The 57671-nt window shown below is 34.6% G+C and carries 56 protein-coding genes (2 of these 56 cut by a window edge); 32 read left to right on the forward strand and 24 right to left on the reverse strand.

Annotated features, from left to right (window positions below; translation table 11 throughout):
* The 3 genes from HS129_14400 to HS129_14410 all read left to right on the forward strand — a co-directional run.
* On the forward strand, positions 1-2042 hold the 3' portion of the coding sequence (locus HS129_14400) for an ABC transporter permease (GenBank protein MBE7413227.1). It extends 496 nt beyond the left edge of the window; the window shows 2042 of its 2538 coding nt (coding positions 497-2538); its start codon lies beyond the left edge, outside the window; it ends in the stop codon at positions 2040-2042.
* Positions 2043-2136: 94 nt separating this feature from the next.
* Positions 2137-2982 carry an inositol monophosphatase gene (locus HS129_14405; protein MBE7413228.1) on the forward strand — a complete coding sequence of 282 codons (846 nt, stop codon included), beginning with the start codon at positions 2137-2139 and terminating at the stop codon, positions 2980-2982.
* 63 nt (positions 2983-3045) lie between these two features.
* The gene (locus HS129_14410) at positions 3046-3666 is read left to right on the forward strand and encodes a superoxide dismutase (GenBank protein ID MBE7413229.1); all 621 of its coding nucleotides are present in this window, start codon (positions 3046-3048) and stop codon (positions 3664-3666) included.
* Between the two features lie 21 nt (positions 3667-3687).
* On the opposite strand, the gene HS129_14415 is transcribed toward HS129_14410, so the two are convergent.
* Genes HS129_14415 through HS129_14435 form a run of 5 tightly spaced genes read right to left on the reverse strand, consistent with a single transcriptional unit; the run spans position 3688 to position 7482 of the window.
* A complete protein-coding gene (locus HS129_14415; GenBank protein MBE7413230.1) occupies positions 3688-4467 on the reverse strand; it encodes a TlyA family RNA methyltransferase in 780 nt (259 codons plus the stop codon).
* Positions 4448-5359 (reverse strand): polyprenyl synthetase family protein, encoded by a 912-nt coding sequence (locus HS129_14420; protein ID MBE7413231.1) that lies wholly within the window; start codon positions 5357-5359, stop codon positions 4448-4450. The genes HS129_14415 and HS129_14420 overlap by 20 nt, the downstream gene beginning before the upstream one ends.
* Positions 5356-5772: a nucleoside-diphosphate kinase gene (locus HS129_14425; protein ID MBE7413232.1), complete on the reverse strand. Its 417-nt coding sequence runs from the start codon at positions 5770-5772 to the stop codon at positions 5356-5358. Before HS129_14425 ends, HS129_14420 begins: the two co-directional genes overlap by 4 nt.
* A complete protein-coding gene (gene coaD / locus HS129_14430; protein ID MBE7413233.1) occupies positions 5772-6272 on the reverse strand; it encodes a pantetheine-phosphate adenylyltransferase in 501 nt (166 codons plus the stop codon). Before coaD ends, HS129_14425 begins: the two co-directional genes overlap by 1 nt.
* 4 nt (positions 6273-6276) lie before the next feature.
* Positions 6277-7482 carry an argininosuccinate synthase gene (locus HS129_14435; GenBank protein ID MBE7413234.1) on the reverse strand — a complete coding sequence of 402 codons (1206 nt, stop codon included), beginning with the start codon at positions 7480-7482 and terminating at the stop codon, positions 6277-6279.
* 225 nt (positions 7483-7707) lie between these two features.
* Here HS129_14435 and HS129_14440 point away from each other — a divergent pair, with 225 nt between their 5' ends.
* Positions 7708-8103: a hemerythrin domain-containing protein gene (locus tag HS129_14440; GenBank protein ID MBE7413235.1), complete on the forward strand. Its 396-nt coding sequence runs from the start codon at positions 7708-7710 to the stop codon at positions 8101-8103.
* Positions 8104-8191: 88 nt separating this feature from the next.
* Positions 8192-9880: a DUF342 domain-containing protein gene (locus HS129_14445; protein MBE7413236.1), complete on the forward strand. Its 1689-nt coding sequence runs from the start codon at positions 8192-8194 to the stop codon at positions 9878-9880.
* Here the strand turns inward: HS129_14445 and HS129_14450 are convergent.
* The gene (locus HS129_14450) at positions 9877-10677 is read right to left on the reverse strand and encodes a hypothetical protein (GenBank protein ID MBE7413237.1); all 801 of its coding nucleotides are present in this window, start codon (positions 10675-10677) and stop codon (positions 9877-9879) included. The two genes, HS129_14445 and HS129_14450, sit on opposite strands and share 4 nt — an antisense overlap.
* A complete protein-coding gene (locus HS129_14455) occupies positions 10674-11642 on the reverse strand; it encodes an ABC transporter ATP-binding protein (GenBank protein ID MBE7413238.1) in 969 nt (322 codons plus the stop codon). The genes HS129_14450 and HS129_14455 overlap by 4 nt, the downstream gene beginning before the upstream one ends.
* A 5-nt stretch (positions 11643-11647) precedes the next feature.
* Between HS129_14455 and HS129_14460 the strand changes: the two genes are divergently transcribed.
* Together HS129_14460 and HS129_14465 are read left to right on the forward strand one after the other, a co-directional pair.
* On the forward strand, positions 11648-12508 hold the full coding sequence (locus tag HS129_14460; protein ID MBE7413239.1) for a hypothetical protein: 861 nt from the start codon (positions 11648-11650) through the stop codon (positions 12506-12508).
* 238 nt (positions 12509-12746) lie between these two features.
* A complete protein-coding gene (locus HS129_14465; GenBank protein MBE7413240.1) occupies positions 12747-13703 on the forward strand; it encodes a rhomboid family intramembrane serine protease in 957 nt (318 codons plus the stop codon).
* Between the two features lie 2 nt (positions 13704-13705).
* Here HS129_14465 and HS129_14470 read toward each other — a convergent pair whose 3' ends face one another.
* Entirely contained in the window at positions 13706-14479 is a 774-nt protein-coding gene (locus HS129_14470; protein ID MBE7413241.1) for an enoyl-CoA hydratase/isomerase family protein, read from the reverse strand.
* A gap of 384 nt (positions 14480-14863) precedes the next feature.
* Here HS129_14470 and HS129_14475 point away from each other — a divergent pair, with 384 nt between their 5' ends.
* Together HS129_14475 and HS129_14480 are read left to right on the forward strand one after the other, a co-directional pair.
* Positions 14864-15391, forward strand: a complete 528-nt coding sequence (locus HS129_14475; protein MBE7413242.1) for a DUF488 domain-containing protein — start codon at positions 14864-14866, stop codon at positions 15389-15391.
* 173 nt (positions 15392-15564) lie between these two features.
* Positions 15565-16053, forward strand: coding sequence for a YiiD C-terminal domain-containing protein (locus HS129_14480; GenBank protein ID MBE7413243.1), 489 nt, complete (start codon positions 15565-15567; stop codon positions 16051-16053).
* A gap of 6 nt (positions 16054-16059) precedes the next feature.
* On the opposite strand, the gene HS129_14485 is transcribed toward HS129_14480, so the two are convergent.
* Both HS129_14485 and acs read right to left on the reverse strand, forming a co-directional pair.
* Positions 16060-16755 carry a hypothetical protein gene (locus tag HS129_14485; GenBank protein MBE7413244.1) on the reverse strand — a complete coding sequence of 232 codons (696 nt, stop codon included), beginning with the start codon at positions 16753-16755 and terminating at the stop codon, positions 16060-16062.
* Positions 16756-16815: 60 nt separating this feature from the next.
* Positions 16816-18777: an acetate--CoA ligase gene (gene acs / locus HS129_14490; GenBank protein ID MBE7413245.1), complete on the reverse strand. Its 1962-nt coding sequence runs from the start codon at positions 18775-18777 to the stop codon at positions 16816-16818.
* A gap of 288 nt (positions 18778-19065) precedes the next feature.
* Here acs and HS129_14495 point away from each other — a divergent pair, with 288 nt between their 5' ends.
* The 11 genes from HS129_14495 (at position 19066) to HS129_14545 (ending at position 25980) form a co-directional block, all read left to right on the forward strand.
* On the forward strand, positions 19066-19284 hold the full coding sequence (locus tag HS129_14495; GenBank protein MBE7413246.1) for a hypothetical protein: 219 nt from the start codon (positions 19066-19068) through the stop codon (positions 19282-19284).
* Positions 19285-19362: 78 nt separating this feature from the next.
* Positions 19363-20310, forward strand: a complete 948-nt coding sequence (locus HS129_14500) for a hypothetical protein (protein MBE7413247.1) — start codon at positions 19363-19365, stop codon at positions 20308-20310.
* Between the two features lie 134 nt (positions 20311-20444).
* On the forward strand, positions 20445-20822 hold the full coding sequence (locus HS129_14505; protein ID MBE7413248.1) for a GxxExxY protein: 378 nt from the start codon (positions 20445-20447) through the stop codon (positions 20820-20822).
* 15 nt (positions 20823-20837) lie between these two features.
* Positions 20838-21650, forward strand: a complete 813-nt coding sequence (locus HS129_14510) for an ATP-binding protein (protein MBE7413249.1) — start codon at positions 20838-20840, stop codon at positions 21648-21650.
* 15 nt (positions 21651-21665) lie between these two features.
* Positions 21666-21998: a transposase gene (locus HS129_14515; GenBank protein ID MBE7413250.1), complete on the forward strand. Its 333-nt coding sequence runs from the start codon at positions 21666-21668 to the stop codon at positions 21996-21998.
* Complete coding sequence (locus tag HS129_14520) at positions 21929-22792, forward strand: IS3 family transposase (protein MBE7413251.1); 864 nt, start codon at positions 21929-21931, stop codon at positions 22790-22792. Before HS129_14515 ends, HS129_14520 begins: the two co-directional genes overlap by 70 nt.
* A gap of 45 nt (positions 22793-22837) precedes the next feature.
* Positions 22838-23053: a hypothetical protein gene (locus tag HS129_14525; protein MBE7413252.1), complete on the forward strand. Its 216-nt coding sequence runs from the start codon at positions 22838-22840 to the stop codon at positions 23051-23053.
* Positions 23054-24484, forward strand: a complete 1431-nt coding sequence (locus tag HS129_14530) for a S8 family peptidase (GenBank protein ID MBE7413253.1) — start codon at positions 23054-23056, stop codon at positions 24482-24484.
* Positions 24408-25358: a S8 family serine peptidase gene (locus tag HS129_14535; protein ID MBE7413254.1), complete on the forward strand. Its 951-nt coding sequence runs from the start codon at positions 24408-24410 to the stop codon at positions 25356-25358. The genes HS129_14530 and HS129_14535 overlap by 77 nt, the downstream gene beginning before the upstream one ends.
* Before the next feature lie 48 nt (positions 25359-25406).
* Positions 25407-25697, forward strand: coding sequence for a hypothetical protein (locus HS129_14540; protein ID MBE7413255.1), 291 nt, complete (start codon positions 25407-25409; stop codon positions 25695-25697).
* Positions 25663-25980, forward strand: a complete 318-nt coding sequence (locus HS129_14545; GenBank protein ID MBE7413256.1) for a type II toxin-antitoxin system RelE/ParE family toxin — start codon at positions 25663-25665, stop codon at positions 25978-25980. Before HS129_14540 ends, HS129_14545 begins: the two co-directional genes overlap by 35 nt.
* A gap of 71 nt (positions 25981-26051) precedes the next feature.
* On the opposite strand, the gene HS129_14550 is transcribed toward HS129_14545, so the two are convergent.
* The 4 genes from HS129_14550 to HS129_14565 all read right to left on the reverse strand — a co-directional run bounded on the left by HS129_14550 (position 26052) and on the right by HS129_14565 (position 30019).
* Positions 26052-26207 (reverse strand): hypothetical protein, encoded by a 156-nt coding sequence (locus tag HS129_14550; protein MBE7413257.1) that lies wholly within the window; start codon positions 26205-26207, stop codon positions 26052-26054.
* A gap of 708 nt (positions 26208-26915) precedes the next feature.
* Complete coding sequence (locus HS129_14555) at positions 26916-27974, reverse strand: hypothetical protein (GenBank protein MBE7413258.1); 1059 nt, start codon at positions 27972-27974, stop codon at positions 26916-26918.
* 176 nt (positions 27975-28150) lie between these two features.
* Complete coding sequence (locus HS129_14560; GenBank protein MBE7413259.1) at positions 28151-29347, reverse strand: hypothetical protein; 1197 nt, start codon at positions 29345-29347, stop codon at positions 28151-28153.
* A gap of 12 nt (positions 29348-29359) precedes the next feature.
* Positions 29360-30019, reverse strand: coding sequence for a response regulator transcription factor (locus HS129_14565; GenBank protein ID MBE7413260.1), 660 nt, complete (start codon positions 30017-30019; stop codon positions 29360-29362).
* A 315-nt stretch (positions 30020-30334) separates the two neighbouring features.
* On the opposite strand from HS129_14565, the gene HS129_14570 reads away from it, so the two are divergent.
* Complete coding sequence (locus tag HS129_14570; GenBank protein MBE7413261.1) at positions 30335-31006, forward strand: hypothetical protein; 672 nt, start codon at positions 30335-30337, stop codon at positions 31004-31006.
* 36 nt (positions 31007-31042) lie between these two features.
* Here HS129_14570 and HS129_14575 read toward each other — a convergent pair whose 3' ends face one another.
* The 3 genes from HS129_14575 to HS129_14585 all read right to left on the reverse strand — a co-directional run bounded on the left by HS129_14575 (position 31043) and on the right by HS129_14585 (position 33715).
* The gene (locus HS129_14575) at positions 31043-32713 is read right to left on the reverse strand and encodes an acyl-CoA/acyl-ACP dehydrogenase (protein ID MBE7413262.1); all 1671 of its coding nucleotides are present in this window, start codon (positions 32711-32713) and stop codon (positions 31043-31045) included.
* 73 nt (positions 32714-32786) lie between these two features.
* Entirely contained in the window at positions 32787-33458 is a 672-nt protein-coding gene (locus HS129_14580; GenBank protein MBE7413263.1) for a hypothetical protein, read from the reverse strand.
* A gap of 2 nt (positions 33459-33460) precedes the next feature.
* Complete coding sequence (locus HS129_14585) at positions 33461-33715, reverse strand: hypothetical protein (GenBank protein ID MBE7413264.1); 255 nt, start codon at positions 33713-33715, stop codon at positions 33461-33463.
* Positions 33716-33991: 276 nt separating this feature from the next.
* Here HS129_14585 and HS129_14590 point away from each other — a divergent pair, with 276 nt between their 5' ends.
* Genes HS129_14590 through polA form a run of 3 tightly spaced genes read left to right on the forward strand, consistent with a single transcriptional unit; the run spans position 33992 to position 38423 of the window.
* Positions 33992-34525, forward strand: coding sequence for an ATP-binding protein (locus HS129_14590; protein MBE7413265.1), 534 nt, complete (start codon positions 33992-33994; stop codon positions 34523-34525).
* A gap of 45 nt (positions 34526-34570) precedes the next feature.
* Entirely contained in the window at positions 34571-35671 is a 1101-nt protein-coding gene (locus tag HS129_14595; protein ID MBE7413266.1) for a glycosyltransferase family 4 protein, read from the forward strand.
* On the forward strand, positions 35661-38423 hold the full coding sequence (gene polA / locus HS129_14600) for a DNA polymerase I (GenBank protein ID MBE7413267.1): 2763 nt from the start codon (positions 35661-35663) through the stop codon (positions 38421-38423). Before HS129_14595 ends, polA begins: the two co-directional genes overlap by 11 nt.
* An 8-nt stretch (positions 38424-38431) precedes the next feature.
* Here the strand turns inward: polA and HS129_14605 are convergent, their stop codons facing one another.
* Together HS129_14605 and HS129_14610 are read right to left on the reverse strand one after the other, a co-directional pair.
* Positions 38432-38908 carry a nuclear transport factor 2 family protein gene (locus HS129_14605; GenBank protein ID MBE7413268.1) on the reverse strand — a complete coding sequence of 159 codons (477 nt, stop codon included), beginning with the start codon at positions 38906-38908 and terminating at the stop codon, positions 38432-38434.
* Between the two features lie 197 nt (positions 38909-39105).
* Positions 39106-39594: a DUF1564 family protein gene (locus tag HS129_14610; protein ID MBE7413269.1), complete on the reverse strand. Its 489-nt coding sequence runs from the start codon at positions 39592-39594 to the stop codon at positions 39106-39108.
* Positions 39595-40179: 585 nt separating this feature from the next.
* Here HS129_14610 and HS129_14615 point away from each other — a divergent pair.
* The 3 genes from HS129_14615 (at position 40180) to HS129_14625 (ending at position 47200) form a co-directional block, all read left to right on the forward strand.
* The gene (locus tag HS129_14615) at positions 40180-40839 is read left to right on the forward strand and encodes a hypothetical protein (GenBank protein MBE7413270.1); all 660 of its coding nucleotides are present in this window, start codon (positions 40180-40182) and stop codon (positions 40837-40839) included.
* Positions 40840-41223: 384 nt separating this feature from the next.
* Entirely contained in the window at positions 41224-45771 is a 4548-nt protein-coding gene (gltB, locus tag HS129_14620; protein ID MBE7413271.1) for a glutamate synthase large subunit, read from the forward strand.
* Entirely contained in the window at positions 45764-47200 is a 1437-nt protein-coding gene (locus tag HS129_14625) for a glutamate synthase subunit beta (protein MBE7413272.1), read from the forward strand. Before gltB ends, HS129_14625 begins: the two co-directional genes overlap by 8 nt.
* A gap of 144 nt (positions 47201-47344) precedes the next feature.
* On the opposite strand, the gene HS129_14630 is transcribed toward HS129_14625, so the two are convergent.
* Both HS129_14630 and HS129_14635 read right to left on the reverse strand, forming a co-directional pair.
* Positions 47345-48112: a hypothetical protein gene (locus HS129_14630; GenBank protein MBE7413273.1), complete on the reverse strand. Its 768-nt coding sequence runs from the start codon at positions 48110-48112 to the stop codon at positions 47345-47347.
* A 20-nt stretch (positions 48113-48132) separates the two neighbouring features.
* Positions 48133-49113, reverse strand: coding sequence for a hypothetical protein (locus HS129_14635; protein MBE7413274.1), 981 nt, complete (start codon positions 49111-49113; stop codon positions 48133-48135).
* A 244-nt stretch (positions 49114-49357) separates the two neighbouring features.
* Between HS129_14635 and HS129_14640 the strand changes: the two genes are divergently transcribed.
* Both HS129_14640 and HS129_14645 read left to right on the forward strand, forming a co-directional pair.
* The gene (locus HS129_14640; GenBank protein MBE7413275.1) at positions 49358-50608 is read left to right on the forward strand and encodes an SUMF1/EgtB/PvdO family nonheme iron enzyme; all 1251 of its coding nucleotides are present in this window, start codon (positions 49358-49360) and stop codon (positions 50606-50608) included.
* Positions 50609-50653: 45 nt separating this feature from the next.
* The gene (locus HS129_14645; GenBank protein ID MBE7413276.1) at positions 50654-52012 is read left to right on the forward strand and encodes a thioredoxin family protein; all 1359 of its coding nucleotides are present in this window, start codon (positions 50654-50656) and stop codon (positions 52010-52012) included.
* On the opposite strand, the gene HS129_14650 is transcribed toward HS129_14645, so the two are convergent.
* Both HS129_14650 and HS129_14655 read right to left on the reverse strand, forming a co-directional pair.
* Positions 52013-53044: a lipase gene (locus HS129_14650; protein ID MBE7413277.1), complete on the reverse strand. Its 1032-nt coding sequence runs from the start codon at positions 53042-53044 to the stop codon at positions 52013-52015.
* 82 nt (positions 53045-53126) lie between these two features.
* Entirely contained in the window at positions 53127-54032 is a 906-nt protein-coding gene (locus tag HS129_14655) for a lipase (protein MBE7413278.1), read from the reverse strand.
* A gap of 998 nt (positions 54033-55030) precedes the next feature.
* Here HS129_14655 and HS129_14660 point away from each other — a divergent pair.
* Positions 55031-55495: a DUF1564 family protein gene (locus tag HS129_14660; GenBank protein ID MBE7413279.1), complete on the forward strand. Its 465-nt coding sequence runs from the start codon at positions 55031-55033 to the stop codon at positions 55493-55495.
* A 68-nt stretch (positions 55496-55563) separates the two neighbouring features.
* Here the strand turns inward: HS129_14660 and HS129_14665 are convergent, their stop codons facing one another.
* Positions 55564-56298 carry an SDR family NAD(P)-dependent oxidoreductase gene (locus tag HS129_14665; protein MBE7413280.1) on the reverse strand — a complete coding sequence of 245 codons (735 nt, stop codon included), beginning with the start codon at positions 56296-56298 and terminating at the stop codon, positions 55564-55566.
* 160 nt (positions 56299-56458) lie between these two features.
* Between HS129_14665 and HS129_14670 the strand changes: the two genes are divergently transcribed.
* Both HS129_14670 and HS129_14675 read left to right on the forward strand, forming a co-directional pair.
* The gene (locus tag HS129_14670) at positions 56459-56968 is read left to right on the forward strand and encodes an NYN domain-containing protein (protein ID MBE7413281.1); all 510 of its coding nucleotides are present in this window, start codon (positions 56459-56461) and stop codon (positions 56966-56968) included.
* Positions 56965-57671: the 5' portion of a bifunctional oligoribonuclease/PAP phosphatase NrnA gene (locus HS129_14675; GenBank protein MBE7413282.1), read on the forward strand. The gene runs 292 nt beyond the window's last position; the window shows 707 of its 999 coding nt (coding positions 1-707); its start codon is at positions 56965-56967; the stop codon falls past the right edge of the window. Before HS129_14670 ends, HS129_14675 begins: the two co-directional genes overlap by 4 nt.

The following is a 57671-nucleotide window of genomic DNA, read 5'->3' on the forward strand; positions in this document are numbered from 1 at the left end:
TAATCGGCTTTATAGAAAAAGAACCCGGCTCTACAGGAAATTTTTTGACACTGGCTCCATCTGCAATTATTCGCTTGGATTCACTTTCAGACACAGGCCTTGAAATGAGAGGAAGTAGGATTCGTTACAATACTCTGTTAAAATTTTCTAAAAAAGAATTTGCAAAAGAGTATAAAGACAAAATGTTTTCAGAGTTCATCCAGAAAGATTTGACCTTATACCATAGCACAGAAATTGGATCTGGAGCAAGAAGGTTTATTACTTCTACATTGGATTATATGTCGCTACTTGGAATCTCTGCTCTCTTTCTGGGTGCGATAAGTGTGGTTGTATCTATACGAGCCAATATAAAAGAGAAGTTAGGCGAAATAGCAATTATAAAGTGTCTTGGGGGAAATTTTCGATTTTACGGAAAAATATTTACCTATGAGATATTGATTTTATCATTTTTTGGTACGCTGATTGGAATAGCAGCCGGCTACTGCATTCAATTTTTTATGCCCAATCTCACAGGTGTAGAATTTCTTGTGAATATAAAACCGGCTTTGCCTGTTCGGTCCGTGGCGTATGGATTTTTTGCCGGTTGTATGGTACCTGCTATTGTGATCTTAGAAACAATGATTAAAATAAAATCTGTTTCTCCGATGTATGCCTTAAAAGGAAACGAAGAGTTTTCGGAGATAAAAACAAATTTTTTTAAAAAACCTCATCTATTCGGGGTGGCTGCAATTTATGTTTCATTTTTTTTATTTGCGTCAGTTGAAACAGGGAGTTATTACTACGGAATTCTATTAAGCTCTGTGTTGATGGCTTTGCCCTTTTTGCAATTTATTGCTTTTGTTATATTAAAAAAAATCATTTTTGCAGTTATTGCTAAATTTAATATTGGAAATGTTTTTGAGTATTCGTTAAAAAAATTTATTAGACCTAAAAATGATTATATTCTATCTATCATAGGAATATCTTCTTCGCTTACAATTCTGATTCTATCGCTTATTTTTCAGTCGAGTCTTCAATCTATGGGAGATTCATCGAGCAATTCAAAAGCCAATATATTTGTATTGGATATTAAAGAAAAAGAAAGAATAGAGTTTGAAAAGATTTCTGAAAAGTGGGGCGTTCATGGTCAGATTATTGCTCCTGTAATTGGTGCAAGATTGAAAAGTATAAATTTTAAACCTATCGAAAAAAGAAAAACTGAAAAAGATTCTCTAAGAAGAGATTGGAGAAGCACCGCAAGAACAAGAGAGTATTTTCTTTCCTATAGGGAAAAAATTTATGATTCTGAAACTCTTGTGTTGGGAAAATTTTGGGATAAGAATTCTTTTGAAAACCAAATCTCTGTTGAAAAAGATTTTGCAAAAGTGCTCTCTGTCGGGATAAACGATACTCTTCAGTTTAATGTTCAAGGTGTGGAAGTAAGCGGTAAAATTACTAACTTGAGAACCGTAAGTTGGTCGGATATGAAGCCAAACTTTGTGGTAGTATTTTCACCTCAAAGTTTGGAGAACGCTCCAAAATATTATCTCAGCTCATTTAGAATCGAAGACCCTGTAAAGAGATATGAGTTTCAAAAGAAATTGGTTTCACTATTTCCTTCTGCAACAATTGTAGATATAGAAAAATCTTCCAAAGGAATTCTTGATCTCCTTTCAAAAATATCAGGAATCATTTATTTGATTTCTGTTTTTATTATTTTATCTTCTTTTCTTTTATTTTTGTCTTCATTGTATATTTCTAAATCTCATAGACTCGAAGAAGCGTCTCTTTTGAGAATTCTTGGAGGAAAGAATGTATTTCTCCGAACGGTTTATGCAATTGAAGGGTTTATTTTCGGATTATTTTCATTTTTAATTTCACTATGCTTTGCTTGTGGGATTGAGTATTTTGTTTCTTCAGAAATTTTAAACATCACATCAAAGTTTCCATTAATCCAAATAATTGCACTATTTGTAATTTCTACTTTTACAATCGTATCTGTCTTCCTTATTCATGCAAATGGGATATTGAAGAAGCCGCCTCGAAATTACTTTCAAAATTAATTGTAATGGAGTTTTTAAAAATTCGATAAAAGTATTATTTAATTCTTGACCTGTAAATTATACAGATAAGACTTTTGAAATCGGATAAAACACAATGGCAATCATTTCCCCTCAAATGGAATTTCCTATAGATGAAACTCATAATAGGTTAAGATATATTTCTAAGTTTACAAATTTTTTTATGAGCGAGGCCTTGAAAATTCAATCAGATGTAAAAATTCAAAGTCTAGTTTCTGATCATGAAGAAAAAGAGAGGATGAAACAAGCTGAATATAGAATGGAAAAAGTTATCATTGATACGATTCAAAAAGAATTTCCACAAGATTCCATATTGAGTGAGGAAGCCGGGTTTTCTGAAGGGAAGGGAAATTTTTTATGGGTGATCGACCCTATTGACGGCTCGATGAATTTTGTGAGAGGGATTCCTTTGTTTTCTATTTCTATTGGAATCGAGCACAGAGAAACTCCAGTTGCTGGATTTGTACTTCTTCCGGCTTTGCATACAGTCTATTCTGCAATATATGGAGAAGGAGCTTTTAAAAACAACAATCGTATTTTAGTTTCAAAAACAGAAGAGCTTCAGCATTCACTTATCGTATCCAGTTTTCCGACTAACAGAAAAGATATTCTTTCTGAACTAATGAGTGAAATAACGGCATTTATAGCTTCCGGCAGAAGTATTCGTAGAACAGGCTCACTCGTTTTGGATATTTGCTGGATTGCAGAAGGGGTCTTGGACGGGCTTTGGGAGAAGGGTATAAAAGTTTGGGATAGCTCTGCTGCTTCTGTTATTTTAAAAGAGGCAGGTGGGCAAATTACAGGATTTACAGGAGATAGATTTTTGCGAGGGCAATCCGATATAGTTTGTTCTAACGGGATTATTCATTCACAAATTATAGAAATTTTAAAAAAAGTGAAAAGTGGATACAGTTTAAATTAGATTGATTTTAATTCCTTGTAGATTTTAAACAGTCTAATTTATATAGAGAATCAGGAGAATTGTATGTTTAAATTACCCCAGTTGAGTTATGCAAAAAATGAGTTGTCGCCTTTTCTAAATGAAGAGCAAATTACTTTTCACTACGAAAAACACCACAAAGCCTACATTGATAATTTGAATAAATTTGTAGAAACCGACGTATCATTAAAAGGTAAGTCTATTGAAGAGATAGTGTTAAACTCCACAGGTGGAGTTTTTAATAACGCAGCCCAGATTTGGAATCACACTTTTTATTGGTTCAATATCGCAAAGAAAGGATATGGTGGAAGTATTTCTACTGCTTTAAACGAGGCTATAAAAAGAGATTTTACAAGTCTTGATGAATTGAAGGCAAAGTTCATTGACGGTGGAGTAAAAACTTTTGGTTCTGGTTGGATTTGGCTTTGTACAGATGCGAGTGGTAAACTTTCTTTAGTTTCTACTTCCAATGCAGCAGTTCCATTTACAAATAATGGGCCAGTCCCGATTCTGACTGCAGATGTTTGGGAGCACGCCTACTACATAGATTACAAAAATCTAAGAGCAAAATATTTGGAAACTTTTTGGGATTATATAAACTGGAGTTTTGTGTCCGAGAATTATGAATCTAAAAAAGTAAGAAACCTTACTCAAAGCATGACTTAAGATAGCCTACAACCACACTTTTTAGGGTGTGGTTGTAAATTTAGAGTCCATACTCCAGTATAGAAAAAATTCTTTATTGCCTTTTCTTCCAAGAATCGGAGATTCGCAAAGTCCGTGTATTTTCCCTAAATAATCTTTTTTTATCGAATTACAAATTTTTCGAATTACTTTGAAGTGAACTCCTTTTTTTTTTACTATTCCTTTTTCAAGTAGGTTGGGGGCACATTCAAATTGCGGTTTGATTAAACTGATAATTTCAAATCGTACTTTGGGTAAATTTTTTTTAATTTTAAAAATCGAAGGAAATATTGCTAAAAGAGAAATAAAACTCAAATCCATAACTATAACTAATTCATTCCCATCCAAAGAGAAATCTTTTTCGGTGATATTTTTTACATTGAATTTGTCCTTGATTGTAACTCTATTGTCGTTTCTGAGCTTCCCTGCGATCTGGCCGTAACCAACATCGAATGCAAAAATATTTTTTGCTCCTCTTTCTAAAAGAACTTGGGTGAATCCACCTGTAGATGCACCAAAGTCAAGACAGGTCTTTCCACTAACGTCCAATTGAAAAAATTTTAGTGCGTATTCTAATTTTTCTCCTGCCCTGCTTACTATTCTTGGAATTTTTTCTAATATTTCTATCTTACTATTTTTTGGGAACAGAAATCCTTTTTTGGTGACTTTTTGATTTTCTATGATTACGGAACCAGATAGAATCAGGGATTCTGCTTTTTTAATATCTTCGCAAAATCCTCTTTCAACGAGTAGTTGGTCTAGTCTAATTTTTTCTTTCTGCAAGATAGTTTGGTAGTTGTTTAAAAAAAATTTCTTCCTTGCTTTCTATTTTTTCTGCAAGAGAGACCAATTCTTCAATTAACGCACTTTTAATTTCTTTTGATTTTTCCATTCCATAGATTAGAGGGTAGGTTAGTTTTCCCATAGACTTATCCTTTCCGGGGGTTTTCCCTAATTCTTTGGCTGAGCCTTCCTCGTCTAAAATATCGTCTGTGATTTGAAAGAGTAGTCCCAACTTTTCTCCATAGTCTTTAAAATGCTTTTCGTACTTTTTCCAATCTGTTTTTAGTCTATTCCCCAAAAGTAAAGAAGAAGTAATGAGTGACCCAGTTTTTTTGGAGTGTATATTTTTTAGCACATTTTCTGAATACTCATCTCTTTTTTTTTCGTAGTATATGTCTTCTATTTGCCCAGAAACCATCCCGGGGCCACCCGATCCTTGGTGAAGTAAGTTTAGTATATCGGGAAAAAATTTTTCATCGTAAGAGTTTTGCAATTTTGATACAATATAAAACCCAAAAGAATTCAAAGCGTCTCCTGCAAGTATTGCAGTGGATTCAGAAAATTTTTTATGAAGCGTAGGAAGTCCTCTTCTGAAGTCATCATTGTCCATGGAAGGTAAGTCGTCATGGATTAGGGAATAGGTATGTATGCACTCTACAGAGGAGGCAAGATAGAGAATGTCTCGAAATGATTTCTTGAAATTGTTATATGAAAAAAATGCAGACAAAACAAGAACCGGACGAAATCTCTTTCCTCCGGCGCTCAAGCTATAGATCACAGCTTCGGAAAGAATGGGAGTAAAAGTATTTTGAAATTCAGTGAAGATATTTTCTTTTTGAAATTTTTCAAACTCTTCTCTTCTATCTCCAAAAATCTGTGAAAAATCTTTCACGAAAAAAGTTCGTATCCTTTAAAAAAGAATGCAATTTCTTCGCTTGCGTTGTCGTCAGAATCAGAACCGTGTACTGAATTCGCTTCTTTACTTTCTGCGTATAAGGCTCTGATTGTGTTTGGTTTAGCTTCTTTTGGATCGGTTGCACCTATTACGTCTCTCCAGTGTTGGACTGCATTTTCTCTTTCAAGAGCTGCGGCTACAATGTTTCCAGAGGACATGAATTTGCAAAGGTCATTGTAAAAAGGCCGTGCAGAATGAACCTTATAAAATTGTTTTGCATCGTTTTCGGAAAGTTTTAAAAATTTTAAACCAAGAATTTTAAATCCTTCTTTTTCTATCCTCGCTAAAATTTCTCCGGTGTGTTTGTTTTTTACCGCATCGGGTTTTATCATTATAAATGTACGTGACATTAATCTATCTCCTCATTTTTATACTTCATTTTTTCTAATAAAGCCTTGTTTACTACTTCCGGGACTTGGTTGTTTACATCTCTCCCGTGTCTTGCTACTTCTTTTACAATTGTAGAAGATATAAAAGAATTTTGAGGTGAGGACATTAAAAAAAGAGTCTCCACTTCTGGTGCAAGCTCTTTATTCATCAAAGAAATTGCGTACTCATAGTCAAAATCAGTCACTGCCCTAAGCCCTCGAATAATTACTTTTGCATCTCTTTTTCTGCAATAATCAATTAGCAATCCTTGAAAAGTGTCTATCTCCAACTTTTCCCAATCCCCCATTACACTTTGGATGAGAGATAGCCTTTCTTGGGTAGAGAAAAGACATTTCTTGGATGAGTTTGTTGCAACAGCTAAAATAACTTTATCAAAAAAAGGAAGACTTCTCTTTACAATATCGAGATGCCCATTGGTCAAAGGGTCAAAAGATCCGGGGTAAATAGCGATCGATCTCATAATCTTATCTTCGGAGCCTTGCATACTCTTTTGTAGGGAGTCCATAGATATTGATAAAACCTTCAGCGTCTTTTTGGTTGTACAGCTCGTCTTTTTCAAATGTAGCTATATTCGGGTTGTATAAAGAAACCTTAGATTTCCTTCCGACTAAGATACAATTTCCCTTGTACAATTTTACCCTTACAGTACCTGTAACATGTCTTTGTGTTTCAGAAATATATGCTCTCATAGCTTTCATCTTACTGCTAAACCAATGGCCATTATATATGAGTCTTGCAAATTCCCCGGACAAATCATCTTTTTGGTGTTGGGTATCTCTGTCTAAGGTAATAGATTCTAGATCTCTGTGAGCGATGTGAAGTATCGTTCCACCCGGAGTTTCGTACACTCCTCTAGATTTTATACCTACGAGTCTATTTTCTACAATGTCCACTCTACCGATACCGTGCTTACCAGCTATGTCGTTTAACGTCTCCATTATTTCGAGAGGATTCATTTTTTTTCCATTTACTGCTATACAGTTGCCTTCTTCAAAATCTAACTCTAAATACTCAGGTTTGTCGGGAGCTTTTTCGGGGGATGTGGTGAGTAAAAACATTTCTTCTTTTGGCTCGTGGAAAGGATCTTCCAAGACACCACCTTCAAAAGAAAGGTGTAAAAGATTTCTATCCATAGAGTAAGGTTTTTCTACAGTTACTGGAACCGGAATCCCTTTTGATTTTGCGTATTCTATTAAATCTTTTCTTCCTTGAAATTCCCAAATTCTCCAGGGAGCAATAATTTGTAATTCAGGGGCTAGAGCCTTAAATCCAAGTTCAAATCGAACTTGGTCGTTTCCTTTCCCTGTGGCACCGTGAGAGAATGAATCGGCTTTTTCAGAGAAAGCCACCTCTGCCATTGCTTTTGCGATTAAAGGTCTCGCAAGAGATGTACCCAATAGGTAACGCATCTCATATATTGCACTGCCTTGAATTGCAGGGAAGATAAAATCTTTTGCAAATTCTAATCTGAGGTCTTTTATGATAACTTTAGAAGCACCGGTTTTTTTACCTTTTTCTTCAAGACCTGTAAGCTCTTCTTTTTGTCCTATGTCTGCACAAAATGCAATTATTTCTGCACCGTATTTTTCTTTGAGCCAAGCCAAGATGACTGAAGTGTCCAATCCTCCAGAATAGGCTAAAAGGATTTTTTTGGGTTTTTCTTTGTCCATGAAATTTAGAAATTTCTATCCCCACTTTCTGACAATTAAAAATCGTATTCAGTAGAACCTTCGCCTAAAATCATTTTTTAGAAATTATAGTCTTGAGTCCTTATTTTAACGATTTCAATTTTAAAAATAGCCTAACTTAAACTATTGAACATACTAAAAAAATATTCCCTATGGTGTGAAAGTGAACTAATACATTGTAATCAGTCTAAAAGGTAGAGGTGAGTTGTGTTAATAGACGATTTAAAAAAAAAGCATGTTGAACTTGCAAATATCTTTTTAAAGATTAAAGAGCTTGGAATTTCTTCCAAAGAAGGTCAAGAAAAATTGCTTTCTGCAAAAGAAGAGCTTTTGGCTCACTTGAAATACGAAGATGAGCACTTATATCCGTTCTTAAGAAAAGAAGCCGAAAAAGATGGAGGATTAAGAAATTTATTAGAGACTTTTGCAAAAGACATGGACAGAATTTCAAAATCAGCCCTTGATTTTTTTGCAAAGTATTCCAATGGTGGCTCAACTTCTGAGTTTGCCAAAGAAATTGTAATTTTGATGTCGTCAATTTCAAAAAGAAATAAACTCGAAGAGCATTTTTTATATCCAGAGTATATCGCACGAAAAAAGTAAATTTCTGAAATTAGATATAAGAATGTATTCTTGTATTTAAGAAAATTTTGAAATCCATCGAAGTATATAGTGGGATAAAAACTATTTTATGAGCGATCATTCAAGAATTTTTGCAGAATCAATTTTAAAGGATTTGGAAGACTCCGAAAATGGTTTTTTTCAAATCGAAAGTAAAAATGGATTAGCCTATCTAAAAGTAACTAGGCCCGGAAGAAACGGCTCCCCGGTTGAATTGAATGATGTAATAAATAGGTTAAAACTATTTGGGATTTCAAACTTTGACAAAGGTGTAATTACAAAAATTATCGAAAATGCAGACGGGAATGAATACGAGATAGCAAAATGGTCTGATAAATCAGAAGACATGAACCTTGAAATTGAGATTTCAGAAGATAAAATGTCCGCCTATATTACTTTAAGCCCTCCTAAGCACGGTGGAAGACTACTAAGTACGGAAGAAATAGTACTTAGACTAAGGGGAAGAAATATTATGAAAGGCGTTTTAACGGAAGAGATTGAAAAGTCATTACAAGAAGAGTTTTATTTTCAAAAATTTTTAGCAGCAAAGGGTAAGCCTCCTAAGAAAGGCACTGACGGTTATATAAATATTTTATTTAATTCAGGGAAGAGTCCTGATCTCAAAGAAGACAAGTATGGAAAAGTAGATTTTAAAAATATAAACATCATAAGAAGCGTTGAAGAGAATACTGTAATTGCAGAAAAAGTTGATCCTGAGGCAGGGGAGTTTGGTGAAAATATTTTTGGTGAAGTCATTCCTTATGAAACTGCAAGAGAAGAAGAATGGAAAGTCGGACTTAACACAGAAGTTTCTCCTGACGGTAAAAGACTAATTGCTAAAATTACAGGCAGACCTGTGTTAGAAAGAGGTGGTGGAATCCGAGTAGATGAGATTTGTCACCTGTCGAATGTAGATTATTCTACGGGGAATGTAGATTTCCCAGGGACAATTATTGTAGATGGATCTATTGTAGATGATTTTCGATTAAAAACAAAAGGCTCTATTGTTCTAAAAAATAGCGTTGGAAGGGTTTTTTTATATGCGCAGGGCGACATCATTCTTTCGGGTGGGTTTATGGGAAAAAATGGAGGAGTCATAGAATCAGGCTCTGATATATACGCTAAGTTTGTAGAGCAAGGAAAACTATCTGCAACCGGATCAATATTTATACAAGAAGCGTCTATGCACTCGGAGCTATTAGCGGGAGAGTCTATCGTAATCAAAGGAGGAAAGGGAGAGTTAATCGGGGGGGAAGCGGTTGCAGGAAAAAATATATCGGTATTAAAATTAGGTGCGATAGTCGAAACCCCTACAAAAGTTTCTGTTGGAATTCCACCTACTATACTTGCTCAATTGGATAAGATCAAGCGAGAGATTTCCGAAAAAGAAGAAGTTATGAAAAAAGTAGATATTAGTAAAAAGAAGTTAGTCGATATTGCTGCAAAAAAAGAATTGTCCAATGAAGATCAGGCAATGCTTACAAAGTTAATTGAGGTAGAGAGCAAATTTCAGAATCAACTGAATAGTTTGAACTCTCAATACGAATCGGCTGTATCTTCTTACGAGCCATGCGAGGAAAGCTACGTTGAGGTAGAACAGTCTATTTTCCCAAAAGTCGAGATCAATATGGGGAAGGGAAAATTTTTTCGTTCAGAAATAAAAACATTTAGCGGAAAGAATTGCGTATGTATCGGCTTGGACGGAAATATCAACCTTAGCTCTACTCCACCCAAAAAGATAAAAAAAACAAAAACTTAATATTGACTTAAAAGTGCTTTTCTTCTGGCAACACTTTCCATATATCTGAAAAAATACATCCCTAGAAAGAAATAAATCAAGCTAACCAATACCAATTTGAGATATCCGTCGTCTTGAAAGTAGAGAATATCTCCTTTTTTTAGAAGAACTTCCGTAAGGTTACTCATAGTTAGTGTTAGAGGAAAAAAATTGAACAACATCTTTTGTAGATTAGACAACTTAGAAGGGTCTAACCAAAATAGAGCTAGAAATGCGAAATTTACGATCTGAAAAAACATTCCTACTCTTTTCAAAATCAATGTAAAACCTGCAAAGATATAGGCAACTCCAAAAATTCCAAACATCCCTGTAAATAGAATAGGAATAGTGTGCGTTAGGCGAAACTCAGTGCTTAGATTTGTAGAAGAGTTTAAAGCCCAGTAGATCATAATAAAAATAAAACTATGCCTTGGAAATTGAGAAATTCCTCTGGCTAAAAGCACCCCGCTTAAGTAATGACCGGAAATAGAGAGTTGCTCCAATGTACCTGTTTCCGATTCGGTCTGAATACTTCCCGACCAGCCCATTTGTGTTGCTGTTATAAAATTCATAAGAGCGTAACCTAATACAATTCTATTTAGAGCCATGCCCGATTTTTCGGGAACCATCACATCAATCCCGAATAGTACCGCCATTAGGATTGCATACATCATAATAAAAAAACTGATAATTTCAGCAGGGTAACGGAGCATAAAAATAAAATCTCTTTTCATCTCTGCTTTTACTAATAGCAGAAAATCTTGTATTTCTTGAATCATGGAGTTTCTTTCCTTTCTGTAGTAAGCCTTAAAAATATTTCTTCAATATTTTCGCTGTCTCTTTTAACATCTAAAATTTCAGATTTGAAGTGTTTTAATTCATTTAGTGCATCGTAAATGTCGGAATATTTTTTAGACGTTAGGCGAAATAGCACATACCCTTCGTCTTTTTTAATCTGAACTAAATCAGTTTTGAAAGTCTTTGGAAGTTTTTTTATATTGTCTCGGATTTTTATTTGATACACATCTATAGAAAATATTTTTTTTAATTCCGGTACTGTTCCTTCTGCAATTAGTTTTCCGTCTTTAATAATTCCAATTCGATCCGACACTTCCTCGACTAAGTCCATCTGATGAGTGGTCAAAAGCACTCCTTTTTTTGAATTGTATGCCTTCTCTTTTATTAGGTCTTTGATTTTTCTCGCACTGGCAACATCTAATCCAAGAGTTGGTTCATCTAAGAGCAGTAAATCGGGGTCTGTAATCAGTGCTACGGCTAAAGCTAATTTTTGGAGCATCCCTCTGGACAAGTGCTGGGATTGATTTTTTTTCTTTCCTTCTATGTCTAAGAATCGAAGCAAATCTTCTGCCTTGTCGTCGATCACGGAAGATGGAATTCCCCGCAAATTTCCAAAGTAGTGCAAATTTTCTAAAGGCGACAGCCTCCAGTAAATATTTCTTGGACCCTCGAGGATTGCGCTTAAATGTCTGTAAGCCCCTTTTGCACCTCTGCCTTTTTTTTCACCAAATAGAATTTCTCCCGAACTTGGACTGATAAGCCCTGCAATCATCTTGATTATGGTAGATTTTCCGGCTCCGTTGGGTCCTAAAAGCGAGTAAATCTCCCCTTTTTTTATGAAAAAATTTACATTATCCACTGCTTTTAAACTTTTTTTCTTTGACCAAAGAGCCCATGGCTTATATACTTTAGTTAATGAAACACATTCAACTATAGTTTTTGTCATAAAATATGTCACCTACAGTAAAAGTAATATTAGAACTCGCAGAACAAGTAAAAATAGAGAACAGCAAGAATAAGGATAAAATTCCTTCTTCGGATACATTTATCCGAAAAATGTCAACCTATTTTTCTCGTACTGACGATGAAATACTTAAATATTTTAATGACCTGAAAGAATGTCACTATATTTTTATTATCAATGTAGTGCAGGGAGATGGTAAAATTAAAAGTGTAGATGCCTATGTTTTTGCCGATATTGGGATTCTTACAAGTTTGAAAGAATTTGCTGACAAAAATCTTGAATCTTTATACGAGGGTATGTTTTATAAGAGGAAGTCGGCTTCTATGATTATTCGGGAGCTATTTACAAAAGTAAAAGAATACAATAACACTCCACTCGGAAGAGCTATCAACGAAGCGGTTATGACAGAGGAATACCACAGACTCATCACCTCCAATCCTTATGAATTTACAGATGCTTGGAGAAAAGAAAAGCTATTTAAAATATACGACGATGAAGAAGAAGAAGGGGTCAATGAAAAACCTACACCGAGGGCAGTCGATCAAATAAAAAAAGATGTCGCCTCTGTAAATCCAAACTCCAAGTGGGGAAAGGCAATCAACCAGTTCTCTGTAGAATTTTTGGTTAGAATCCATTTCAGGAAATATGAATTTGAAGTAATCAAGAAATTAGTTTTGAACGGAAAAATAAACAGTGAAGTTGATTTGAAATATATCAGAGACACTTTGAAACTCATGGAAACAAGAACTGAAGTAGATACTGTACTCAAAAGATATGTAAATGAAATGGTCGAGTTAAGAAGATTGGTTCAAGGAAAACTAAATATTTTAAAAGGTTCCAATCATTAAAACTTTAGCGAAATCGAAAAAAAAATAATCAAAAAACTTTGAGGGTGATGCATATTTTCTATTTTTTGCTAAGGCAATTTTATTTTTTTTCGATAGGTACAATGTGATTGATAACAAAATAGTATTCCTTGCATAAATACTATTTTTTTACACCCTTTCGCTCCTCACTAGGAAAATCCCGGTGAGGGGTGAAGTTTTTGCCTCTTGACGAAAATTCCAGACATAAGACATTAGCACTATGTCAAAGCGAAGATCGATTTCTCCTACACTTTTCGGGTTTTCAATATTTCACCCACTAAACTTAATTTTATTTTTTAATTGTTTTATATTCATACTTCAACAATTTGCAAACCAGCAACTGATTTATAAATTTGCACTGATTCCTGAATTGATTTTACGAGGGAATTATTGGCAAATTTTTACTTACGGTTTTTTGCACGCAACAGAAAGTATGTTTCCTTTTCATCTCTTGATGAATATGTACGGATTTTACATGCTCGGAAGTACTTTAGAGCCTGTAATAGGAAAATTAAAACTCACACTTTTGTATTTTGCATCTCAAATAGGTGGAGGACTTGTAGTTCTTTTGTTTGCTGTATTGGACATGAATTTTATGCCTCACAATGAAGGTGGAATTCCTGTGAGCGTGATTCCTACAATCGGTGCGAGTGGTGCAGTATTTGGGTTACTTGCAGTTTTTGGAATTCTATTTCCTGAGATGGAGTTATATTTATTATTTTTTAGAATCCAAGCAAAGAATGCGGTTTGGATTTCTTTGCTCATAGGACTTGCGATAGAGTTTTTCTTTTCCTCTCCGGTGAGCAATAGCTGCCATCTCGGTGGAGCTATTACCGGTTTTTTATTTTATAGATTTTTCTTAAAAGATGATACGGTTAAGGCAAATAAGGCTGAACAACAGCTAAAAAAAGTGATTCACCGAATTCAAAAAATCCAAGATCATAAGCCTGACCCTTTTGAAAAACAAATCCAAACGAATCGTTCTACTTTAAAAAATGTAGATTCATTGACTTCTTATCAAGAAAAAGAAGAATTATTAAATCCATTGCAAATTCAGAATGCCAATATTTGTCCGCCACCAACTTACAACAGAGAAGATAATTACTGCCAGAGGTGTGAATGGTTGCCAAATTGTGAACTAAGAAAAATCAAAGATGACAGAAAAGAGGATTCTTAGTTTTATTCAAACTTTGGTCTTCTTTTTTCAAGAATAGAACGAAATCCTTCTTGTGAGTTTTTGCTCAAGATTGTTTTCACAGTGACATCAATGTCCTTATGTTTTAGCTCATCAATTCTGGATCTATAGCTTTCCCTGAGAGCTGACTTTATACTGCTTGAAGACTCCGGTGGAAGGTCTGCAATTTTTTGTGCTTGCGACATTACTTTTTCTCGAATTTCTTCTACAGGATACACCTCGTCCACAAGACCGATTTCCTTTGCTTCGTGACCTTTTAAAGCTTTGCCGGAAAATAAAAGCTCTCTTGTGTTTTTCTTGCCTACTAAATCTTGTAGGAACATTGCAGCACAGGAAGGAAAACTCATACCAATAAGAGCCTCAGGAAATGCGATTCGAGCTTTCTTGTCTGCCATAAATCTATAGTCTCCATAGATTGCAAAAACAGAGCCTGCTCCCATACAGTGACCATTCAACAATACAATCAAAGGAATCGGTAGAAAAAAGAATTTCTCCGCAGCCTCCATGACTATAGTAAAATTTTCACGGATTTCCTTTTCGGTTTTGTCTAAAAACATCAGTGGGTCTAAGCCATTTGAAAAAAATCCTTCGACTCCACTTGTTAATATTACGACTCTGGCAGGCTTTTTTAGGCTAAGCTCATCAATTTTTTCTATGAATGAAAGAAACGCTTCTTTGTTGAGTGCATTCACTTCGTTGAATGTAAATTTTAATTCCAGAATATTTCCGGTTTTTGTTTCTTCAAAATATTTATTCATAGTTAATGGATTTTTCATAGAGGGAGGGCTGTAAAGCCAGTTTCAAAAGAAAAGACGTAAAATCCTATTCAGTATAGAATTTTACGTCTCAATAATATGCGTTGTTAAGGTAAAAATATTACCCTTTTTTCATTCTAATTCAGATATAAACTATTGTCAATTATAAATTTAAAATATTTTTTATATTTTCATTCCAAAAATGGGGTCGTCCAAGGATAGTTTTGCTCAATTTTTGATTGAAAGAGGGGTAGGTCACAAAATGAAAACCTTCAGAAATAATTTTGACTTTATAGAAGTGCTAAGCATAGATGAAGTAAAGAGTATTTTTATGACTTTTAGAAAAAATTTCCTATAAGATATACTATTTTTTAAAGAATTTACAAGATGGAAAACTTACTGCTTTATACAATAGGGTACGGCAACCGGAAAACCGATGAATTTCTCACTTTGCTAAAAAGTTTTTGTATTGAATGCCTCATCGATGTTCGTTCAGAGCCTTATTCAAAGTATAACCCTTTGTACAACCAAAATAGACTAAAAATTTTTTTAGAAGAAAACAAAATCAGTTATATTTTTATGGGAGACAGTATAGGTGGAAGACCCGTAGATAAATCTTGCTATAATTATTATGGAAAAATTGACTATGAATTAGTCAAAACAAAAGACTTTTTCAAGAAAGGTATTAAAGAATTAAAAGCTCTGTATAAAAATGCTAATTCTGTATTGATGTGCAGTGAATGGAAACCCCACGAATGCCACAGAAGTAAATTAATTGGAAAAGTTTTAGCCCAAGAAAATATTTTCCTAAAGCACATTGACGAAAAAGGAAAACTAATAGACCAAATATCAGTAATGAACCAGCTAAATAAAGGATTTGGAGAATACGACTTGTTTGGTAACCCAATAAATTGAAAACGGAAAAATTCTATTCTCATAAATAAATTTTTTAAATATTTAATAAATTACTTTTGAAAAATTATAATCAATAAAAATAATTTGAATTTTTTCTATTCCCATTTTTTTAACTCTGAGAAAAGATCATAAATTCTATTTGAATTAAAAGAATAAAAATTTTTGATGTAGATATGGAAAGACCTGAATACGGAGTAAATCCTCTTTGGAAATTTTTATCTGCAAATTATTCTTTAACTGAAGTATTTGATTTATTTGCCCCATACAAAGGCGCAAATGTAAAAATCACTGAAGGTCCCTACCCGGGGAAGTCGATTCAGTCTTCGATGAAATTGATTCCCGGAAATACTAACTATGTTGGCACTCATTTCGGAGGCTCACTTTACTCTATGTGTGACCCGTTTTTTATGTTTCTACTAATGCAAGAGCTTGGTGAAAACTATATTGTCTGGGATAAGGCAGCTTCCATTGATTTTGTAAAACCCGGAAAAGGTACTGTATCTGCAATTTTTTATATCCCGGATGAAGAAATCGAAAAAATAAAAAATGAAGTGGCTATAAAAAGAAAGATGGATAAAGAATTTTTTGTAGAAGTAAAAGATGAGAGCGAGCAAATCGTTGCCCGAGTGAGAAAGGTATTGTATATCAGGAAAAAGAAGTGAATGGTGTTATTTTAGCTTATTCGCTTCTTCCATTGTCCAAATAAGAATAGCAAGTAGTGAAGATGCTTTCTTAAATCTTATAAAATAGTGATCGTTTCCCCAAAGCGGGAGTATATCTCCTTCTGGTATAATAGCGTCAGGGAGTAGAGTCAGTCCGTCGTTTGGTCCATAAGGCTTCAATTGCAAATAATTTGGAAATGCACGAAGTGAAATATGGGTGGACAAAGGAACTCCGATTATATTTAGAACATAAAAATTATTTGGAATTTTTAATTCAAAAGATAGGGTAGAATCTTCGCTTTTACGAATATCATAAAGACCTTGGTAGCTATACCCATATAAAAAAGTTAAAAATCTTAAAAATAACCTTTTCCTTAAAGTATCTGTATTGTTTGTCACTAGCTCTGTGCCTTTTAAAAGACCTGCGACATTAAGCCAAGCTTTCACGTTGGAAAAATATTTCTCATTTCCACAAAGCTCGATTGATTTTTTAATATCGCTACCGCCTTTACTTGTCCCGTAAAGTATTATTTTTTCACTTCCTTTGAAGTCTTGTATAAATTTGCAAATTGTTTTGGCGTTAGTTTCCACTGAGCTATCTTGACCTATTGGAATATTTCCATGAGGCATGTTTACATATCTCAAGACTTTTCTAACTGGCTCACCATCTGCGCCTGTAATTGGGTTATCTTTATAAAACATCCCCGGTATAATTGCTAGATAAAAACCGGACTTGGATAAATCGAGTTTAGAGGCTCTTTTTTAGCTATGAAACTTCTTTTTGTCCTCTACGATATTTGCAACTACACTAGGATCGGCTAAGGCAGATATATCTCCAAGGGAGTCGTATTCACCGTTTGCAATTTTTCGTAAGATTCTTCTCATGATTTTACCGGATCTGGTTTTCGGTAAGCCTGAAGCCCAGTGGATAACGTCAGGTTTTGCGATTTTACCGATAATTTTTTCAACCATTCCGTTCAACTCTTGCTTTAATTCATCGTTTGTAGTTACTCCATTTTTTACTGTTACATAAGCGTAAATACCTTGTCCCTTCACATCGTGCATAAATCCAACGACTGCAGCCTCAGCAACAGATGGGTGCTCTACTAAAGCACTTTCAATTTCAGCAGTTCCGATTCTATGCCCCGAAACATTTAACACATCATCTACCCTGCCCGTGATCCAGTAATAACCATCTTTGTCTCTTCTTGCCCCGTCTCCCGTAAAATAGTAACCCTTGTACTGTGAAAAATAAGTCTCTTTGAATCTTTTTGGGTCACCGTAAACTCCTCTCATCATGGCAGGCCAAGGAGCTTCTATACAAAGATTTCCGGAAATTTCTCCCTTTTCTAAAATTGGATTTCCTTCGTTGTCAACAATTACGGGTCTTACTCCAAAAAATGGCAGGGTTGCAGAGCCGGGCTTTGTAGGAATTGCTCCCGGAATTGGTGAAATCATTATCATTCCGGTTTCGGTCTGCCACCAAGTATCCACTATAGGGCATTTTCCTTTTCCGATATTTTTATTGTACCACTCCCAAGCCTCCGGATTAATAGGCTCTCCAACTGATCCGAGTATTCGTAGAGACTTTAGGGAATATTTTTTTGGGATTTCGGTTCCCTCTTTTGCAAGTGCTCGAATCGCTGTAGGCGCTGTATAGAATACGTTGACTTGGTATTTGTCGATCACTTGCCAAAACCTACCCGCATCCGGATAAGTGGGAACTCCCTCAAACATTATTGAAGTCGCTCCATTGGATAAAGGCCCGTATAAAATATAACTATGACCTGTGACCCAACCTATATCGGCAGTGCACCAATAGGTATCCTCTAACTTATGGTCAAACACATAGTGAAAACTCAAATTTACCCCAAGTAAAAAACCAGCCGTAGTGTGTAAAACCCCCTTTGGCTTACCTGTAGAACCGGATGTATAGAGTATGAAAAGTGGATCTTCTGAATTTGCCTTATATGGCTCACACTCCGGTTTGATGTCTGGAGATTTCATTAAAAAATGCCACCAGTGGTCTCTACCCTCTACCCAGTTTAAGTTAGTTTCAATTCCGGTTCTACGAACTACAATTACGTCTTGAATCTTAATCGAAGACTTTGCAATAGCAGTGTCCACATTTTTTTTCAAGTCAATAATTCTTCCACCTCTAAATCCACCGTCTGCTGTAATGATGCAAGTCGGCTTGCAATCTTCTATTCTACCATGAATCGCCTCAGGAGAAAATCCTCCAAAAACAATGGAATGAATTGCGCCAATTCTTGTACAAGCCAAGGCAGAAATTGCAATCTCAGGAATCATGGGTAAATAAATTAATACTCTATCTCCAGGCTTTACACCTTTCTTTTTTAGTACATTTGCAAACTTACAAACCTCGTGGTACAATTCTTGGTATGTATAGGTTTTGGATTCGTCCGGGTTGTCTCCTTCCCAGATTATTGCAGCCTTATTCTTTAAGTGAGAGTTTAAATGCCTGTCAAGACAGTTGTAAGATACATTTAGTTTTCCTCCTTCAAACCATTTTACTTTTCCCTCTGTGAAGTCGTGTGTGAGTACCTTGTTCCATTTTTTAAACCAAGTTAGCCTTTCTGCCTGTTTTGCCCAAAACTTTTCTGGAGACTTTATAGACTCTTGGTATAGTTTTTTGTAATTTGCAAAATTCAAATTTGACTGAGATATAAATTCCGGTTTAGGTTTGTAAACTTTTGCTGCCATGGTGACCTCGTAGGTGTATTCGATGTATTAGCCTTAGTTAATAAAATTAGGTTTCCCGTGCAAGAAAAAAATGTTGTTATTGCATATATTCTTGGCCAGGGGACATTTTATGCTTAGATTTTTTCCTATTACTGCCACATTGCTTTACTGATTTAGGTACCTTCGACAGTTCCACTTAGCTTAGTCGAATGTGTCCGTGTCTCAGGTAAAATGAAACTTGGGGAACTAAGGAAAATAGACTTGAAAATTATGATTCGTTAAGTGAAGTATACTATTCAGAGTTAAACGATGTATCCAAAAGAAGAAGCAAGAAAGAATATAAAAAATTTAGCTGAAAGTTTTGGCGAAAAATTAGATTTTATTAAAACATCCGGTCAGTACAAAGAAGCTCAAATTGAAGATGAATTCATCAAACCGCTTTTCAAATACCTTAATTGGAATATCTCGAATGAAGGAATTAAAAATCATGCTGAAAGAGAATTTATTGTTCAAGCTCAAGGTCGATAAGGAAAAGAGCCAGACTACTTATTAAAATTAAATGAGAAACCTTGCTTCTATATCGAAGCAAAACATTCAAAATATTATTTGGGTGGAAGGACTGAGGATAAAGGCAAAGTAAAAGAAAGAACAGATTATATTTGGCAAGCCTATTCTTATTCGTATTCCACACAAACCAGACCAAGTTACGAAAAAGTCGATTTTGCGCTACTTACTGACTTTGAAGAGTTTCGTTTTTTTGATTGTACTTTTGCTGTTAAAAATTCTGATTTAATTAATAATTATTGTGTCCTCGATTGGACTTACAAAGACTACATAGAAAAATTTGATACGCTATGGGAATACTTTGAAAAAGAAAACGTTAGGCAAGGTAGCTTAAATAAATTATATATAAACGAAAAAAAAGTAAAAGAGAATCGCATTCCTCCTGACAAAGCTTTCTTAAAAGATTTAGATGACGAGAAAGATGGATGGCGAATTAAACTTGCAAAAGATATATATAAATATAACCCCCAGCTTAAGCTGGGGGCGACTGGAAGTTCTGCAGAATTTATCACCCAGGCGGTTCAATTAATTCTAGATCGTTTTATTTTTATTAAAGTATTATCAGATCGAGAAATCGAAGAAGACATTATTCACAATATAGTAAATAAAATCCAAAACATAAAAGAAAAATCCGCAGAGGCAGAAGATTCTTCTGCCTATTCTGTGTATGATGAATGCAAAGAAATTTTTGATGTGTTAGATAAGACATACAATGGAAGTATTTTCACAAAACGTTCTGAACTCGATTCTGTTAAGGTAAGCAATAAAGTCTTACTAGAAATTTTAAAAGACTTGCAACCGGAAAATTCTCGATATAACTTTAAAGTCATTCCTATCGAAATTCTCGGAACTATCTACGAACAGTTTTTGGGCAAAGTAGTAGTAACCAATGACAAACGTGCTAGCATTGATTATAAACCAGAAGTTAGGAAAGCAGGTGGTGTTTATTATACCCCTGATTATATTGTAAATTACATCAGAAGAAATTAAAATTGTGGAGGGGGAGAATGTCTGAACTGTGATTTATATGATTAAATGATTGCCATGATTTTTTTATAAGGAAAACTTTTCATAATATGAAATCATAATAATCACACGAATCATAGTTCAGACAGGAGATTCTCATGATAAACGAAGCCTATAAATATTCCGATCTAACTTCAAAGATCATTGGCTGTGCGATTACAGTGCATAAGACGCTTGGCAATGGGTTTCAGGAAGTTATTTATCAGCGAGCTTTAGCCATTGAGTTGAACCTATCTAGTATAAGTTTTCAGCGTGAATTTGAAATGCCAATCCATTACCGTCATCAAAAGATAGGAACAAGACGAGTTGATTTTTTAGTTAAAGAAGTTGTTTCTGTAGAATTAAAAGGGATTAATAAGTTGGAAGATGTTCATTATGCACAGGCAATTAATTATCTGGAAGCCAACCAATACTTTTCGACTTGGAAAATAGGTTGCGGAAATTTATTTTTTGACATCCATTTTGTCCGACAATAGAGGTATAATATAAATATGGCTAGTTCAAAACATTTAAGACAGATTTTCCAATTTGCCAAAATTGGTAACGAAGACGCTTTTAAAAAAGTTGCCGAAGAAATTATCCAAGAAGAGCGTGAAAAGCAACATCATTTATTGGCAAATGATTTAGAAGAAATTTTATACGGAAAAGTATCCAAGGTATTACCTTTTCAGATTTTAAAAGAAGAGATCCCTCTAGACAAAGAAAAAAACTTACCTTTATTAACAGTATCCACAGCTAGCAAGTCTCTAAATGATATTGTTCTTTTTGAACAAAATTTAAATGTAATAGAAAGAATTCTTCTAGAAAGTCGAAAAGTCGAAGTTTTGAAATCTTACGGTTTGAAACCAATTGATAAAATACTTTTTTATGGACCTCCAGGTTGTGGAAAAACAGTTACTGCCGAGGCGATAGCTTTTGAATTAGAATTACCCTTTGTAGTTATTCGTTTAGATTCCATAGTATCTTCTTTTTTAGGTGAGACTTCTTCGAATCTTAGAAGGGTTTTTGATTTTATAAATAAAAATAGAATGGTAGTATTGTTCGATGAATTTGATGCGTTAGGCAGAGAGAGGTCTGATTCGTCTGAACACGGAGAAATCAAACGAGTAGTAAATGCATTATTGCAAATGTTTGATAGTTACAAAGGAAATAGTATATTGATTGCGGCGACGAATCATGAATCAGATTTAGATTCTGCTGTTTGGAGAAGATTTGAGGAAGTGCTAATTTTTAATTTACCTGATAATAATCAAATTAAGAGATGGTCTTGCCCCCTAAAACTGGAATACAAAAAAAGGGGATAAAGGAGACTTGATAATATGATAAGAAGAAATAACTATGGCAAAGAATTTAAGGAAAAAATAGTAATGGAAATTTTGTCCGGGCAGAGTTCCGTTTCGCAAATAGCTCAAAGGGAAAAGGTAAATCCTCAAACAATCCGAAATTGGAGAAATGAGATAGATACAGGAAAGTTTGAACAAAATAATCAAACCGAATTTGCTTTAAGGAAACGAGTCGCAGAATTGGAAGGTGCACTTGCCAACCTTGCGTTAGATAATCACATTTTAAAAAAAGCCCAAAAATATCTGCAAGACTGGAAGCAAAAAGAGAAATTATCAGGAAGTATCTCGCACCAGAATTTGGAATTGTAAAAAGCTGTAAAGCTTTGGAGATCAGTATCTCTTCCTTTTATTACCAATCGGATGCAAAGATTAAAAGAAAACAGGAGGATAAGCAACTAATAGAAAAGATTGAAGCATATCTGGATTTAATGCCTCAATCAGGTTACAGGTCTGTCACTTATTTTCTGAGAAATGATATGAAAATCAATCATAAGCGAGTTTACAGGATCATGCATGAAAACCTTTTAAAATGCAGTCCGAAGAGGGCTTATCATCATGCGACCACGGATTCAAAACATAACCTGAAAAAATATCCAAATCTTCTTAAGGACAAGTCAATTAATCATGCACGAGTAATAGTTGGTGATGTTACTTTTTTTGATGTTCAGGGGAAAAATCATTATCTGGCATCACTAATGGATATGGAAAACAGAGAGGTCATCGGACGAGCTGTTTCTGATAAACTTAATAGTGAACTTGTCAGGTCTGCATTTGAGTCGGCTCTCATGAACAGAGGAAGTCTCGAAGGTTACATTCATCATACTGATTCTGATAGAAGATATTGTTCGCATGAATATATAGAACTTCTGAACAATTCCAAAATACAAATTTCAATGTGTCTTGGTAATGCATATGAAAATGCACACGCAGAATCTTTTAATAAAACTATCAAGTATCAAGAGATAAATATCTCCTGTTATGCTGATAAAATTGAAGCAGCCAAAAGTATTTTTCAATTTATTGATCGGTACAATTCAATCAGACCTCATTCAGCTTTAGGAGGACTATCTCCTCTGCAATTTAAAAATAAACAAAAAATATGATTTTTTTCTTTACAGTTTTAGGGGGGCACTTCAAGACTTCTAGAAATGAAACTCAGAGGCGTTAGGCGTAACTTCAAAGAAGGAATCCAAATTGTTAGCAATAAGTTTAAAGGAATGAGTCATGCCGATATAGAGAGAATTCTTAGACGGGCTATTAAAGACATGATTCTTCAAGGAAGAGATTTTTTGGAAGATAAAGATATTGATTCTTCTATTTCAAATGAAAAATCCAGAAAGCGTTCTGCCAGAAAAAGAAAGTAAATGCCCGGAATTTACGAACATATAAAGTTCCAAAGAGAAACCAGCTTTACCGAGCGAAGACCTAAGAAAGGATTTGGTGGTATTTCATTTCAAGGAAATCCTAAAGATCATGCTCAGAAACTACAAAATAATATTAATGAATTAAAAGAGAATGTGCAGGATGAAATTTCAGGTTACGATGAAAGATTTTTGCTGAAACTAAATGTGGCTGATAATTTTTCGCCAGACGCTTTTGAGTCAATTGAAGGAGTTCAGGTTGTAAGTCAGGAAAATAAAGAAGTAGTAATTTTATTTTCCACCGAAAACGCATTATCTGAATTTGAAAGAAGATTATCAACGTATGCCTCCAATGGAAACGTTACTCGAAAAGAAATTATTGAAGCTACTAGATCGTTTGAACTTTGGTCTGCGGAAGATAGAATTGGTGATGTATTAAAAAGAGAAGGACTACCATTAATTGAAACTTTTATTTTAGATATAGAACTTTGGAATCTTGAAAGCAATCAGGAAAGAAATAAAATGTTAGATGCATTTGAGTCTTTCTTGAAGCAAGATGAGATAATAATTTTGGATAAGGTGAATAATTCATATATCACAATTTTGAGAGTCAAGTGTACGAAACTTAATTATCAAAGACTCCTAAAGCACAGAGACATTCGAACAATTGATTTACCGCCGAAGTTCACTTTAGATTCCTCCTTGCTTCAAACAGATGTTTCGTATTTGCCAAATCCTATTCCACCCAATAAAGAGGCTCTACGGGTTGCAATCTTAGACAGTGGATTAAATGCAAACCATCCTTTACTCAAAGGTGGAATGATTGGAGAAGCCCGCTCCTATATTGACACAAATGATGTTTCTGATCACACAAAACATGGAACAGCCGTTTCAGGAATTGCTCTGTATGGTGAAATTGAAGAATCAATTCGCAGTAAAAGTTTTATAGCAAATTTTTATTTACTCTCTGGAAAAATTTTAGACGAAAACAATGAGTATGATGAGAAATTTATAGAAAATCAAATCGATAAAGCAGTCAGAGAATTTCATACTGAATACGGATGTAAAATTTTTAATTTATCAATTGGGGACCAAAGGCGACCCTATGCAGGAGGAAAAGTAAGTTCTCTAACACTAACTCTTGACAATCTTTCGCATGAACTTGGAATATTGTTTGTCATTTCGGCAGGAAATTTATCCAATCAAGAAATTAAAGATAAAATAGAAAAAGGACAATCCTATCCTAAATATTTATTAGAAGATTCTAATATACTTGAACCTGCAAATTCTATAAATTCTCTAACGGTTGGTAGTATTGCAAAATATGATAAAAGTCGAACAGCAGCGAATAATCAGAATGATCCTGCTTATCAACTTATGGCTCCAAGAGATTCTATTTCTCCATTTAGGATTTGGGATAGGAGGAAGTATTAAACCTGATCTAGTAGCTTATGGTGGTAATTTAAGCATAGATCATAGAAGTAGAAGCCTAAATAAAAATGGTCTTGGGGTTATTAGTTTGCATTCAAAATTTCTCGAAGGAAACTTATTTACAGAAGATATTGGAACTAGCTACTCCGCACCTTATATTACGCATCTTGCAGGTAGAGTCTCTTCTTATTCAAAAGATTTTTCTTCGACATTAATTAAAGCTCTTTTGGTTGCAAGTGCTGAAACCAATTCAGTAAAGATAGATGAATCAATTCAAAAAGAGGATTCATTTAAGCTAAGAGGCTACGGGAAGGTGGACGAAGAATTTTTATTTAGATCGAGTGAAGAGGTAGTAATACTATATGCGACAGATTTTATACAAAATGATAAAAACCATTTCTATGAAATTCCTATTCCAGAAGATTTCTTTTTGGGAAATAAACGCAAAAGAGAAGTTACAGTAACGCTTTCTTATCATTCTTCTGCACGAAACACAAGAGTAAATTATAGGGCAAGTAGAATTTCATTTAGACTTCTAAGAAAAAACTCTATGGAAGAAGTAGTAAAAATGTTTAATAAAGCTACCAGTAAAGAAGATTATGAAAATATTCCAGAATACAATCAAAATAGAACAATCTCCTCAAAACTTAGAGACAAAGGAACAGTGCAATCTTCAACGTGGGAACTCAAACAACCAAGAAATTCCAATTACTATTTAGTCGTAACTCGTAATGATTTTTCGTGGGGTGAAAAAATTTCTAAAACAGAAGAAGAATACTCTTTGGCTATTGTTATCAAAGATAAAGAAGCAAAGGAAGCCAAATTATACTCTCAAATTAAAGAGAAAATTGTAATTAGAGAAAAAATCAAATTATAGGAATTTATTTTTTAGATTCGGATGGAAATCCTCAAGGAGAGTTAAAAAATGAGAGCAATTGAAACAATCATGGATGTAAAGGAAAACGGTGAATTTGTTTTACATTTTCCGAGAGAAGTAAAACCAGGAAGATATAAAGTTGTAGTGGTGGTTGAAGATGACCTCATTGGAGAGGAATATGAATTATCCCCTGAAATAGAGAAAGCATATAAAGCAGAGATTGACAGGCGACTTGATGAAATGAAAAGAAATCCTCACCCTGGGTTTACGATGAAAGAAGTTGCCCAAGAGCTTACGGTAGAGCTTGGCAGAAAAATACAAACTCGAACCATCAGCTAAAAAAGATATTAAAGAATCAGTAATTTACTACGAGGAAAGAAAAGAAGGATTAGGTGGAGAATTTATTGATGAAGTAAATTTAAAAATACAAGAGATTGCAGAAAAACCGGAGAAGTATCCTCTTTTTCATAAAGAAGCAAGAAAAGCATCTTTGAAAAGATTTCCTTTTAATAGTATTTATGCAATCAAAGACGCTTTTATTTCTATAATAGGTGTATGGCATAAGAGTAGAGACCCAAATCAATTAGAAAAAGAATCGATGATGAATAAGTATTGCAAATAGAACTGGAAAGTAATAGGAAACCAGCCTTCGACATCCGTGTCTCGGCAGGTTTGAAATTGGGGGCGGACTTCTTAAGTTACTACCGCACTTTCGATTTTTGAAGTCACGTCGGCTACTTTTAACGTTATAGTTAATTCAGGGAGGCTTTTCAAATGGTAGGGTTGAAATGAAGGGCCATTTCTTTTTTCGGATTTCGTTTTGCAATAACCTAAGTAAATGTATCGCATATCAATTTCCTTTACTTTTCCGGATAAACGAATCAAGCCAAAGGTATTCTTGCTTTTATTTATAAAAAAGGCACCGATTTTTACGTAAATAGACTAATTGACGGTTACAAATAGAGCCTTGTTTTAGGAAAATTTTTCTGTGATTTTGCACACTGTGTGCAAAATTAAACAGATTCGGGACGTTAGGCGGTATAGGTATAAGGGGGATTACATGTTTAGCACTGATTTTGTTGTTTTCGTGTAAAAATGTGGGAACTCCAATTCGGAGGACTGATGACAGATGCCTGAGGTCGGAAATAGTGGAGGTAGAATCTTTGCAAATAGGTTTATCTTGTAGATAGAGGTTTTGAGCCTTAGTAGAGTTTTTGAAATTTCGCTTTTAGTGCAGATTTTACACTTTTCGTGCTAAAATGTGGGAACTCCACTCTTTTTTGGGGGATTACAGGTTTAGTGCAGATTTAGGACTTTTTCTGAAAGGCTCAAAAAAATCCTAAAACTTGTAAAAATTGTATTTTCACTGCGATATTTTTTTTCTTATATCAAAAAACGAGATACTGAAAACCGTTCGAATGGTAATTTGCAAGTCATTCCCGTCGTATCTTAGATCAAGCTGTAAAGGATCGATATTTTTTATTTACATCAGCCGGATAAGAGAATAATCAATTAAAATAAAATATAACCCAATGATAAACTTTTCAAATGAAAATTCTATTTCTGTTTTTGAGGTTGAAGTATTCTCATTTGCTCATGAACTAAATTTACGATTTCTGTCCTGAGTGGAGTTTTCCATTCTCCCGCAAATGCTATCGAATCGGATAGATATTTGTATGCCAAAGCGAGATCCATTTTTCTCCATGCCAAAACTCCTAAATTCCATAGAGCCGCTGCGGATTTTTGATTGGAGATTTGGTTTGCTTCTAAAAATTTTTTTTCTCCTTCATCAAATTTCATATTTCTGATATCTTTCAACCCTTCTGCTAAAATGTCTCCAACCTGATTTCGTAATTCCTTGTTTTCTTTGGTATCTGGAATTCCATCAAGGTCTTTGTAGAGCTTAACGGTATATAATTCTGAAATAGGTGAAATGGCTTTTGCAAGTTCCAGAGATTGAGAATATGCTGCATTACTAAAAAAATGCTTTAAACCTGAATTATCTGCAGTGCACAGAGATCCCTCTCTTGAAATCGTATAATCTGGTTTAGAAGACAATTGAATAGAGTTGCCATTTTTTAAGTTGATTAGTTTTCCCTCTATCTGAAATTGAAAAGTAATTTTGGAAATATTTACCTGATAGGGAATTTGTTCATACTGCTGACAGGTAGAAGAACCATCTTTATGACGAGCCCAGTTTGTACATTGACCCTGTCTGTATCTTGTTACAGAACTTAGATTACATAAAATATTTTTAATCGGAGTCGTATTCATTAAATAAAGAACGCCTATCGAAAATGTATTTTGAACAGAACTGTATTGTTTGTTATCGAGTAATTTGAATAATCCCGAACGATCCATCATTTCCTGAGTTGCAAAGTATTTATTTTGCAAAAATCCATCCTTTGCACCAGCTTCCATTGAAGATACATACTCTCCGTATTCACTCTTCGAATGTTTTTTATTTTCATTAGCTACAATTCCTATTTTTTTTGAAGCCCCAATTTTCGTAATAAAATCCTCTTGCATATTTTTTACTTTTTCGACCTGAACAAAAGTCACACAATTTGAAAATCCAAGAACAACAACACAAGCCATTTTTTTTAATACTTTCACAGATTTTTACTCCTAACGATTTTTTAAAGTCAGATATGATACGAAATATTTCAGGTATAGAATGATTTATCATACGACTGATTACTCTTTCATATAAACTATTTTGAATAAAATGTCAATATCCCAAATGGGATAAAAGTAAATCCGAACGGACGAATTCAGAAAATCAAATACAATCACAAATTGAATGGAATTTTCATGAAGAGTTTGTATTTACCCAAATCTGTAGTTTCCTGCAACTCTCCTCCACAATCCACAATTCTTCTGGTAATACTGATTTTTCCTATTCCAAATGAACTTCCTTTTTGAAATATAGTTGAAGTGGATAAGGTAATCCAAATACTTTCTGAATCCACATCCAACTCCCAATCAGAGTCATCCGCACCGTATTTCAAATCATTTGTGACAACCTCTGAAATAACAGGTAATAAAAACTTTCTTGCTCCAAAAGATACCTTTGAAAAATCTCCTTTTTTTTTCTCCGGTATCAAAAACCTGATTTTTCTTCGAGAAATTTCATATCTTCTGTTCAGAATCATTTTGAATCCCATTAGAAAATCCTCATTCAGCAATTTTTCTTCTTCATGATTTTGTAACCGTGACCTCAATTTAGAAATTGTGACAATCACTGTTCTGCGGAAATTATCGATTAAGGCAAAATCTAAGACTTGACCCGGCTTCAATTTATTTGTCAGTTGCACTAAATCAGTTAAACCACTCCCTAGAAAATCATGCATATCCTGAATGACTTCTTTTCTTTCTTTTGCGATTAGTTTTTTTTGTAATATACGGATGGTGTGAGTTTGTTTAAAAGATTGTTGTCTAACCCGAAACCAATGATTATTAAAAAAGGAAGAGAATATGTATGTCGGAATGTAATAAGTTGCCAGCGTCCAAAATCTATCGTGACTAAAACTATCTAACTCAAAAATAGAAAAACGGATATAAAAGATAATGTAGCAAAAAAACCAAATATATCTATATATTTTAGGCTTTTCAGGAAAAATAATACTCGTAAGAATTACTACTAATGTATTCGCAAAACCCACTTTCGGATTGTCAAAACTACCGACAGGATCATGAGCCATAGTTTCAAATTCAAGAAGGATACTAATGCATAAAAATAAAATATAGAAATATCTATCTCTGAAATTTGAATTTTTTCTACTGTAATAAACCATAGCAAGTGTGGAGAAGACCATGGCGAGGTCTAAATATAGAAGAATGAAGCATGATCTACGCCATTCAAGATAGACACCAAGAACATTTGCGAGTAAAAAAATATAAGCAAACAAATGACTGGAAAATTTTCGATCGTGGATTGTTAGAATTTCATAGCGATCTTTTTGTATTTTTGAATGAAAGGAAATCATGCGTAAAAAAATCTAAACATCAACATTTGATTTTTGTAATTTTTTGTGTTGTAAAATCAATTCAACTTTAGAGTTTACGTGCAGTTTTTTGTATATGCTTTTTAGCTGATTTCGCACCGTACCTTCGGAGGTTTGAAAAAATGCGGATATTTCTCGTGTACTCATCCCGTCTATTACATGATTTAAAATATCATTTTCTCGATTTGTGAGCGTTTTGATCTTGGCATCCACAGGACGATTCTGGAAAAATTGCATAACTTTATAGGCAATTGTAGGTGTCATCACTCCCCCGCTCTTATAAACTAGCTCTATCGTTTCTCCTAGGTGATAAATATCGGTTTTTAAAATATATCCGCACGCTCCAGCCTTTAAAGCCGTAAAAATTTTTTCCTCATCCTGCATGATTGTAATTACAAGAATCTTGCATCTTGGATTCATTTTTAATATCTTGGGTATTATGGAAATTCCATCACTATCAGGAAGTCCAATGTCTAAAAAAATCAGAGTAAATTTTTGAATTTCCGGGTATGTGAAAAATTCATCTGAAGAAGAAAATTGTAATACTTTTGGATCAAATGGAAGTTTTATCAATTCGGTAAAAATATGCTTTCGGAAATTCCAATCATCTTCAATAATACCTATAGAAATATTTTTTGGAATTTCTGAATTCATCTGTTGTATTGTTTAATGTAAATGATGTCCTGTCGAATCTTTTTTTATTCAAAAATTTCAACTTTCATTTTTACGATAAGCCTTTTTCAGAGTTTTTTATAATTTACGATAGCCTATAGTTGGACGGCATTTTCATTCTCCCCCCAAAAAAAAATTAGCATTGAATTTAATTACGTTTTTCGCTGAACGTCCGTGTCCAACGAGGGATAGAAAAAATAAATACGACATAATGAGTTGATTTAAAATTAAAGAAAATTATTATGTAATTATACTGGGGAAAATGTACTCTAAAACAAAAAAGCTTAACACAAACTTATGAATAAAGAACACGATAGAGTATTTCTTCAGTTTTTGGATGAGACAGAAGAAGTAAAAATAGTTAAATCAATCCTAAAAAGTCCTATTGGGTTATCACAAGATATTATTAAACGCCTATTTGAAAATCGGTTTAACGAACTGAACGATGACTTAGATGAAATAAAACAATTCGCGGCTGGTGTTAATAGAGCAAGAAGTCTCGCCTCTTCATATTCTTTAGCTTCCTATTATTCTTATTTATTTTCTTTTCATCAACATTTCAATAGTTCTGATCGAGCAAGACAAGGTAAAGTACTTGAAGCAATGCTTCAAGGGATTCTTAGCAATTATTGTGGTTGCGATAAAGTAGCTAAATCACCAACAGAAACAAAAGAACTGTTTGAAGAGTTATTTCAAAAAAATTCACCTCGATTAGATGCAGATGTAGTTGGTATAGATTCAAAAAATTCAAAAGCAATCGTAATGCAGCTAAGATCAAGAGATGATACAGGAGGAACAACTGCTAAAAGTTCGTTAGTAGAGCTATTAAAAGAATTTTTAAGGGAATCAGTCGGTTTTAGAATTCATGTGCCGACGTTTTTCCCGCCCATGAAAACGACCGTCCAACAGAAGCGTGTTGAGCTGCGACCCCGAATAAAAAACTTCTCATACGCTCGAACGATAAAATAAACTCCGTATGAAAAGTGGTATTGTATTTCGAAAGTTTTAGACTTTCTCTTCGAGAAGACCTTTTGCTATCACTCTAAGCGCCATTACTTCTTCAGCGCCTTCGAAAATTGAAAATACTCTTGAGTCAACATAGTATCTGGAGACTGCATACTCTTCTGCATAGCCCATACCACCGTGTATTTGCATAGCTTCCCTGCACACCCACTCAGAGATTTTTGAAGCGTAAAATTTAATCAGTGTAGCTTCCATTTGTCCTTTGTGCTCATCTAACATTTTTCCTACAGTGTAAGTAAATTGGCGAGATGCCTGAATAATCATTGCCATCCTTGCAAGTTTGTACTGGGTTAAATTGTATTCGTAGATTGGTTTTTTGAAAACTTGGCGCTCTTGTGCGTAGCGTAGAGCTGCTTCAAAAGAGGCTTGCATAACTCCATTGGCTCTTGCGGCTGTTTGAATTCTTCCGCCTGCAAACCCTTCCATTTGCAAATAGAACCCTTTTCCTCTTCCGGACTCACCACCTACTAAGTTTTCCTCTGGTACAAAATAATCTTGGAATGAAACTTCAAAAGAGTGCATTCCTCTATAACCAATCGTGCCAATCGCTTTCCCTTCAATTCGCCCGCCTTTTTCTTGAGTATGGTCAAAACTATGACCTGTAAATCTAGGTTTTTCGGCAAGAAGGATAGATAAACCTTTATGTTTTAGAGAAGGATCGGTTTCTGTTCTGCAAAGAACAAGCAGTAAATTTGCGTAGCCTGCAAAAGTACACCAAGTTTTTACTCCATTTATTTTCCATCCACCTTCGCATTTAGCTGCAGTCACACTCATCCCTGCAACATCAGATCCATAATTTGGCTCGGTTACTGCTACCCCGCACATTACTTCTCCTGAAGCAAGTTTTGGAAGCCATTTTTGTTTTTGCTCTTCTGTTCCACCTTTTAATAAAGCTTTGGAGACTATTTCAGGTCTTGTAATCAAGCTACCTGCAATTCCAAGACTTCCACGAGAAAGCTCTTCAGTAACTACAAGCATACTTAAATTGTCAGGTTTTGAGTCCGGTTGAATTCCACCGAATTTTTCAGGAATACAAAGTCCGAAGCAACCCATTTCGTTCAAGCCGTCAATAATTTCTTGAGGGATGATATCGTCAGTTCTATGAACGTGCTCTGCGTGAGGCTTTACAATATCCTCTGCAAATTTACGGAAAGTATCTCTAAAAACATCGTGATCCTCGCTTAGCCCGTAAACACCCGCATGCCCTTTCTCGATTACTTGAGAAATAATATGTGAATAATTTGAAATTTTAGAAGATTCTTCAATGAAGCTTGTAATTTCTTTTGAAAATAAATCATGTAAAATTTTTTCGGAGGAGATTGCAAATTCGGTAGGTCTGGAAATAAGCTCGTTTCTGATATGACTAATTGTTTCTGCAGCAAAAGTTACGGCCATACACTTTTCGAGATCACTTGTGCCAATAGAATCATCCCAAGCGTATTTTATAAAATTTTCTGCAATTTTTTGTTCTGCGGTTAGCCAGGAGATTCCGTAACCTACAAGCTGGTTTTCATCCATTTTTGAAACAGAAATTGAATCTTTTTCTTTGCACAGTGCAGCTAAACTTTTTGTAACTTCAGAAATAGTATTGCCTGAAACTTCTAATGCTTTCACTGCTGAATTTTTATCGAATTTTGGTGTATTCGTGCTCATATCGACCTTCTTCTTTCAAATTTTAACTTAATATTCTAGCTTTAAAACAAGTTTTTTTAAAAGGGAGAGAATGTCATTTTTTATTCTTAGGTTTATCTTTTTTGGGAGTAACTTCTTTTTTTAAAGGAATGCTCTCCACTACTTTTTTTTGAAATTCCAACGCAGTTGGAGTTACTTTTTCAACTTTTTTAATGGAATATTCAATTCCAATAGTTACAAAATGGATTAGGATAGAAAATAGAATACCGGAAACGATGGAGCCAATGATTGCAGTTCTTAATTCCGAGCGTAGCTTTTTTGAAGCAATTTTTGATAAGATCCAATTTATTATAACTAAGGTAGAGATTGAAACGACGACAATAACCAAAGCAAACTTTACATATTGACTTTGATCTAACTTTTGCAATATCAAGCTCATCAGATAAAATACCCCTGCTGAAATTATTCCGTTTCGTAACTCTTTGTGGTAGTCTTTTGTATTTATATCTTTCAAAAATAGTGGGACTATGTAAGCTCCGATTGCAAGAAAAATCATCCCAATAGAAAGACCTGCAAGAATTTTTGATCGCAAAAGGATTTCTACTGACTGAGCACTCGAGTCAATAGTTTTTGTGAATGGTTTGAAAATATCAATATAAGCAAAACTGCCTAAAATGAGAGAAACGAAAAGAAGTAAGGCAATAAAGATTATAGATTTTTTCGTGTAATAGGTTTTCAGATTGTTGTTGTGAGTCGTTTTTGACATAGTTACCCTTTGACTGAGCGTAGAATTTTTATTAAATTATTTTTAATTTTACGAATCTGATCTTCTGTAAGTTTGATTTCTTTATTTTCTGCACGCAGAATGACCTTTTCAGCTTTTTCTACAAAGATCATAGCCTCTGTATTTGCATCCAGACTTACCTTTTTTTTGTCTTTGTAGGCGTTAAGTGCATTCTGGACATCGAGTAGTTCTTTGGCTACGCTATCCAATTCTTTATTCATATTTTTAATTGAGTTCATAGTATCCCTGCAAAAAAGCTCACTTTTTGGTTTTAGGCTCAAATTCAAACTTCGTACAACCTAAAATAGGCTCATTTTTGGCATTGGCAAGCATTTAATTGAATGAAAAGTAAAATAGACTTTCAATTTTTTTACTCTTTTGCAAAAATTTTGATTTTTTGATTTGACAATTTTGAAAAATAGCAATAAATTACAAAAAGGTTTCTTAAATTAATCTAAAATATGTCCAAATGGGCTAAAATGCTTTTCGTAAAAGAGAACGATAATTCATTCATTATGTTTTTACCTCCTGATATGGTTTCTGTGCGAGAATTTCGACAGGAATTTAGATCGTCTTTAGAGAATAATGGATTTTGCAAGGACGATATACTCCAAGTTGAGCTTGCGGCAGACGAGGCGCTTACAAATGCAGTGACTGCAAATGTAGCGTGCAATTGCGAAGAGACAATTATTTGCAGATGGATGATTGACAATTTCAAATTGACTTTGTATATTGTGGATTACGGAAAAGGATTTCGATTTAATCCTGAAATGAAAAGCAATACCTGTGTAGATATGCCATCCTCTCTTAAAAGTTATATAGATGCAATTTTTCATCATCAATCAGAGAAGGCGGGGCACTTGCCTTTTGCAGGAGTCAAGCAATTGCACAAAAATATGGGGAAGGGATTGCATATAGTTCATACATTCATGGATACTGTTAAAATAATGTATCATTCGGAGGGCGTTGTTTCAGATACATTGGAAGGCTCAGAAATTATGGGATCAATTGTACAGCTCAATTTTGCTGCGAAAAAAAATTGCAGCTAATTCAAATATATCATTTTTTTCATCTTCAAGAAAAGTTAGTTTAGTTTGATACTGCATATTAATACAGCAAAGACTTGGAGAGGTGGAGAGCAGCAACTTTTCTACCTTGCCTCAGGACTTCACAAAAAAAAAATTCCACAAATAATTGTAGGACAACCCGAAAGTGAGCTTGAAAAAAAATGTATAGAGAAGGGACTGCTATTCCTTCCTGTAAAAATTCGTTTTGAATTAGATATTTTTGCTGCTAAAAAAATCGGAGAAATTGTAAAACAAAAAAAAGTCCATCTAATCCACACTCATACCGCAAAGGCACATACAATCGGACTATTGGTAAAAAGAAATTTTCCTGAACTGAAACTTGTTGTTTCACGAAGAGTTGACTTTCATATAGGACACAATTGGTTTAGCAAAAAAAAATATTTGTCCGATTTGAATGATCTATTCGTGTGTGTTTCCAAAAAAATTAAAGAAGTTTTATTGCAAGACGGTCTTTCCAATGAAAAGGTAGTTACGATTCATAGTGGGGTTGATTTAAGTCGATTTAAGAAAAGGAACAATCCTAAAGAATTAAAAAAAGAATTTCACTTGAATAAGGATACTGTTACAATCGGAAATATTGCGGCTCTCGTTGACCACAAAGACCAAGCTACTCTATTAAAAGCAATTTCTAAAATCCAAACCGATGTACCTTTTCAATTTTTTATTGTAGGTGAAGGCGAATTAATGCAAGGTCTTATAAAACTCACTAAAAATTTACAAATTGAAAAAAAGGTAATTTTTACAGGATTTAGAACAGAAGTATTGGAATTTCTTAGCTTATTCGATATATTTACTCTAACCTCTAAAGAAGAGGGACTAGGGACTTCTATCTTAGATGCCATGGCTTCCAGTCTTCCCGTAGTTGCTACACTGGGGGGTGGAATCGGAGAAATGTTAATTCCAGAAAGAGGTGCGTTAGTTGCAACTGTAGGAGATTTTCAAACTCTTGCTAAACATTATAAAGCCTTGATCGAAGATAAAGAAAAAAGAAAAAAATTTGGGCAGTTTAATAAAAAGTATGTGAAAAAATTTTCTATTGAAGAAACTATTAAAAAAACGATACAAGTATATTATTCTCTGATTTCAAAAAATTTATATGAAAAATAAACTACTCATCATAGACGGGCACTCTTTTGTATTTCGAGCCTACTACGCTTTCCAAGCTACAGGGCTAAAAAATCCTATTACAGGAGAACCGAGTGGAGCAGTGTTTGGATTTTTTAGAATGCTTTTTAAACTGATTCAAGACTATGCACCTACCCATATTGCTATTCCATTCGATCCGGGAACTCCTTTAGAAAGAAATAAAATATACGAAAACTATAAAGCTACTCGCAAACCAATGCCGGAAGATCTAAAACCTCAAGTAAAAAAAGTTCAAGAAATCTGTACTAAAATTGGATTTCCTGTTTTGAGGATAGACGGACAAGAAGCAGACGATATAATAGCTACGCTTTGCAAACACTTTGGTAAACCTGAAAATGAAGTTTTACTTTTTTCGGGTGACAAAGATATGTACCAATTGCTAAACCAACACGTAAAAATGTTAAGAGGAAAAAAGGGAGTTAGCGAGTTTCTAGAAATAGATTCGGATTGGGTAAAAAATGAAATTGGAGTAACACCTTCACAAATCACAGATTATATTGCTATTGTAGGAGACTCTTCGGATAATATTCCTGGAGTGAAGGGAATTGGAGAAAAAGGAGCCTCAAAGTTAATAGCCGAATTTCATACGTTAGACGGAATATATAAAAATATCGACGAAATTCAAAACCCTTCTTTGAAGTCAAAATTAATAACAGATAAAGAAAATGCCTATCTATCAAAGCAACTAGCTACTGTGAATTCTTCCTTAGACTTAAATTTAATAATTCAAGATTTAAAAATACCTGAAATTTATAAAAAAGAAAAAATACTTATTTTTAAACATGAGGGCTTGAATGCGATTTATAAAGATTTGCAAAAGTACTCAAATGATGATTTCACAGAAGAAACTGCAACTAACGAGACCCTTGAAAAAACAGAAAATCAAACGAATTCAGAAAAAGGAAATTATGTAAGAGTTCGCTCAATTGATGAATTAAAAGAGATTGTTCAAACCCTATCTAAATCTAAGGCAAAGCTGATTTGTATAGACACCGAAACTACATCAAAAGAGCCCATGCGAGGAGACTTGATAGGAATCTCTTTTACGGATAAGTCAAAACAAGCATGGTATGTCCCCATTTCGTATAACGCATCTCTTTTTGCATCTGTTAGTTTGCCTAAAGACGAAGTAATTGAAATTCTAAAACCTATTTTAGAAGACGAAAAGATTTTAAAAATTGGCCAAAATATTAAATACGATGCAATTATTTTAAAAAACTCTGGAATCGAATTAAAAAATATTTATTTTGATACCATGATCGCTTCTTATATAATAAACCCCGGAATCAGAAGGCACAATATGGACGATATGGCTTCTGATTATTTAGATTATGCTACTATTAGTTTTGAAGAATTAGTAGGCGCAGGTAAAAAGTGTCAAGAAATTTATAATATAGATGTAGACAAGGTAAGTGAATATTCATGCGAAGATTCAGATATTACTTTTAGATTATATGAAGTATTGGAAAAAAAAGTAAAAGAAATAGATGCAACTAAAGTTTTCCACGAAATAGAAATGCCTCTTATACAAGTATTACTCGATATGGAAATGACCGGGGTTTCTATTGACTTGGATTATTTTCACAAGCTCTCAAAGTCTTTTGAAAAAAAAATAGAAAAGTTGGAAAAATCTATCCACGTTCATGCCGGGAAAAATTTTAATATTGCTTCTACAAAAGAGTTGCAAGAAGTTCTATTTTTAGAACTAAAACTCCCTACTCAAAAAAAAACGCAAACTGGGTTTTCAACAGACCATAGCGTACTTGAACTACTATTGGGCACCCACCCGATTATAGACGATTTGCTCGAACATAGAAAATATACAAAATTAAAATCTACATATATTGATACTTTGCCTAAATTAATTCATTCCACTACCGGTAGAATTCATACGAGCTATAATCAAACTGTTGCGGTAACCGGTCGGCTATCTTCTACAGACCCAAATCTGCAAAATATTCCTATTCGAGACGAGGAAGGCAGAATGATCCGAAAAGGTTTTATTCCTCGAAATTCTGATTACTCTCTTCATAGTTTGGATTATTCTCAAATAGAACTTAGGATTATGGCGCATTTTTCTGAAGATAAAAAAATGATCGAAGCCTATAAAAAAGGTTTAGATATTCACAAAAGAACGGCTAGCGCTCTTTTTGGAATAAATGAAAAAGAGGTCACACCTGAAATGAGGGATCACGGAAAGATAGTAAATTTTTCTGTGATTTATGGAGTTACTTCTTTTGGGCTTAGCAGAAATCTAAAAGTTTCTAGAAAAGAAGCAAGTTTATTTATCGAAAAATATTTTGAAGAGTTTCCCGGAGTAAAAAAATACATGCAAGAAATTTGTGCGTTATGCGAAAAGCAAGGCTATGTTGAAACTATTACCGGTAGGAGAAGATACTTGCCTGATATTCATTCCTCTAAAAAACAAGAAGTGGAAGCCGCAAAAAGAATCGCAATCAATAGCCCTATCCAAGGCACTTCTGCCGACATGATTAAAATTGCAATGATTAGAATTTATGATAGAATACAAAAGAAGAAAATGAAATCAAAACTAATCATGCAAGTTCACGATGAGCTTGTGTTTGAAGTATGGAACGACGAAAAAGACAGACTTTTAACGCTCGCAAAACACGAGATGGAAAATGCAATTCAATTAAAAGTACCGGTTATAGCAGAAGGAAAGTTTGGAGCTAACTGGGACGAAGCACACTAAAAATCCTTTTACAATAATCTCTTTCTTTTCATATACATTGTAAGACCGGTCATTGCTTCACTGCGAATTTTATTTTGAATTTTTGAAGTAAACCCAAGAAGAACCCCGGAAATTCCAAGCGCCATGCCTGCCCACTTCCACAAACTAAAATTGTCTTTATGGTTAATAATTTTTCCATCTTTTAGTTGAAACTCTGCGTGGATTTTATTGTGTATTTGTCTTTTTGTTTTCCCAAAAGGGTAATCGGCTTCCCAGTCTGCGCTCGCAAAATCTCCATCAGACTGAATATTACTAAATAGTATTTTTAATTCAGGAGATTTTTCTATTAACATCATCCACATAGCTTTTGCTTGGATTCCTTTCAAATTTTGAAAAACCGGATCGCTGAACTCAATGTCTTCATGGTAGCATTCAAGCATCGTTTTCGAATCCTTGTTTTGAAATGAAGTATAAAATTTTTCAATAATTTCTTTATTTTGTGGCATGTTCATTCCCTTTGGCTCTTTATTTGTTATCGGGAAAAATTTTTAAATTTATTGATTTTCCTGTCAATTGTTTTAGTATTAAGAATTGTACCCCTTTTCAGGCACGGGTAGAATTTCTAAAATTCGCACGTAGGTATTTGTAGGCTCTCAAGTGCAGACATAGCTTGGTTGTGTTTTTTTTCATGAGTTGCTTTGTTTTAGTTTTTTTTGTCTTTTGTAGAGTTTTTACGAATTTTATGTCGTATCAGCCTATTGTATCGTATAGTTTTTCTCTTGGAGAGGTAAACTCCTACCGCAATAGAACTGACCTTGGGTGGAACTCCAAAGTCATAGAACTTGGCAGGGATGATTATGTCCCATCCGGCAATGTCAAGTAACAAAAGAAGAGTAAAAAGAGCCGTTCGGGAAATACCAAGCCATTGAGCAAATTCGCCAAGCTCAATCCAATCTGCATTCTCCGGACGAAAATTCTTCTTCTGAAGATTCTGCCCTTCTTCTTGGTAACAAGTTTTCACACAATCCAACTTCTCAAAAGTCTTCCACAGCAAAACATTCCTGTACCTCTCTAACAAATCATGCAAGTAATCCTCTCTCGAAATATTTTCTGTCCTACAATTAAACTCATCCATAAATTTTTCTGGAATGAGTAAACTTGATTGAGTTCGCTCAAATTTTTCCGGGTTCATAGTATTCTCCTAACACAAAAATTTTTTCCTCATATAGTTTCTGCCCCCAGCCACTATTTCTTGCCTCTTGATATAAGGTAAAATAATATCGTGATAGAAATAAAATTTTTACAATTTTAGAAAAATTTTTTTAGTTTTTACAGAAAAAGTTCTGAACCCGTACTAAATGTGAAATTCCTCGAAAAAGATGGAGTTCCCACATTTTTGCACGAAAAGTACAAAAACTACACTAAACACGAAATAGTAAAAATCATACTAAAAATCAAAACCTCTACCGAAAAAATAAATCTATTTAGAAAAAATTTCCAATTTCTCTATTTCCGACCTCAGCCCTCCGTCATCAGTCTTCTGAATTGGAGTTCCCACATTTTAGCGTAAAAAGTCCACTATTAGCATAAAATACGGACTCTATACTCACCTGCAAAAAGTCTTACTTGGGAAAATACCCTCAAATACTTAAGAAAATCAATATTTCCCATTGACCCCAGCTCTTGCAACGCAAGGGCTGGGCAGTAGCCATAAACTAAACTAAAAATAAAAAAAATTCTGATTGCAAAGTTAAATTAATTCTATAATTTTCAATTAATGAAAATATTTTGTTTAAATCGAGACCTTAGAAAAATTTTAAATTATTATATAATCATTCTTTTGATTTTTCTATTTTCAATTGATCAAATTTCAGGAGAGGAAAAATATTCTAATTCTCAAGAAAAAATTTGGGAAGAAATCTACTCAGGAAATTTTACGAAATCCCAAGAACTCATTTTAAAAGAACTAAACAAATCTCCTGAAAATTTACAATTATTATCTCTTCTTGAAATTTCTCAAAATGGTCAAGGGTTAAAAAAAGAAGCACTAAGCACTCGAAAGAAAATTTTTGTAGTATGGAAAAAAAAGCACAAATCCTCTTTTATCCAAGCCAATTACCCGCTTAACCTTGCGACCTATCCGAGGATAGTTGAGGTTAAACCTTCGATGTTACTTATAGGCTCTGAATATTTTTTACCCTATCCTATGAATAAAGAAAAATCTGGATACTACTATAATAAAATTGTAGTGTACAATCGTTTTACCAAAAAGCCTGTGAGATTTTTCAAATTAGAAAAATTGAATAATTCTGGTTCAATTTATAGTTTATACGAAATCAAGGAAGATGGGAAGAGTAATAAAATAAAAGACTACACAAACAAACTTCCAAGTCTTAGAAGTGAATTGGACGAAATAGTAAAAATTCTTGATTTATAAAAGAGTAAGCCATTATAAATGTCTTCTTTGAAGTAAATATTCCCAAAAACTAAGCCTGTCCCAAAACTCGCTCTTAGCTCTCACCACTGAGCGAGTTTATGAGTATTTAAAATTGAGAGGGGGGACCAATAAATTTTTTATTTTTTTCTTTCTTTCTGACCTTGCAAAAAATTTTAGTAAATTAGAATAAATTTTCTGAGAGATTTAGGAATGGTTTTGTTTTATTTACGCATATAGTTTGAGTCATTAAATGATCGATCCGACTAATAATATGAAAAGCAGTTTAGCTTTTTTTTATTTTCGTTATCTGATGATGAACTTTTATAAAGGCGCTATAAAAATCACTCCTAATTTTAATAGAAAATCTACAGGGAGGAGATTTGCATGAGCCAATCTTTATTGAATTATTATCCTGAATCGCAAGGGATGGTTGATCCTTCTCTCGATAAAGACTCTTGTGGTGTTGGCTTTATCGCTAATTTAAAAGGAATTAAATCACGCGAAATCATTGACAAAGGAATAAAACTAATGTGCAACCTTGAGCACAGAGGTGCTGAAGGAGCTGACCCGAAAACTGGAGACGGTGCAGGGATAATGATTCAAATTCCTGATAAGTTTTTTCGGCAAAATCTATCTTTCGAACTACCTCCTGTTGGAGACTATGCTGTAGGCGTTTTATTTCTTTCTCAAAACTGGGAAATCAGAGAAGCAATCGAAATTATTATTGAAAAAGTAATCGTTGATGAAGGCGAAGAATTTTTAGGTTTTCGAGATGTTCCCATTCACCCTGAATTTGCAGGTACAATTGCTTCTAAAACTCTTCCTGTTTTCAAACAAGTATTTATCGGAAAAAAATCAAAATCTATAAAAACACAAGACGAGTTTGAAAGAAAGTTATTTTTGATTAGGAGACTCATTGACAGAAGGATTCGTGCAGAATATAAACTGAATAGAGGTCAATACTATGTTCCAAGTTTTTCATCAAGAACCATTGTATATAAAGGAATGCTTCTTGGAAATCAACTGAAACCATTTTTTGAAGATTTAAAATCTCCTGATATTGAGTCTGCATTTTGCCTAACGCACACTAGATTTTCTACAAACACATTCCCTACTTGGGATCTGGCTCATCCCTATCGAATGATCGCACATAATGGTGAGATCAACACTTTAAGAGGAAATATAAACTGGATGGCTGCAAGGCAGATGGTCATGGAATCTCCACTCTACGGAGATGAGCTAAAAAGAATGTTACCAATTGTAATGGAAGGACAATCGGATACAGCAACATTTGATACAGTATTGGAGCTACTTGTTATGGGTGGAAGAAGTTTGCCACATGCAATTATGATGATGATCCCGGAAGCATGGTCAAAAAATAAAGAAATGGATCCGGATAAGAAAGCGTTCTACGAATACCATGCTTGCTTAATGGAGCCTTGGGATGGTCCCTCTGCAATAGCATTTACCGATGGAAGAATTATTGGAGCAACATTAGACAGAAACGGACTAAGACCGGCAAGGTATATAATTACTGAAGACGATGAAATTATTTTTGGCTCTGAGGCAGGTGTATTAAATGTTCCGACAGAAAAAATCCTAAAACAAGACAGGCTAAAACCCGGAAGAATCCTGCTAATAGATTTAGAAAAAGGACAGATATTAGACGACGAAGAAGTAAAAAAGCAAATCTCCACACAAAAGCCCTACAGAGAATGGGTAGAAGAAAAAATGGTTCGTCTTACAAGCCTTGCAGACACCCACACAGCTATAGCAGTTGATCACAATACAATTTTAGAAAGGCAAAGAGTGTTTGGATATACAAGAGAAGACATTGTTTCAGTAATCAAACCGATGGCTCTTAATGGTGAAGAGCCTGTAGGCTCAATGGGGATCGATGTGTCTCTTCCCGTATTGTCTGAACACCCTCAACCATTGTTTAGATACTTTAAACAAAACTTTGCTCAAGTTACAAATCCACCTATTGATCCTATTCGAGAAGAATTAGTCATGGAGTTGACTACATACATAGGACCCGAAGGAAACCTACTGAGTGAAACCCCGGAGCACGCTCATAGATTGGAATTAGAGCATCCGATTCTATCCAACGAAGATTTCGAAAAAGTAAAAAATATCAATATTAGTCAAGAGCATTTTAAAGCAATCACTTTGCCGATTCTTTTTGATCCTTTGAAAAAGCACAATATGCGTAACAATCTGGATCACGTATGTATTCAGGCAGCCAATGCAGTTCGGAATGGTTACAATCTGATTATCTTAACCGATAGAGGGGTATCAAAAGAAAAAGCACCTATCCCGAGTTTACTTGCTGTTGCAGGGTTACACCACTATTTGATCCGGACCGGACTTCGCACAAAAGCAGGAATCGTTTTGGAAAGTGGGGAGCCGAGAGAGGTGGCGCACTTTGCACTTCTTTGCGGGTATGGAGCCAACGCAATCAACCCATATCTTGCTTTTGAAACTTTAGCAGACCTGATTCGAGATGAAGATTTTGAAGGAGAAAAAGATTTTCAAAACGCCAAAAAAAAATATATAAAATCCATAGGGAAGGGGCTACTAAAGATTCTTAGCAAAATGGGAATTTCCACTCTACAGTCATATTGTGGTGCACAAATCTTTGAAGCAGTCGGGTTGGACTCTGAATTGATCAGTCACTATTTTACCGGTACAATGACAAGGATAGAAGGACTTTCTTTAGAAATGTTGGAGCAAGAGACTTGCAAAAGACACTTTCAGGCATACAACCCGGTTTGGTATCCAAATTCATTAGACCCCGGAGGATTTCACTACTATAGAAAAAATGGCGATCACCATATATTCAATCCAATTACAATTCACAAATTGCAAGAAGCCACGAAAAATGGGGACTACAAAACTTATAAAGAATTTTCAAAGTCGGTTGATGACCAGCGAGAAAAATTAGTCACTCTTAGAAGCATGTTTGAAATAGATTACTCCAAAAGTAATCCAATCCCGATCGAAGAAGTAGAAAGCGTTTCTGCAATAGTGAAAAGATTTCAAACAGGTGCGATGAGTCATGGTTCGATTTCTTGGGAAGCCCACACTACTCTTGCAATCGGCATGAATAGAATTGGTGCAAAGTCAAATACCGGAGAAGGCGGAGAAGACCCTGTTCGTTTTAAAACTTTACCAAACGGAGACTCTATGCGTTCCTCAATCAAGCAGGTAGCCTCTGCAAGGTTTGGGGTGACCATGGATTATTTGGTGAATGCAGATGACTTACAGATAAAAATGGCGCAAGGAGCCAAACCCGGTGAAGGTGGGCAATTACCCGGACACAAGGTTGACTCTTACATCGGTAGTTTACGTTATGCGACACCGGGCGTTTCATTGATCTCTCCTCCTCCTCACCACGATATCTATTCCATAGAAGACTTAAAACAATTGATATTTGATTTGAAAAATTCCAATCCAAGTGCAAGAATTTCTGTGAAGTTAGTTTCTGAAGTGGGAGTCGGAACGGTTGCGGCAGGTGTTGCAAAAGCACACGCAGACCATATTTTAATTTCAGGTTATGACGGTGGAACAGGTGCAAGCCCAATCTCCTCCATACACAATACCGGAACTCCTTGGGAACTTGGCTTATCGGAGGCTCATCAAACTTTAGTTGCCAACGGTCTTAGAGATAGAGTGTATCTTGCCGTGGACGGTAAAATTCTTACAGGGAAAGACGTAATTATAGGTGCACTTCTCGGAGCAGAAGAATTCGGGTTTGCTACATCTGCTTTGATAACAGTCGGGTGTATTATGATGAGAAAATGTCATCTGAACACTTGTCCAACCGGGGTTGCGACTCAAGATGAAAAACTCAGAGCAAATTTTACAGGGAAACCAGAAAACGTAGTGAACTATATGCAATTCGTCGCAGAAGAAGTCAGAGAGATAATGGCAAAGCTCGGAGTCCGAACTTTCAAAGATCTTATCGGAAATGTCGAAAAAATTCAATTCATTCGCCAAAGAAATCACTGGAAAGCCAGAGGCTTGGATTTTACGAGAGTTTTGAATCGACCTATTTCAATATATTCATCCGACATGTACAGAACCAAAGAGCAAAAACATGGGTTGGACAAACAAATAGACAATGAGTTATTGAGAAAATCCAGAGCAGCCATCGACTACAAAAAACCTGTAAAAATCGAAATGAATGTAATTAACTTAAACAGGTCTGTAGGCACAATGCTTTCAGGTGAAGTTACCCGAAAATATGGTTTGGAAGGATTGCCCGAAGATACGATAGAGGTAATGTTTACAGGAACGGCGGGTCAATCTTTTGGTGCATTTTTAGTGAAAGGAATCACATTTCGACTTGTAGGAGAAGCTAACGACTATGTAGGGAAAGGTCTTTGTGGCGGAAAATTAATTATCCAAACTCCTGCAAAGGCAAAATACAATGCAGAAGAAAATATCCTAATCGGAAATACTTGTTTCTATGGTGCAACATCTGGTATAGCTTTTATCCATGGTCTTGCAGGAGAAAGATTTTGTGTTAGAAATTCAGGAGCGGTTGTAGTCGTAGAGGGAGTTGGTGACCACGGTTGCGAATACATGACCGGTGGAAGAGTTGTAGTGCTTGGGGCTATAGGAAGAAATTTTGCAGCAGGAATGTCTGGAGGAATTGCATATATCTATAATATAGAAGGAAAAATCAACTCGCTTATAAATCAGGAAATGGTGGACTTAGAATCTTTTTCATCAGATTCAGAGAAAGATGAAATTCAAGCCAAGATTTTAGATCATTACAAATATACCGGATCACAAAGAGCAAAACTAATTTTAGAAAACTGGGAAAAGGAATCTAAAAAATTCATTCGAGTTATTCCAAGGGATTATAAAAAAGCACTCGAAAAAGAAAACCAAACTCTAAAAAAACAGGAGGTGATACATGGGTAAAATCACCGGATTTATGGAATTTACGAGAACTGCATCAAAAAAGAAAGCTGTTTCAGATCGAATTAAGAATTTCAAAGAATTTGAAGAGCCTTTTGATTTAGAAACACTGAAAGTCCAAGGAGCCAGATGTATGGATTGCGGGGTTCCATTCTGCCAAGGAGACACTGGATGCCCTGTAGATAATCTAATACCTGAATTTAATGAATTAGTTTATAAAGAGAAAATGAAAGATGCTTGGGAAAATTTAGAGTCAACAAATAATTTTCCTGAATTTACAGGACGGCTTTGCCCTGCTCCCTGTGAAAGCGCCTGCACTCTCGGTATTATTTCAGATCCGGTTTCTATTAAAATGATTGAGAGAACGATTATAGACAACGCATGGGAAAATTCTTGGGTCATCCCAAAGCCTTCTGTATTTAAGTCAGACAAAAAAGTAGCCATTATTGGCTCAGGCCCTGCCGGATTAGCGGCAGCCCAACAACTTGCCAGAGCCGGACACGAGGTGACAGTCTTTGAAAAAAATGACAGAATCGGAGGACTCATACGTTATGGGATACCGGATTTTAAATTTGAAAAATCTCACATAGACAAACGAGTAGAACAGATGCAAAAAGAAGGAGTAATCTTTAAGACAAAGGTGCACGTAGGAATAGATATACAAACAAAATCACTCTATTCGGATTATGATGCAGTTGTCCTCGCTATTGGGTCTGAGGTCCCGAGAGATTTGAAACTTGAAGGTCGAAACTTGAAAGGAATCTATTTTGCAATGGACTTTTTAGTTAGGAGCAATAAAAAAAATGCAGGAGACGATGTAAGTGATTTTATTTCCGCAAAAAACAAACACGTAATCGTAATCGGTGGAGGAGATACCGGATCAGATTGTGTAGGCACATCCAACCGACACGGGGCAAAATCTATTACCCAAATTGAGTTATTTCCTGAGTCCCCAAAACAGAGAGACCCTTCCACTCCTTGGCCACTGTACCCTAAAATTTTCAGAGTATCGACCTCGCATGAAGAAGGAGTCGTCCGAAAATGGTCAATCAACACTCTTGGGTTCAGAGGAAACTCTAAGGGAGAAGTAGAAAGTATTTACGGAAATCAAGTTGAAAACAAAGACGGTAAATTTATTCCAATCAGTGGTTCTGAATTTGAACTCCCCGCAGATCTTGTATTTTTAGCGATGGGATTTGTACACCCTGTAAAATCCGGTTTGCTCTCAGATTTACAGGATATGGGAATGGAGTTTGACTCGCATGGTAACGTAAAAGCAAGTTTTGGATTAAAAGAAGGCTCATTTTCAACTACATTAAACAAGGTTTTTGCTTGTGGGGACGTTAGGCGCGGACAGAGTCTGATTGTATGGGCAATTTCTGAAGGAAGAAAATGTGCAGACCAAGTACACAGCTATCTGATGAAAATTTAACCTGCCTTGAAAAAGAGCTTTCAGATAATTTCTCTATGGTCTGTATTTATGAAGCTCATAGAAAACTATAGCTTTGAATCAGGCAGAATTCTTTTGAAAATGGAATCTCTAAGAGTCGGGACAACCCCGGTGCAAGTTCTTCTTTTAATTTCCGAGCAAAGATTCAAGTGAGCTTGAAATCAAGTCTTTTTCATTATCAGAAAATAGAGGGCCCCAAAGAAAAAATATCCAGCCCAGCCAGTGTTTTAAAAATGGAAGATTAGGATTTAACACAGTGGGCTTTCCTTCATTATCAAAAAAACTGATTTCTATGTTGATGAATTCTTTAAAAAATCCGGGGAATAAAAGAAGAGTAAAAATAGAAACAATTCCAGACCAATGTGTTTTTCTATCAAAATCCAATATCTTCACAAATAGAGAATTTTTAAATTGCCCTTTTGGATATGCAGCTTCTAATTCTCTTAAAGACTGAATGGGAGAATACTCTATAGTTGAATGAACTCCTGTCGTGTATTTTTTTAACAGATGGGTGGGCAAATTATATAGAAATTTATATTTTTTCACAGGGTAGGCAGGCGAGACTTTAAAATACTTTTCATCTCGAATAAATTCTACTGGGTACCAACCAAAAGCAAAATTTTTACAAGAGTCTTTTTCTTTTCCAAGGCAAACCGGGGATTTATCATTTTGGGAACAAATTTCTACACAGGCGTATCCTTTAATTAGCGCAAATACTCGAATTTTTTCTTTATATGATTTTTGAATAGGAGTGGAAAATGTATTAGAAACATTTGTGTATAAACAATTTTGGAAAAATAACAAACTAACAAGATGGAAAATAATTTTTTTTTGGATTTTAAGATTCACTTTCTTACTAAATGTAAAAATACTTTCAAATAGAAAGGGAGCCAAAAGACTCCCTAAAATTATTTTTACTTTTTCTTTTTACCTTTTATTTCTTTACCTATTGCCTCTCCGATTGGAGTATTCGATGGAGGAGCTATTGCAGGATCCGAGTAATCCAATTTGGAGAATTGTTTTTTGTATTCTTTCACTCCCTTCTCACCCATATCTTTTAACGCTTCCGATGCTATTTCTAATTTTCGTTTCTGATCTTGAGTATATTGAAATCCTCTTGTAGTGGCATAATCATCATTCATTGGATCAATCAAAATAATCCCTGCAAGGAAATCAAAAATCTCTACAGGATGAATCTCAAACTCCATTCCGATAATAAAAATTCCCGCTTTCGCACCTACTGCCCAATAATCTCTGAATTCTTGATAAATAGGTTTGGAAGGTGTATGCAAAAGTGTCGTACGAGCTGTCAGGTCCAAACCACCTAGTCCAAGTCGGCTCCCTGCTACTGCTGAAACTCCAACAGGCCCAATTACTAATTCAAAAGAAACAAGCCCCCTCATTCCGACATAGTGCTTTTTCTGATAAATCCCTATTCCTGATGATGTACCCGTGTAGGCAACTGCCTGAACGGCTCTTGTTACCCAAATACCTCCACCAATTTGAGGACCAATACTCACTTCGACGGTAACCGTATCCACCAAATCAAAAAATCTGTCAGGAATGTACCACAATACTTTTTCTAATGTGCTCGGCTCTACTTTTGGACGCTTAGATTTATTATAACCCAATAGAGAACTTCCTGTTATTGCCTCTCTTTGCTCGACTGTAAGCGAGGCAAGAATTTCTTTAACCATCGAATCATCCGGGTGGAAATTATAGATTAACTCCATAATCTTTGCAGCTTCTTCAGGACGACCTGTTTTCGCCATCTGCTTAGCTTCACTCGCTAAAAAACTTAAATTTTTATTGAATTCTTTATAATCTGGTGCTGATGAGCAATTTGCAGTAAAAATCACAAATAAGATTATTAGAATTGAGACTTTCAGTTTCAAATTTTAATTCCTTTAAATTTTAGTTTAACAATAGTGCCAATAATAAAAAATAGTGCAATAAAAAATTTCTATTTATCAAGGAAAATGACAATAAAACTCAATTCTATAAAAATCCAAAATAAGTTTTAACATTGGCAGGCAAAGGATTTTTATTAAAAGATAGCTTTTGACAATTACGCTTTTTGTTGTAGCTTTAACTCTTGAAAACAGTTATTGATTTTTAGAATTTTTTCCGAAAATCAATATAGAGAATTATTCTATGCAAAAGAGTATTACCGTAATTTTTATTATTTTCCATCTAGCTGTTTATTCTGAAACAGAAAAGTCTTCTTACACCGAAAAAAGAAGAAGTATGCTGTGGCAAGGGGATGTTACCTCTGTTTATCCAGAAAAAGGGAAGATGGCGATTTCTTTATTTCACTCACCCAAAAATATACTTTTTGAAGACTTTAAAAAAGACTTATTGAATCAGAAGAAATTCACACTATGGCAAAAAGGAACCGACAAAAAAATCGGAAGTTTTTGGGTAAGATCGGTAATTCAAGAAGAGAAAAACAAATATAAGTATTTTGTAAGAGTGACAGGGGACTTTAAGTCGAGTTCAACTGCTTTAAAAAAGTTGGTTTCGACCAACGTATATATCGCTGCCTTTGGAGATGAAACTTTATATGTGGAGCCGTTACGATATTTCGACAACAGAATCACCCCTCCTGTAAAAACCTATATACATCCAAAGGACAAAAAAGAAATGCTTTTTGTAGAAAGTGGTTTTTTTATCTATGGTCAAGGAAAAAATGCTCTATTAGATAATTATAATCCGAATTTTTATACACCAAGTGAAAATAACTTGGGAGATATTCCTTCTTTTTATATGGATAAGTACGAGGTCACAAATCAAGAGTACGATAAGTATCTAAAGGAAACCAATTCACCCTACCCGCTCCATTGGGTTGCAGGGAATTTTCCGAAAGAAGAAAAAAATCATCCTGTCAATAATTTGAGTTATAGAGAAGTAGAAGGTTACGCTGTGTGGGCAGGGAAGAGATTGCCTACAGAATGGGAATGGGAAAAAGCCGCAAGAGGAATGGGCTATTTTTCACAAACAAATCGAGACGAATCCGTAAATTATGAAATCAAAGATACCCGTTTTCCGTTTTCCGATAAATTTGATCCAGAATTATGCAATACAAGAGAAACTGGAATCGGAAAAACTGTTTCCGTTTACGAACTTTCTGAAAAAGGACAAAGTCCTTATGGCATTATCGGAATGTGCGGAAATGTTTCTGAATGGACATCGAGTTGGTATGACGCGTATCCAAATCATTATATAAAAAATCACTCTTTCGGTAAACAATTCAAAGTGATTCGCGGAGGTGCATTCTATGATACTGCAAAACAGGCTACAGTTTATTATAGAGGCTTTGGAGGAATCCCCAATCTCGCAAAAGATCGTAAAGCCGGGTTTAGATTAGTCATAGACTCAAAATCTAATTGAAACTTAGTTGCAAAAAGAATCAATGGTAATAGGTACCCTATTTTCATGAATTCTAAACTAAAATTTTTCTCTATATTTCTATTTCTATTTTCCACAAGTGTATTTGCCGATGCTGAAAGTGGTAGTGCCATTTCAAAATTAAATATATGGATTGAGTCCCATTTACAACAAGATGACTTTGGCGCATTTTCTTTTCTTTTGCTTTTCTTGGGTGGATTTATTGCAAGCCTATTACCGTGCACTTACCCACTGTATCCAATCACTGCAGAAATACTTAAAACACGAAGCAGCTCAAATAAAATACTTCATCCATTGATTTATTTTTTCGGGCTTTCTTTTATTTATATGATTTTTGGTATTCTTGCCGGTTTTAGCGGGGGTGCATTCAATACTATTTTAAGACAACCTGAAATTAATTTAGCTATCGCTATAGTGATATTCCTTCTCGGTCTTTCTTCGATGGAATTTTTACACATTCCGATATTCAAACCTAAAAACATTGGAGCTGATTCAAAAAGTGTCTCTGGTACTTTTCTTTTGGGGATGGGGGCCGGACTACTTTCTTCTCCTTGTGTCGGACCTATCGTAGTTACCATTTTATTGCATCTAACAGTGTCCCAAAATGAAATTTCTATTTTATCGTTATCTATCACTTCATTCAAAATGCTATTTTTTGGAATGGGAGTAGGTTTGCCTTTTTTTGCAATCGGAATACTTGGATTCAAACTTCCTAAATCGGGGAGCTGGATGAAATGGATACAATATATACTAGCAGCTTTTATTTTTTATTTTGCCTATACCTATTTTGAAAAATCAATGGATACATTAGGCTTCACGAAACCTGAGAGTAACCGGATACTTCTGGCTTTTGTGATTTTTTTAATCTCTGTGTATTTATTTCAATCTGAAGAAGAGTTGCGATATATAAAAATGAAAAAAGCAGTTACCCTGACAGGGATTTTGTTTGCTATTGTAATTCTCTACAAAATTTCTAATTCACTTTCTGAGGGTAAGACCAAAAGTGCTAACCCTGCAATAGAATCTTCCATAGAAGAGCACGGGAATTTGAAATGGTACAGAGCACACAAAATGGTTTTCGAGAAAGCCCGTGAAGAAAATAAAAAAATCTTCATCGACTTTTATGCTGACTGGTGCTCTAATTGCAAAAAATTCCAAAGCCTGACTTTAAGCGATAAGGAATTGAATCACGCTCTAAGTGAGACAATTCTTTACAAGATTTACGATACAGATCCGGAATTTGAAGAGTATGCAAAACAAAAAGAATATTCTGAATTAAAAATAGGACTTCCCTTTTTTGTAATTTTAGATAAAGAAGGAAAGCTGATTTTTAAAACTACGGATTATTTGAGAACAAGAGATATGATACGATTTCTAAAAGAGTAGTTATTTCTTTACTGATTTATCTAACTCTTCGATTGCTTTGCGCCTAACGTATGCTTCTCCTTCTTCCTTCCCTAAAATTTGAGTACGTAAATCTTTTAATTTTTCTTCTTTTTCTTTCTCCGATAGACTTCCGTTCTTAGAAAGAAATTCTTGGGCTTTTTGTTCGTAATCTTTGATCTTATTATCTTCTGTGAGTGACTCTTCTTTTGCCTTTTGCATTTTGTCTGCAACTTCTTTTCCAAAATACTTTATTTGCAAATTGTAAATTTTAGAATCTTTTTCCTGAGAATTTAATTTATTTAGCTCTTCTTCTCTTAATAAAATTTCTGTTTGAAAGTTGTCGAATTTATCTTCTCTCGACACCATAGCTTCGTAATAGCTACCGTACAATTTTCTTTTTAAGGTTTCATAGTTTTTTACTCTATCATTTCCATTCATCTTTCTAGAAGTATTGATAAAGTTTTTACCAGCATCCATAAACTCAACCTTGGATTCTTCCATTCCAAAAATCAAGTCCGCATTTTCGTTTTTGAGAATTTCTCTTCTTTTTTTCTTGAGAATTTCGTATCTTTCCTCAAAGCTCATGTTGGGGTTTATTTCCATTTGGCGAATTTCATTTTCATACCTAAAATAGCTTCGAAATAAATTTTTCATGGAATCTCTTTCAGGAGGCTGGTAGTGAGAATCAATGTAGGATAAAATAGAGTTGTCGCATTGCTCAGGTCCATAGTTTTCAGGGCATTTTCCACGCATTGCCCATACTTCCCATACAAAGTTTATCTCTCCTGTTTTTAATTTTTCGATAAACTCACCATAAGAAATTGAATTATTGTCTCCAAATAGGCTTTCTTGGTTATCGTAATTTCCCCTTCCCAAAGGAAATATATTCAAATCTTCCTTACTATCTGAATTCATGGAAAATTTATCCTTTTTTTTATCTCCAGATTCATTTCTCATCGCCCAATTAATCGTAAAATAAATAAGTATGACACCGATAAGTACGCCAAAAGTGATGAAAATTTTTTTGTTCATGATTTAACTCTCTTAAAAGAAGAATAGGGGGAAGAAAAAAAGTGAGGCAAGTAAAAATTTGCCTCACTTGTATAGGTAGTGATTAATAACCTCTACCAGTTTTTGCGATATTCATATACCAGCCTTGAACATCGAAGTAGTTTTGACCTGACCACTCAAAATTTGTAGCTTGTAAGTGATCGATTCCGGTAGCATACCATTTAGAAGAAGGAGTGCCTTTCCAAGTTCCCCATTTCTGAGAAGTCAAAGGAACAACCCCATCATTTTCTCCGCCAAGGCTATAGTAAAGACCGCCCGCCCAAGTAATTGGATGAGTAAGTGCCATAATTGGGTGTTGAATGATGTCAGCCCAAGCCATGCTGGATCCGTAAGAGAAATATTTCATTCCAGAAACATTTGGAGTAGAATTATTAAAAGAAGCAACATAAGTAGTAGTTAAAGACTGGCCCATTGCAATCGCATCTTGTGGACGGCCATCTCTATATACTAACCTTGCAAGTAAACTAAGTGCAGAATTAGCAAACGGTTGGAGCCAGCTTGGTATTGCAGCAAGGACAATGTTTGCCATCGGAGCGCCCTTGTGGAGTGAATTTACCGTTGAAACAGAGGCAACTTTGCTTGCATAACCAAGGTTAGCAACGATATAACGAACTACTAATCCACCCTGGGAGTGTCCGACTAAATGAACTTTGGTACAACCGTTTGCAGGCATCCATGTATCTAAGTAAGATTTTATTTGAGAAGATCTTACAGCTAAGCTATTCGCAGCAGAACTTCCTGGGGTAGATACTTTCGCACCTTGATTACGTAAATAACCGTCTAATCCTCCCCAATATTTCACTAAACCGGCCGCCATACCTGTTGTGTCATCAAATCCTAAAATTCCGTGGACTAAAGTAATACACATACCTGTTAAAGGCTTGGTTTGCGCCGATAGTGAACTAAATGCAGGCATAACAAAAGCCAGAATTAGAACCATTAATTTCATTTTTATGTTTTTCATAAGTTTTTCTCCATTAATATTCGCTTAATTGTGTCAATAATTCTACAATAACTTTTCTTTTGCAACTTTTTTTTTAATATTTGTCAATTTTTTTTGAAATCTGGAATAAAATGATACAAAAAATACCTTGTGCAAATGATTTGACTCGACAATTTCATCATTGCCTATTTACTGATAACTATGATTTTCTCTATATTTTTAACCTTCATTTTATTCGGCTCATTCTATTTTTGCCTTAAAAATAGATTTTTTGAATTTAATTTCCACTCAATTCGCTACTCTCTTCAAAAAGCAGTAGCCTCACCTTCTAATAAAGACTCTATAATACTTTTAGTTTTTTTTCTGTCTTTCTTGCTCTTCCCCCTTTTCTGGGGACTTACATTTTTCTTAAAAACAGACGCAAATGTTGTGGTCGTACTGATTTTTATGACCTGGTGCTACAATTGGATTAAGTATATTTTTCTTGGTGAAGCAGAAGATAGAAGATAATATATTTAATCAAATATTAAGAGAAAAAAGACCTGAAGGTTTACTTTGGCGAATAGAATCCTCAAGTAGTTTTATCTTTTGTGGAGTTTTTAGTGTTTCGTGTAGTTTTTGTACGTTTCGTGCAAAAATGTGGGATATCCAATTCAGAGGACTGATGCCTGATGTCTGAGGACCGAAATAGAGAAATTGGAAATTTTTTCTAAATAGATTTATTTTTTCGGTAGAGGTTTTGATTTTTAGTATGATTTTTACTATTTCGTGTTTAGTGTAGTTTTTGTACTTTTCGTGCAAAAATGTGGGAACTCCACTTTTTTGGGGGATTTCACATTTAGTACGGGTTCAGAACTTTTTCTGTAAAAGTTAAAAAATTTTTTCTAAAATTACAAAAATTTTATTTCTATCACGATATTATTTTACCTTATATCAAGAGGCAAGAAATAGTGGCTGGGGGCAGAAACTATATGAGGAAAAAAATTTTATATTAGGAGAATACTATGAATCCAGAAAAATTTGAGCGAACTCAATCAAGTTTACTCATTCCAGAAAAATTTATGGATGAGTTTAATTGTAGGACAGAAAATATTTCGAGAGAGGATTACTTGCATGATTTGTTAGAGAGGTACAGGAATGTTTTGCTGTGGAAGACTTTTGAGAAGTTGGATTGTGTGAAAACTGGTTACCAAGAAGAAGGGCAGAATCTTCAGAAGAAGAATTTTCGTCCTGAGAACGCAGATTGGATTGAGCTTGGTGAGTTTGCTCAATGGCTTGGTATTTCCCGAACGGCTCTTTTTACTCTTCTTTTGTTGCTTGACATTGCCGGATGGGACATAATCATCCCTGCCAAGTTCTATGACTTTGGAGTTCCACCCAAGGTCAGTTCGATTGCGATAGGAGTCTATCTCTCAAAGAGAAAAACTATCCGATACAATAGGCTGATACGACATAAGCCAAAGACATAACAGGAAAAAATTCAGAAAAATCAGAAGATCTTAAAAACACAACAGGAGAGATGTACCCAACTGAAAAATTAAAAAGATGGAAGTCTTTTAAAAATACATTCCGGGATCATTTGAATTGCAAGCATAATCCATTTCCAGTGCCAAAGAATATAAACTTCAGATTTATGATTTAATCCTGATTCTACAATTTTTTTTGCTGCGATTTCAGGTTTTGCTGTGAGTATTGGCATTAAGTTATGCCCCTCTGACATTCTTGTGTAAACCGGACCGAGTAGAATTGTAGTAACAGTAACCTTGTCTTTAAATAATTTATTTCTTAGCCCCGAAAGATATGCTGTAAATCCTGCTTTAGCACTCCCATAAAGAAAATTCAACTGCCTTCCTCTAATTCCTGCAACAGAGCTAATTCCGATAATTATGCCTGATTTTCTTTTTTGAAAATATAGAGCGATTGTGTTTAAAAAAGAAACTGCACCAATATAGTTTACGCTCATTGTTTGATAGGCTTCATGAAAATCAGAAAGTGCCTTTTCTTGATTTTTATAATACCCAAAAGAGCACACTACAATATTTGGTAGTTCAGGTAGGGAAGTAATAAAAGGGGCATGAGAGCTATAATCTGTAATGTCAAGATCGTATTGCAGAATTTTTACATTGTATTTTTTTTGTAAGTAGGTGCTGATTGTATTCAGTGAAGATTTGTCCCTACCGGTTAAATACATATCGTAGTTGCGTTTGGCAAAATTTTCTGCAATATGTTTTCCTATGTCGGAGGTTGCCGCAAGTATTAATACTTTTTCCATAGAATTATCATTTAAAATTCTTTTTAATTTGTCTATTCAAAAGTAAATCCATTATTCTATAAATCTTGAAATAATCTTGAGATAATGTTTTCGCAATATTTTCTAAATTCTTAATCTTGCAAAAAAATTATAAGTTAAAAATAAAGGAATCTTAGCTGAAATGATTCTTGTAATTGACTGCTTTAACCTAATTTATAAATTTCCTGAATTAGAGGAGATGATGTATTGCAATAAATTATCTCAAGCAAGAGTTGGTCTTTTGCAGGTATTATTAAAATACCAGAAAAAAAGAAGTAAGTTAGAGATATATGCATTTTTTGACGGGAAAAAAGAATCTGGGAGTGTAGTAAGACAGGAAAATTTAGATGGGATAAAGATTTTTTATAGCCATGAAAGGAGTGCAGACTCCCTAATTAAGCAATTTATTAAAGAAAATCCATTCCCTTCATCTCTACATATTGTTACTTCCGACAAAGACATACTTTTTTATTGTAAAAAATTTAAGTGCAACACTCAAACTTCAGAAATATTTCACGATCACATAGTAGAATTTTTTCAGGAAAAAAATGAATTCACAGAAAAAGAGAGTGATAGAAAACTCGATAGTTCTGAAATTGAGTTTTGGACGGCAATGTTTAAGAAAAAATCTTCGGATAAGAAAAAGTTATGAGCGATAAACAGAAATTTGAATTACTATTCCAGAAACTTTCTTCGTTTAATGATTTTTTACTGACTACGCACAGCAATTCGGATCCCGATGGAATTGGCTCTGAGATAGGACTATATTATCTGCTTACAAAATTAGGAAAATCTGTCCGAATCTTAAATCCAGATAAAACTCCAGAAAAATATACTTTTATGGATCCACAATGTCGCATAACGTATATAGACCCGGATCGGATGACAAATTTTTATGATTCTTCTACTGTAGTGATCTTGGACAATTCTGATTTGAAAAGAATCGGTGAAGTTCAAAATTTCATTAAAAAAGATCTATCGAATCTAATTGCAATTGACCATCACGATGAAGTAGATTATTATTCAGGGTTATTTTTATTTTCTGATATTGGTTCGACTGCAGAAATCGTTTGTGAACTTTTTGAAATTGCTGGAATAGAGCCAGACTATACTTCAGCACTTGCCTTGTATCTTGGAATTGTTATGGATACCGGTCAGTTCAAATATTCCAAGACAAGACCCAGAACCTATGAGATTGCATCTAAACTTGTTCGTCATAATTTTCCTGTTGAAGAAATACTTAGAAAATTGTATGAAGACTATCCTTATGAAAGATTGTTTCTCAAGAGAGATATTTATCAGACGTTGAGTGTTGAACCTGAAAATGGTTTAGCAAGTGTTGTAGTCACGCACGA

Source organism: Leptospiraceae bacterium, assembly GCA_015075105.1.
GTDB lineage: Bacteria > Spirochaetota > Leptospiria > Leptospirales > Leptospiraceae > JABWCC01.

Coding starts and splice junctions, on each gene's coding strand:
- HS129_14405 (MBE7413228.1), top strand. CDS start 2,137: ATGGCAATCATTTCCCCTCAAATGGAATTTCCTATAGATGAAACTCAT.
- HS129_14410 (MBE7413229.1), top strand. CDS start 3,046: ATGTTTAAATTACCCCAGTTGAGTTATGCAAAAAATGAGTTGTCGCCT.
- HS129_14425 (MBE7413232.1), bottom strand. CDS start 5,772: ATGTCACGTACATTTATAATGATAAAACCCGATGCGGTAAAAAACAAA.
- coaD (MBE7413233.1), bottom strand. CDS start 6,272: ATGAGATCGATCGCTATTTACCCCGGATCTTTTGACCCTTTGACCAAT.
- HS129_14435 (MBE7413234.1), bottom strand. CDS start 7,482: ATGGACAAAGAAAAACCCAAAAAAATCCTTTTAGCCTATTCTGGAGGA.
- HS129_14445 (MBE7413236.1), top strand. CDS start 8,192: ATGAGCGATCATTCAAGAATTTTTGCAGAATCAATTTTAAAGGATTTG.
- HS129_14450 (MBE7413237.1), bottom strand. CDS start 10,677: ATGATTCAAGAAATACAAGATTTTCTGCTATTAGTAAAAGCAGAGATG.
- HS129_14455 (MBE7413238.1), bottom strand. CDS start 11,642: ATGACAAAAACTATAGTTGAATGTGTTTCATTAACTAAAGTATATAAG.
- HS129_14460 (MBE7413239.1), top strand. CDS start 11,648: ATGTCACCTACAGTAAAAGTAATATTAGAACTCGCAGAACAAGTAAAA.
- HS129_14465 (MBE7413240.1), top strand. CDS start 12,747: ATGTCAAAGCGAAGATCGATTTCTCCTACACTTTTCGGGTTTTCAATA.
- HS129_14470 (MBE7413241.1), bottom strand. CDS start 14,479: ATGAATAAATATTTTGAAGAAACAAAAACCGGAAATATTCTGGAATTA.
- HS129_14475 (MBE7413242.1), top strand. CDS start 14,864: ATGGAAAACTTACTGCTTTATACAATAGGGTACGGCAACCGGAAAACC.
- HS129_14480 (MBE7413243.1), top strand. CDS start 15,565: ATGGAAAGACCTGAATACGGAGTAAATCCTCTTTGGAAATTTTTATCT.
- HS129_14485 (MBE7413244.1), bottom strand. CDS start 16,755: ATGTTTTATAAAGATAACCCAATTACAGGCGCAGATGGTGAGCCAGTT.
- acs (MBE7413245.1), bottom strand. CDS start 18,777: ATGGCAGCAAAAGTTTACAAACCTAAACCGGAATTTATATCTCAGTCA.
- HS129_14495 (MBE7413246.1), top strand. CDS start 19,066: ATGTATCCAAAAGAAGAAGCAAGAAAGAATATAAAAAATTTAGCTGAA.
- HS129_14505 (MBE7413248.1), top strand. CDS start 20,445: ATGATAAACGAAGCCTATAAATATTCCGATCTAACTTCAAAGATCATT.
- HS129_14510 (MBE7413249.1), top strand. CDS start 20,838: ATGGCTAGTTCAAAACATTTAAGACAGATTTTCCAATTTGCCAAAATT.
- HS129_14515 (MBE7413250.1), top strand. CDS start 21,666: ATGATAAGAAGAAATAACTATGGCAAAGAATTTAAGGAAAAAATAGTA.
- HS129_14525 (MBE7413252.1), top strand. CDS start 22,838: ATGAAACTCAGAGGCGTTAGGCGTAACTTCAAAGAAGGAATCCAAATT.
- HS129_14530 (MBE7413253.1), top strand. CDS start 23,054: ATGCCCGGAATTTACGAACATATAAAGTTCCAAAGAGAAACCAGCTTT.
- HS129_14535 (MBE7413254.1), top strand. CDS start 24,408: ATGATCCTGCTTATCAACTTATGGCTCCAAGAGATTCTATTTCTCCAT.
- HS129_14540 (MBE7413255.1), top strand. CDS start 25,407: ATGAGAGCAATTGAAACAATCATGGATGTAAAGGAAAACGGTGAATTT.
- HS129_14550 (MBE7413257.1), bottom strand. CDS start 26,207: ATGCGATACATTTACTTAGGTTATTGCAAAACGAAATCCGAAAAAAGA.
- HS129_14560 (MBE7413259.1), bottom strand. CDS start 29,347: ATGATTTCCTTTCATTCAAAAATACAAAAAGATCGCTATGAAATTCTA.
- HS129_14565 (MBE7413260.1), bottom strand. CDS start 30,019: ATGAATTCAGAAATTCCAAAAAATATTTCTATAGGTATTATTGAAGAT.
- HS129_14570 (MBE7413261.1), top strand. CDS start 30,335: ATGAATAAAGAACACGATAGAGTATTTCTTCAGTTTTTGGATGAGACA.
- HS129_14575 (MBE7413262.1), bottom strand. CDS start 32,713: ATGAGCACGAATACACCAAAATTCGATAAAAATTCAGCAGTGAAAGCA.
- HS129_14580 (MBE7413263.1), bottom strand. CDS start 33,458: ATGTCAAAAACGACTCACAACAACAATCTGAAAACCTATTACACGAAA.
- HS129_14585 (MBE7413264.1), bottom strand. CDS start 33,715: ATGAACTCAATTAAAAATATGAATAAAGAATTGGATAGCGTAGCCAAA.
- HS129_14590 (MBE7413265.1), top strand. CDS start 33,992: ATGTTTTTACCTCCTGATATGGTTTCTGTGCGAGAATTTCGACAGGAA.
- polA (MBE7413267.1), top strand. CDS start 35,661: ATGAAAAATAAACTACTCATCATAGACGGGCACTCTTTTGTATTTCGA.
- HS129_14605 (MBE7413268.1), bottom strand. CDS start 38,908: ATGCCACAAAATAAAGAAATTATTGAAAAATTTTATACTTCATTTCAA.
- HS129_14610 (MBE7413269.1), bottom strand. CDS start 39,594: ATGAACCCGGAAAAATTTGAGCGAACTCAATCAAGTTTACTCATTCCA.
- HS129_14615 (MBE7413270.1), top strand. CDS start 40,180: ATGAAAATATTTTGTTTAAATCGAGACCTTAGAAAAATTTTAAATTAT.
- gltB (MBE7413271.1), top strand. CDS start 41,224: ATGAGCCAATCTTTATTGAATTATTATCCTGAATCGCAAGGGATGGTT.
- HS129_14625 (MBE7413272.1), top strand. CDS start 45,764: ATGGGTAAAATCACCGGATTTATGGAATTTACGAGAACTGCATCAAAA.
- HS129_14645 (MBE7413276.1), top strand. CDS start 50,654: ATGAATTCTAAACTAAAATTTTTCTCTATATTTCTATTTCTATTTTCC.
- HS129_14650 (MBE7413277.1), bottom strand. CDS start 53,044: ATGAACAAAAAAATTTTCATCACTTTTGGCGTACTTATCGGTGTCATA.
- HS129_14655 (MBE7413278.1), bottom strand. CDS start 54,032: ATGAAATTAATGGTTCTAATTCTGGCTTTTGTTATGCCTGCATTTAGT.
- HS129_14660 (MBE7413279.1), top strand. CDS start 55,031: ATGAATCCAGAAAAATTTGAGCGAACTCAATCAAGTTTACTCATTCCA.
- HS129_14665 (MBE7413280.1), bottom strand. CDS start 56,298: ATGGAAAAAGTATTAATACTTGCGGCAACCTCCGACATAGGAAAACAT.
- HS129_14670 (MBE7413281.1), top strand. CDS start 56,459: ATGATTCTTGTAATTGACTGCTTTAACCTAATTTATAAATTTCCTGAA.